This is a genomic window from Streptomyces sp. NPDC048255, assembly GCF_040652415.1.
Taxonomy (GTDB): Bacteria; Actinomycetota; Actinomycetes; order Streptomycetales; family Streptomycetaceae; genus Streptomyces.
Window position 1 is genome coordinate 1 of record NZ_JBEZMA010000063.1, and the last position, 40,509, is coordinate 40,509.

Below are 40,509 nucleotides of genomic sequence, written 5' to 3' on the forward strand. Positions count from 1 at the left end.
AGCTCGTACTTGGCCGTACTCGCGCGGTCCGACAACGCGGCGAGGTGCCGTGCCGGGCGGCGCGGGCCCGCGAAGATCGCCCGGACAGGGCCTAGCGGCTCAGGCTCCGCGGACGGGCCTCGTACGCGTCGCGCAGCAGGGCGGGCGCCAATTGACGGTGCTTCTTGGACAGCGGCAGCCAGATGCGTGACGCCACGGGGCGGTCGTAGCGGATGAACGTGGCGAGCGAGACGTGTTCGTCGTCGGCCTGGACGACGAGGTGGCCGGTCAGGAACCAGGAGCGGGCCTCCAGCCTGATCCAGTCGTCGCCGCGGTCGGCGATCCGCCAACCCGCCACCCGGTCCGGTGCTGCCGTGAGCCGCAGGCCGAGGAGTATCCGCCAGACGAACTGGCCCCCACGGCCCGCCACGTCGTCGAACAAGACCCTTGCCCACTGCTCCGGTGACCGGCCCGGCACACCGCCGGACATGGTGAAGAGATCGACGTAGGAGGGGTCGGTCATGGTGCTCAGGGCGCGGATCTGCTCGGGAACCGGCTCCTGTCGGCGGACGGCCGGCGGCTCCGCCGCCTCCTGCGCCCCACCCCGGGGTGTGCCACTGCCTGTTCCTGGTTCGACGTTCATACGCCCTCCCCTTTCGGTCGGTCCACGGAGCGGCTCTGCACTCGGATGGTAACTTACATACAGACATGTACGTAGGTGAGAGTGGGGTGCCAAGGGCAGGGAAACCACCGGGAGTTCGCCGGGTGCCGCCGGGCGGGTGCTAGAATGGACGTGTTGGCCTTCGGCGCCCCAGTGGGTGCGTCCGGAGGCTTTTTTCATGCCATTTGACGCATCCTCACCCGCCACGCAGCCCGCCTCCAGCTACCGCGCCCTGCTCCGCAACCGCGAATTCGCCGGCCTGTACGCCGGTTTCACCCTCACCGCCGCCGCGACCACCATGTCCGGTTTCGCGCTCGGCACGCTGGTCAACCACGAGACCGGATCCCCGTTCCTGACGGCCGTGAGCATGTACGGGGCCACGTTCGCGACGGTCCTCGGCGCGCTGACGCTGATGTCGGTCGCGGACGGGAACCGTCCGCGCCGGACCCTCGTCGCGCTCCAGTCCGTCTCCCTGGCCGGTGTCGCCGCGCAGGCGATTCCAGGACTGCCGCTGGCCGCCCGGTTCGGGCTCCTCCTGGTCCTGGGGTTCTTCCAGTCCCTCGCGACCGGAACGCGGATGGGGCTGCTCGCCGAAGTCGCGCCCACCTCCGCGTACGCCCTGGCACGTTCGCTGATGAACATCACCTCCGGCGGTATGGCGATCCTCGGCTACGCCGTCGGCGCCCTGCTGCTGCGATACCTGAGCCCGAGGGAGGTCTTCGTCATCGCCGCCGTCCTGGCCGCCCTCGGACTGGTCGTCGTGGCGACGACCGTCCGGGAGCACTCGATCCGGCTGACCCGCCGCCCCGGGCCGAGGCAGACCTGGACGACCAACATCGAGCTCTTCTCTCACCCCGGCCGGCGGGCCCTGCTGCTGAACCTGTGGGTCCCCAACGGCCTGATCGTCGGCTGCGAGGCCCTGTTCATCTCCTACGCCCCGAACCACGCCGGCGCCCTCCTGGCCGCCGGGTCGGCCGGCATGCTCCTCGGGGACCTGACGGTCGGGCGGCTGCTCACCGCCGACCGGCGGCGACGCTACGCCTTCGCCCTGCGGCTGCTGCTCGCCGTCCCGTACCTGCTGTTCGCCATCCACCCGCCCACGCCGCTGGCGATGGCCGCGGTGTTCGTGGCCGGCGTCGGGTTCGCCGCCACCCTGCCGCTCCAGGAGCAGCTCCTCGCGCTGACCCCCGACCCCGTCCGCGGCCAGGTGCAGGGCGTCGAGTCCGCCGGCCGCATGACCTGGCAGGGCATCGGCGCCGCGATAGCCGGCGGCCTCGCCCAGCACCTCACCCCCGGCGCCACGATCACCGCCCTGGCCGGGCTCTCCGTGGCCGTCACCGTCTGCTCCCGGCCCTTCGTGGTCCGCGCCCGCACGGCCGGTGTCGAGAAGGCCGGCGCATCCCCCGTCGAGACGGCCGGCGCATCTCCCCGTCTGGAAGGCCGGCGTATGAGCCCTCCCGGTCGGTAGCCGAGCGGCCTGCGCCGCCGCCGGGGGAAATGCGTAGGCGGTCATCCGCCACGGCTGACTACGCTCCCCCCATGTCCCACTCAGAACTCCAGCGGATCAACTCCTTCCTGTCGGCCTTCGCCCGCCGCCAGGCCGCGCGCACCGTCGAGGTTCCCGGCGGGTTCGCCATATTCGACGACGCCTACGCCCACTCCCGCGGGAACAACCAGGTCGTCATCGACGCCGCTGTCGACCCCGAGGCGCTGCCCGCCATCGCCGAGGAGGCGCTGGGGCAGCTGCCGCACCGGCTGATCTCCGTACTCGACGACGGCGTGGCGATGGCCTGCGCGGAGCCCCTGATCCGCGCCGGGTACACCCACTCCACCTATCTGGTCATGGTGCACACCGGCCCGGTGCCCGTCGGCGGAAGCGCGCAGGAGGTGGACCTCGACGCGATGCGCACCCCGCTCACAGGGTGGTGGCGGGGTCGCCTTCCGGACGTCGACGACGAGGTCGTACGCCACCTCGTGGAGCGACGCGAGGCGCGCCGCCGCGGGGCCGACGCCGTCCACTTCATCGGTGCCCGCACGGAGGACGGCGAGGTCGCCTCATGGGCCGACCTCTACCTGGACCCGGCGACCGGCACGGCCCAGGTCGAGGACCTGGTCACCTCGGACGCACACCTCAGGCACGGTTACGCCGACGCCGTCCTGAACACCGCCCTGCGCCTGGCCGCCGACGAGGGCTGCGGCACCCGGTTCCTGACCGCGGACGCCACGGACTGGCCCCGCCACTGGTACGAGCGCCGCGGCTTCTCCGCCATCGGCCGTTCGCACTGCTTCGAACGCGGCTGAGGCCACCGACGCTCACCGCCCGGGTCGGCGGGTCCAGGAGACCTGGCTGTGCTGGGTCGCCTGCCCGACCCGGCCCCCATCGGCACCTTGGTGCTCGACATCCTCGACGGGCGGATCCCGACGATGGGTTGCGTCCACGCAGGTCAGCGTGTGCACCGCCCGCCCGCCGGGCCGGGGATCCGTACGGCTGATTTGGTCGGATGGATCATGACGTAGCCGCCCTGGTCGAAGGCCCCCGGGGCATCAGCCGCATCCTGCCCACCGTCGCTGCCGTCGCTGCCGTCGCTGCCGTCTCCGTCGTCGTCGCCCACCTGTCGGCGAAGGGGCACGAGGCGTGAGTTCGAAGCGCAAGAAGCAGCTCTCCCTCGACACGCCGGACCTCGGCCCCGAGCCGAGCCTGGCCGTGACGCGCGCCGAGGCCAGGCGGACCGCGGCGATCCTCGAGGCCGCGGAACGGAACCTGGCGCGGGCCGTCGTCGGCCGTACGCGGGCCCTGGAGGCGTACCGACGCCAGAGGCCCGGCGCCCAGGAGGGCGAGTTCGAGGGTCAGTGGCAGGGCCTCCACGCCTTCGAGAAGGTCCGCTACCAGGTACGCAGGGCCGGCGAGCAGCACCAGGCGGCTCGCAAGCGGCTGGCCCGGTGGGAGAAGAAGGCGCGACGGAAGGGCACGGGGACGGCCACAACCGCCACCGGCGCCTCGCTGCCGGCGCCCCGCGAGGCAGGGACCGCGGCCATGGGGCCGCAACAGCTCTGCCCGGTCTGCGGCCGGGCGGGCCTGCCCGCCGGACGGACCAGGCACCAGCGGTGCGAGCGGGCCTCCCGGCCGGCCGCCGCCTCAGCTACCTCTACCTCTACCTCTACCTCTGCTTCCACTTCCACTTCCACCTCGGCCGACGCCTCGGCCGCGCAGATGGCCCCACGGGAACGGCCGACCCGCGGCGGGTCCATCGGGTCCAGCGACGCCCGGGCCCGCTACCGACAGCTCGTCCAAGCCGTCGAGGAGCGGGAACAGTACACGCGGGGCCGGCGCCGGGAGCAGACCCTCAGCCGTCCCGTCCGCCTGGCCGCTGCCCGCGAGGCAGTCCTCGTACGGAGCCAAGGCCGGTGCGAGAACCCCGGCTGCGGCGGACAGCCCGCCGACCTGACCGACGACGGCCGCCCCCTCCTGGAGGTCGACCACGTCGTCGAGATCGCCACGGGCGGCCGCGACGCACCCGAGCAGATGGTGGCCCTGTGCCCGAACTGCCATGCCATCAAGACCCGGGGACGCACCCGTGAGTCGCTCAGGAAGCTGCTCCTGGACACAGCCGCCCGTCGCCACGGGGAATGGACCGCGGCCACGCCGCGCTGAAGCCGGGCCGCAGCGCCGCGGCGGGCGAGGGCGCCCACCCTCAGTCCGTCAGCCCCGCCGGGCTGACCAGGACCAGGGGGATCTCCCGGGTCGTCGCGGTGCGGTAGGCCGCGTACGAGGGCATCGCGGCCACGACCGCCGGCCACAGGCGGGCAGACTCGGCCGCCGTGGCGGGCCGGGCCGTCGCGGTGAAGGTGTCCGAGCCGACCTGGAGGACGACCTCCGGGTCGGCCAACAGGTTGAGGTACCAGGCCGGATGGCGGTCCCCGCCCCCGTTGGACGCCGTCAGGACGTACGGGGCGCGGTCGCCCTCGCCGTCCCGTACGTAGACCAGCGCCGTGCGGCGCAGCTGCCCGGACTTGCGGCCCCGGGTGGTGAGGAGCAGGTCGTCCGTTCCGGGGCGGGGGTGGCCGCCGGTCTCCTCGAAGCGGCGGATGTGGTCGGCGACCCAGGGGGTCGGGTTGTCGCGGACCGGGTCGTGAACGCTGTCGTGGACCGTGTCGCGGACCGGGCTGGTCATACGGCAGCCACTCCCGCGTGCGTCCGGTGCAGGGCCGGGACCTCGATCTCGTCCAGCAGCGCGCGGGCGAAGTCCGCGGTCGTGATCCGGCTGTCGGCGCGGGCGGGCGCCGGGGTGGGCGCGTACCCGCCCGTGGGCTCGCCCTCGTGGTCGAAGTCGCCCGCCGGGCTCAGTACCACCCAGTCCAGCGTCTCGGGCGCGGCCGCGCGCAGCGCCTCGGTGCCGGCGCCGTGGCCGACGTAGAACTCCCGCCACTCCTGCGGGTACCCGGGTGTGTCCATCAGCAACTCCCCGGACTCGGTGGGCAGTACGGATGCCAGCCCGACCGACACCAGCCGCTTCACCCCGGCCGCCGAAAGCCCCTCAGCGAGGGCGCGGGCCATGGCGGGGAAGAACACGCCGGGGCGGGCCGACGGGTCGTACACGGCGACGATCGCCGCGTCGTGTCCGGCCGCGAGCCGCGCCACGGCCGCCGGGTCCGTCACCTCGCCGTCGGCCCGCCCGGCCGCCGTGACCTCGTGGCCCCGCCGCCGGCCCTCCGCCACAGCGGCCTGCCCGACCCTGCCACCCGCCCCGAACACGATGATCCTGCTGCTCGTCGTTTCCATGACCCGGAGCGTAGGGCGAGGGCTGGTTTCCGATCGGATACCGACCTACGGTGTAGATCATGACCAAGCCTCAGGCCCTCCGGGCCCCTCTGGATCCGGAGATGTTCGACCCCGTCTGCCCGTCCCCGCTGGTGCCGTTCCGCGTGGGTGACAAGTGGGGCGGCATGATCCTGCGCTGCCTGGAGGACGGGCCGCGCCGGTTCTCGGAGCTCAAGGTCCCGCTGCGCGGCGTCACGGCCAAGTCGCTGACCCAGTCGCTGCGCGGGCTGGAGCGGGACGGGTTCGTCGTACGGGAGGAGCACGAGGCCCGTCACGTCGAGTACGCCCTGACCCCGCTCGGCCGCGGCCTGCTGGGCCCGCTGGACACGGCCTGCGCGTGGACGCGGGAGCACTGGGACGAGCTGATCGACGCCCAGGAGGAGGGCCTTGCGCGAGCCGCCGGTCATGGACGCCTCCCCGCGGGGCACCTGGCGTGACGGCGGATTCCGGGTCGGGTGGTCAGAGCGCTGTTCAAGATCCTAAGGTCCGGTCATGACCCGTAAAGTCCCCACCGGCCCCGTCCGGCTCGCCGCCCTGGAGGTGTCAGCATGATCGACTCCACCGTCCATGTCCGGGTGGCCCGGCCTTCGCGGGACCTCGCCGCGGCCGAACGCTTCTACGTGGCCGGCCTCGGCCTGACCGTCCTGTGGCGCACGACCGAGCGGGTCCCGGGCGAGCACGACCTCCTGATGGTCGGTCCGTCAGACGGCTCCTGGCACTTCGAGCTCACGCACGACCCGGAACGGCCGCTGGAGCCGACCCCGACGGTGGACGACCTGTTCGTCCTCTACCTCGGCAAGCCGGCGGACGAGTCCCTGACCGACCGCCTGGTGGCGACCGGCGGCACCCGCGTCCCGGCGCACAACCCCTACTGGGACGAGCACGGAGTGACGGTCGCCGACCCTGACGGCTACCGCCTGGTGCTCTGCTCCCGCACCTGGACCTGAGGTCCGCCCAGCGCCCCGCCGGCGCCCCATCGGAAGCCGAACCGGCACGCCGACGCCGACGATCGATGCAGGAGCGCCTCGACCACTACCAACCGCCGGCCTGCAAGGCTCTGTTGGCCACGTCTACTCCGGTGAGGAAGCTCGACAACTGCTTCGACATCGGTGGGACTGGGCGAGCCAGGAGGCAGGTCGGCTGAGATACTCCGGCCATGGACACTGGGGCGATAGGGACCCGGGCACGGTCGGACATGGTGCTGCCCGCGCGGACGGAGTCGGCGCACGGCTCGGGGTGGTTGCTGCGTTCTGCGCAGGCAGCGGACGTCGAGGTGATCGCGGAGCTGCGGGCCGTGGTCATGCGTGCGGATTTGGAGCGGCTCGGGCGCTACGACGAGCACCGAGTGCGGCAGCGGCTGCGGGATTCGTTCTCTGCACAGCACACGTCCATCATCATGATCGACCGCGAACCCGCAGGATGCGTCACGGTCCGGCCTGCCGACGGCGGGCAGCTGCTCGAGCATTTCTACCTTGCCCCGCACCATCAAGGCCGAGGGCTCGGATCAGCCGTGTTGCGCACGCTGCTGGAGCGCACCGATGCGCGGGGCATGACCGTCCGTTTGAATGTTTTGCAGGGGAGTGCCGCCCAGGGGCTCTACGAGCGCCACGGATTCGTCGTGGAATTCCAGGATCCGATCGACGTTTTCATGGTGCGCCGGCCGGGCGCGGGCACCGTTCCGAAAGCCTGACCGGCGATAGTGCAACTGGGTGGTCGCGCGGGGCCGTAACGGGGGAGCTGCCACACGGTCGGGCGGATCGTGCGATCGGTCCGAGCCCGTGCGGCTTTGTCCCATCCTGCCTTCTGAGGACCTTCGGGACCGTCCTGGCCGGGGGCCGCCGGCTCTTGTCTCGATTTGGCCCTATGTTGACGAACTTCGATCCAAGGCGCACGCTTGAATCGAAGAACATCGATGCAGCCTGCTGAGTAGGAGCGCGTCATGACCGAGCAGACAGCAGACCTGCGTGAGAGCGTCCGCCGCCGGTACGCCGCCGCGGCCGTCCAGGTCACCGAAGGCGGCACCGCCTGCTGCGGCACCTCGTGTTGCGGACCTGCCGCGATCGAGAGCGACGACAGCTTCGGTCCCGGCCTCTACGCCGCCGGTCAGCGCGACGCGCTCCCGGCCGAGGCCGTCGCCGCCTCCCTCGGCTGCGGCAACCCCACCGCGGTCGCCGAGCTCTACGAGGGCGAGCGCGTCCTCGACCTCGGATCCGGCGGCGGTATCGACGTGTTGCTGTCGGCCCGCCGCGTCGGTCCCACCGGCAGGGCGTACGGCCTGGACATGACCGAGGAGATGCTCGCCCTCGCCCTGGCCAACGCGGCGAAGGCCGGCGCCACGAACGTGGAGTTCCTCAAGGGCACCATCGAGGCGATCCCGCTGCCCGCCGCCACGATCGACGTAGTGATCTCCAACTGCGTGATCAACCTGTCCACGGACAAGCCGGCCGTCTTCGCCGAGACCTTCCGCGTCCTCAAACCCGGCGGCCGCGTCGGCGTCTCCGACGTCGTCGCCGACGACACCCTCACCCCCGACCAGCGGGCCGAGCGCGGCGACCACGTCGGCTGCATCGCCGGAGCCCTCTCCTTCGCCGAGTACCGCCGCGGCCTGGAGGCGGCCGGCTTCACGGACATCGAGATCACCCCGACCCACCCGGTCGCCGACCGTATGCACTCCGCCATCGTCCGCGCCACCAAGCCCGCCGCTCCCTAGGTCCTGTCCGGGCGATCTTCGCGGGCCCGCGCCACCGGGCACGGCGCCTCGCCGCGTTGTCGGACCGCGCGAGTACGGCCGAGTACGAGCTGCGATCCTCCGCCTCGCGATGCACCGCACCAGACGACGCGGGCTGATCCACGAAGATCGCCCGGACAGGACCCAGGCGGGCCTGCGCATCAAGTGCTGAGCGGGGCCCGGCCGGTCGCGGGTCCGGGCTCGCGCCACATCAGCCACAAGGGCGGCCCTTCGTCCGGCAGCCGGATCTCGCGGGTGACGCGGAAGCCGAACCGTTCGTAGAAGGGGACGTTCGAGGCCTTGCTGGACTCCAGGTACGCGGACTGCCCGAGCCGGTCGCAGTGGGCCAGCTGCTGCCGCAACAGCGCCGAACCGACTCCCGTCCCCTGGAAGGCCGGATCGGTTCCCAGGGTCGGCAGATACCAGTGCGGCGCCTCCGGGTGCGCCTCGTGCAGGGTGTTCTCGACGTCCGCGGCCCGCGGCAGCCCCCGTACGCCGAAGGCGTGCGCGTAGCGCGGCATGGCCGCAAGCTCCTGCACCGCGGAGGTCTTCCAGCGACCGGGCCCCGACCACAGCGCGGCCGCGAGCAGCTGCCCGTCGCCGGTCGCGGCCACCCGGACACCTCCGGCCCGCGGCCGCTGCTGGCGCTGGATCAGCTTGAACAAGCGGGCGCTCCTGCGCTCCCGGCGGGACGGGTCGGGGAACGCCCACGCCATGACCGGGTCGTCGGCGAAGGCGCGGGCCAGGAGCACGGCGATCGCACCCGATTCTCCGGGCCGGGCACACCGGATGCCGTACCGGGCGGACGGCAGTGCTGTACGAGCGTTCATGCGGCCACGGTAAGCAGCGGCACCGGTCCGCACTGCCGTCCGCAGACGGACACGCCGGACCCGCCACCCGCCCGTCGAGGGGGCGGGTGCGCCTCAGGGGCCGTGCAGCTCGGTCTTCCACGCGGCGAACGGAGGCTCCACCTGATAGCCGGGGTCGCAGCGTCACGAGGCCATTTCACGGGTCTCGGGGGACACTCCCTGGCGCCCGCTGCCGCATTCTGGTCTCGTCGGCGCGCACGGGCGGGGACAATCTCTCGTTGTGATCGACGATGAGTTTGGGTGGCTTGAGGATGTCGAGGGCGCCGCGGCGCTGTCGTGGGTGGGGGAGCGCAACGCGGAGACGCTCGCAGCGCTGACCTCCGACCCTGCCTTCGCGGTGCTGCGGGGGGAGCTGCGCGAGGTGCTGGACGCCTGCGACCGGATCCCTTACACGGTCCGCCGGGGCCGGTTCCTGTACAACTTCTGGCGCGATGCCGGGCATCCGAAGGGGGTGTGGCGGCGTTGCGCGCTGGAGCAGTACCGCAAGGACCTCCCCGAGTGGGAGGTCCTGCTGGACGTGGACGCGCTCGGCGCTGCCGAGGGCGTGGAGTGGGTGTGGGACGGGGCGCCGGTGCGCTACCCGGACTACGACCGGGCACTGGTGAGGCTGTCGCGGGAGGGTTCGGACGCGGTGGTGGTCCGCGAGTTCGACCTCGGCAGCCTCTCGTTCGTGCCGGGCGGCTTCGAGGTGGCGGAGGCGAAGACCCGGATCGGGTGGATCGACGTCGACCACGTCTACATCGGCACCGACACCGGCCCGGGCTCCCTCACGGACTCCGGATATCCGCGCACGGTACGGCGCTGGCGGCGCGGCACCGACCTGGCGGAGTCGGAGCTCGTCTTCGAGGCCGAGTCGGCGGACGTCTCGGCGACGGGCTGGAGGGACGCGACGCCGGGCTTCGAGCGGGACTTCATCGCCCGCTACCGGGACTTCTGGCACCACGAGCTGTTCCTCCTGGACGCGGAGCAGCGGACGGTGAAGGTGGAAGCGCCGGACGATGCGGGCAAGTACGCCTGGAAGCAGTGGCTGATCGTCACCCCCAGGGAGCCCTGGCTGGGGCATCCGGCGGGCTCCCTCCTCGCCTTCGGCTTCGAGGCCTTCCTGGCCGGCGACAGGACCGCCGAGGTCCTGTTCACCCCGGACGGGCAGACCGCGCTGGCCGGGCACTCCTGGACCCGCCACCACCTCATCCTGGAGACGCTGTCCGATGTCGCGACGCGGATCGAGGTCCTCACCCCCGGCCACGGCGGCGGTGACGGCGACGGCTCCTGGACGCGCCGGCCACTGGCCGAGGTGCCCGCGCTGTCGTCCGCGGTGGTCACCGACACCGACCCCGACAGCGGGGACGAGTACTTCCTCGACGTCGCCTCCTTCCTGCAGCCCTCCACGCTCTACCGGGGCGACGTCGGCTCCGACAGCGAGATCCTCAAGCAGGCCCCGGCCCGCTTCGACGCCGCCGGGATGACGGTGCGGCAGCACTTCGCCACCTCACCGGACGGTACGCGGGTCCCGTACTTCGTCGTCGGCCGTGACACGGCGAGCGGACCCGGGCCGGTGCTGCTGTACGGGTACGGAGGGTTCCGGGACATGCAGACCCCCTCGTACAGCGCGGTCACCGGCCGGGCGTGGCTGGAGCGGGGCGGCACCTACGTGGTCGCGTGCATCCGGGGCGGCGCAGAGTACGGGCCGGCCTGGCACCAAGCCGCCCTCGGCGCGAACCGGCCCCGGGCGTTCGAGGACTTCGCGGCCGTCGCCGCCGACCTGATCGCCCGCGGCATCACCACCCCGGACCGGCTCGGGGCCGCGGGCGCCAGCAACGGCGGGCTGCTCATGGGCGCCATGCTCACCCGCTACCCCGAGCTGTTCGGCGCGATCGTCGCCAAGGTCCCCCTGCTCGACATGCTCCGCTTCCACAAACTGCTGGCCGGCGCCTCCTGGACCGGCGAGTACGGCGACCCCGACGACGCAGCCGACCGCCCCCACCTGGAGGCGATCTCCCCCTACCACCAGGTGGCCGCGGGCGGCGCCTACCCGCCGGTGCTCCTGATGACCTCCACCCGCGACGACCGAGTCCACCCCGCCCACGCCCGCAAGATGGCCGCTCGCCTCCGCGGCCTCGGCCACCGGGTCCACTTCTACGAGAACACCGGCGGCGGCCACGGCGGGGCCACCGACAACGCGCAGGCCGCCTTCAACCAGGCCCTCGCGCACACCTTCCTGTGGCACCAACTCGGCCCGGCCCGACAGGAAGGCGGGTCGGCGGAAGGCGCGTGACGCCGGCCGCGCCGAGGTGACGGCTCTCAGGCCGGGGCCGGGGGGTCGACGGCGACGAGTTCGACCTCGAAGCCGTCGGTGTTCTCCAGGTAGGCGGCGTAGGTCCGGTCGCCGCCGGCGTACGGGTGCCGGTCGGGGAACATCAGGCTCCAGCCGTGCCGCGGGGCCTCGGAGACCAGCGCCTCCACCCTGTCGCGGCCCTCGACGTGGAACGCCAGATGGTTGAGCCCGGGCCGGCACCGGTCGTGCTCGTGCGCGGTGAGGGCCGCGGACTGCTCGAAGACCACATAGGTCGTCCCGAGCCGCCAGCTGCGGCCGTTGCGCCAGCTCTGGAACGGGGTGTGGCCGAGGGCTTCCAGCAGCCAGCCGAAGGAGGCGGCGGCACGGTCGAGATCGGGCACCCAGATCTCGACGTGGTGCAGCATCCCGGTGGCCGGCCTGGCGCGCCCGGTGGTCGCCTGATGTGCCGCGTCGGTGCCTCCGGGCATCGGCCGTACCTCCGTGTGTCGGGTCCTCCCGGGCGCTGACGCGCAAAGATAGCGCGTGCCGGCGGGGCGCTGTTCAGGCCCCTTCCGTCGATGGCCAGGCTTAGTACCGGCCGTGGCGTGGAACCGATCTCGGCATGACTGAAAGTGCGAGCCCACATATCGCCTCCCCGCGGGTCACCGTCCTGGGAGTGCTGCCAGGTGACCCTCCCTTTCGCATCGTGGAGGTCGACGGGGAGATGGTCGGCCGGGCGACGTCGATGACGGACGTACTCCTGACCGCATCGGCCATGGGCATCACGGTCCATGACCTCGATGATCCGGACGTGGTCCGGTGGGTGGGCGGCGGCAAATTCACCTGGACGCTGCACTAGGCGGTGTCCGGAAGCGGGCAGATCCGGCTCTAGGCGGAGGGTGAGGGGCGAGGGGGCACGGCTGACGCGTCCGATGGTGCAGGCCATGCCCCCCGTACCTCCGGCACAACCGGATTGCCCGCGCCGCGCGAGGCGCCCCCGGTAGGTTGGCCGGATGATCGAAGTTCGTCACGCCACCGCCGACGACGGGGACGCGCTCGGTGAGATCCACGCCGCAGCCTGGGAAGCCGTCTACGCACCCTTCTTCGCTCCGGAGTTCGCCCTGCCCGCCGTACGGAGCAGGCGAACCCGCTGGCACGGGCGGATCGCGGAGGAGACGGGGACGATCCTGCTCGCCGTACGCGACGGCCGTCCCCTGGCCATGTCCTTCTGCCTTCCCTCCGCCACCCGTCCGGGCCTCGCGGAGATCTGCAGCTTCTACGGCCACCCCGACGGGTGGGGGAGCGGCATCGCGAGCACGCTGATGGCGCGGACGCTGCACGGCCTGCGCGACGAGGGATTCACCCGGGTCCACCTGTGGACCCTGCGCGACACCCCCCAGTCCCGTCGCTTCTACATCAAATCCGGCTTCATCGAGTCCGGCGCCACCCGCCCGTACGACTTCGGCGACGGCAACCCGCTCACCCAGGTCCAGTACGAGCGCGACATCTGACACCGCTGATACCGCCCGGTGACACCGCCTAAGGGGTGTCCCGCCGGTCGGCCTCCCGTGCCACGCGCTCCAGTTGACGCCGGTGGTCCTCCCACCACGCCTGATCACCCGGCGGCAGGCTGGAGTTGCCCTTCGTCATCCCCACGGCCCCGTCGGTGAGCTCGCGGATGATGTCGGCGTGGCCGGCGTGCCGTTGGGTGTCGGCGATCACACGTACCAGGACGTGGTGCAGCGTCACCTTTCTCCGTTCCTCGGGCCACCACGGGACGTGACCGGTCGCATCCAGTGCGAGCGCGGCGATCGTGGTGTCCGAGTGGCGCCATGCCTGCCGGTACAGCTCGACGATCTGCTCACGCGACTCGTCCGCCGTGGCCCACATGTCCGCATTGGGCTCCGCGACCTCCGTGAACCAGGACGGCGGTTCGTCGAAGAACGGCCGTCCGAACGTGCTGCCGAAGTACCCCAGCTCCACACCGGAGGCATGTTTGACGAGCCCCAACAGGTTCGTGCCGGTCGGTGTATGCGGACGGCGCACGTCGTACTCGGAGAGCCCGTCCAGCTTCCACAGCAAGGCGTCCCGCGCGGCCTGCAGGTAGTGCAGGAGATCTGTTTTCTGTTCCGATTCACCCATGCGGGTCAGTGTTCCATCCGGCACCGACACCCCTGAGCCCGGCCGCGTTCCGAGGCGACCGGTGCGTCGTGGCCCGGATCCAGGGCAGGCGGGCCTTGAGGCCACGGAGCGGCCGTAGGTCTCCGAAGACGGGAGGAACCCGTGATGAACTGGTCCGACGGAGCGGGCGTGTTGGCGGCCCCGGCCTGGTTCCACCTGGTGGTGATGGGTGGGGCCCTGCTCGTCCTGATCCTCAATCTGGCGAGGGACTGACCCCGTCCGAGGTCTGGGACCATGGACGGATGAGCGGACCCGCACGAGACGACCTCCTGGCCGAAGCGATACGACTGCGCGAGCAAGGGCAGCATGAAAAGGCCCGGCAACAGCTGCTCTTCCTCGCGGCCGCCCACCCGGCAGACGCCGAAGTGGCCTACCAGACCGCCTGGATCCACGACGTGCTCGGCCTGGAAGCCGAAGCCGTGCCCTTCTACGAGGCCGGCCTCCGCGGCGCGCTGTCGCCGCAGGACCGTCACGGCGCGCTCCTCGGCCTCGGCAGCACCTACCGGGTGCTCGGCCGGTACGAGAAGGCCGTCAGCACCTTCCGGCTCGGCCTCCGCGAATTCCCGGGCGACGGCGCCCTGCAGACCTTCCTGTCCATGGCCCTGTTCAACACCGACGAGCACCACGAAGCCATGCGGCTCCTGTTGAAGCTCCTCGCCGCCACCAGCGAGGACCCGGGCGTACGCCGGTACCGCGGAGCGATCGAACACTATGCGGAGGACCTGAACGAAACGGTCTGAGACGCCTCCTCGGCCCGACGTCACGGGTGGCAACGCCGGCCCCGACCCGCCCCCGCGCTCCGTGAGACGGGACGGGCCCCGGCTTCAGACGCGGCCCGCGGCGATGCGGTGTTCGTGGACGCGCAGGTGGAGGGCAGCGAGGTCCAGCAGCGGAGTGGCCACGCCCAACGCCCGTGCGCGGACGGTGAGGTCGGTCAGGACGTGGTCGGCCTCGGTCGGGGCTCCCGCGGCGAGGTCGCGGTAGAGGGACGGCGTGAGCGGAGAGCCGGGGGTGGTGACGGTAGCCGTGGTGAAGGCGAGTTCGGCCTCGGGCACCGGGTGGCCGGCGGCTGCCGACACCGCCGCGGCCTCGGCGAGCAGTGACGGCCCCAACGCCGCCCCGCCCTGGACGGCGTTCACCTCCCCGACCGTGCCGCGCATCAGGCAGGTCAGGGAGACCAGGGTGGAGATGAACACCCACTTGTGCCACATGGCCGCGACGATGTCCTCGGTCGCAGGCGAGTCGATGCCCGCCGCGGCCAGGACCGTACGGATCGCCTCCACGCGGGCCGACGGCCGGGCGTCGAGCTCGCCGGTCAGGATGACCGCGGGCGGAGCCATACGGAGGATGTCGCCGTCCTCGTTCAAGGTGGTGACCACCTTCGCGACCCCGCCGAGGACCGCCCCGGCCCCGAAGCGCGCCACGAGCGCGTCGAGATGGGCGACCCCGTTGAGCAGCGGTAGCACGGCGGTGTCCGGGCCGACGGAGGCCTCGATCTCTGTCAGGGCCGTGTGCAGGGTGGTCGCCTTCACGGACAGCAGGACCAGGTCGTACGGCCCGCCCGGGGCGTCCGCCGTCACCAGATGCGGCGTGAGGCGGAGGCTCTCCCCTTGGCCCTCGACGCGCAGGCCGCGAGCCGTGAGCGCCTTCGCTCGGGCCGGTCGGACCAGGAAGGAGACGTCCTGGCCCGCCTGCGCGAGGCGGGCGCCGAAGAAGCCGCCGACGGCGCCGGCGCCGACCGTGAGGATCCTCATGAGGGTGCCTTTCGTAGGAGGGTTCGTGCTCGGGAGACGCCAGGGTGGCAGGCGCCTGCCTTGGGGTGGGTCGTCCTGCTCGTCCGGTCCCGCCGCCGGCCTCGTGTCCGGCCCTATGTCCGGCCTGATGTCCGGCCCGCCGGAAGCCGGGTGTCGCTGACGGCCGGCTTCCCGGCGGGGCGCGGACCGTACCGGGACACGGCCACTCCGGCCAGGCAGAGCACGCCGCCGAGCAGGGTCAGCCAGGCGGGTACTTCGCCCAGGAGGGCCCAGCTCAGCAGGACGACGATGGCCGGTACGGCATAGGTCGTCGCGCCCAGCCGGCCGGCGGGCATGCGCGCCAGGGCGTAGGTCCACGTGGTGAAGGCGAGGGCGGTCGGCACCACGCCCAGGTAGACCATGTTCAGCGTGGCGGACAACGGCGCCTTCGGCAGTTCCGTGGCCAGCTGCCCCGCGAAGGGCAGGCAGACCACGGCTCCCGTCAGGCAGCTGTAGGCGGTGACCTGCAGGGGTGTGCCGTAGGAGAGTGCGGGTTTCTGCGCGATGACGCCGGTCGCGTAGGCCACCGCGGCGAGCAGGCAGAGCACGACCCCCAGCACCGAGGTGGTGCCGCCTTCACCGGACGACATGGACAGGCCCACGACCACGGCTCCGGCGAAGGAGACGGCCATGCCCGCCAACAGCCGCGGCGGCAGCGCCTCGCCGAGGAGGCGGGCCGCGAGAAGTGCCATGAGGATCGGCCCCGTGTTCACGAGCAGGGACGCCGTACCCGCGTCGACCAGGCGTTCACCCCAGTTCAGCGCGACCGTGTAGCCGCAGAACCACACCACTCCGGAGATCAGGATTCCGCGCCAGGCCTCGCGGGGCGGCAGGCCCTGGCGGCGGACCAGGAGCAGGACTGCGAGCACCAGCGAGGCGGCCAGCAGCCTGCCGAGGGCCAGCGCCCCGGGCGAGTACGCGGAGCCCGCGCTGCGGATGGAGACGAAGGCGGAGGCCCAGGCGAGCACCGTGAAGGAGACGGCGCCGACGGTGAGGACTCCGGGCGGGATCGGACTCGAGCGGAACGTCATGGCCCCACCCTAGAGCAAAACACTTCGGTGTTCACCGAATTATTTCGCGGGGTCCTGGCCTCTGCGTACGCCGTCCCGGGCTCGGGCTCGCCGAGCTCCCCGGGCTCAGCCTCCCCGGGCTGCCCGGGCTCAGCTCCAGGCGTCCGGAGTGAGCCCCAGCAGGTCACCGAAGGCCCGCTCCCCGGCCCCGGTCACCTCCAGTGCCCGCCCGCCTCCGGCCGGTCGTACCACCCACTTCTCGCCCAGCGCCCGCGCCCGCAGCCGTGCTCCGGCGACGCCGCCCAGGTGGCGACGCCGTTCGGTCCAGTCCAGGCAGGAACTCGCCACCGGCCGGCGCCCCACACGGTCGAGGCTGATCCCGGCCTCCCCGTACCAGGCCCGCCCGGCCTCCGTCAGCTCGAAGACGCCCTCGGTGCGCAGCAGTCCGAGCCGCTCCATCGCGTCGGTCACCGCCATGCCCAGCCGCCCCGCGAAGTGGTCGTAGCAGGTCCGGGCCCGCACCAGCGGGTCCGGTGCCGCGACCACCGGTACCGCGTACGCCGCGTCCCGGTCCGGGATCGCGTACGAGGCGAGTTCGTCGATGAGGCGGGCGGTCGCGGCGTCGGCGATCCGCACGTAACTGTGGCGGCCCTGCCGCTCGGTCACGCAGATACCCGCCTCGAGCAGCCGGGACAGGTGGCCGCTGATGGTGGACGGCGCGACCGCGGTGATCCGGGCCAGCTCACCCGCCGTCCAGGCGCGCCCCTGCAGCAGCGTCATGCAGATGGCGGCCCGCGTCTCGTCGGCGAGGGCCGCGGCGAAGGCGGCGAGGCGCGCGGCGGGGGCGAGGCCGTCCGCAGGCGTCCCGGAATCCAACTCGTTCATGCTCCCAGGATGCCTCAGAATTTCGGTGGACAGCGAACGATCGCGCTCGCCGGGGCCGCTCAGTGGCCGGCCGTCGCCTTGACCAGGGCGACGGCCAGGCCGATCGCCGCGTCGAGGGCACCGGCCAGCAGGGCGACTGCTGCCCCGCCGCCCATGCGGACACCGCCGTACCAGCCCCAGCCGAACAGGCTGGCGACGCTCACGCCGGCAGCCGCGTACAGGGCGGTCCGCAGGTCCATCACGCCCAGGGCGGCGGAGCCGATCAGGATCAGGGGGCCCACGGCGGACAGCAGCAGGGGGCTGCTGACCCACAGCATGTGGCGCAGCTCCCCGCCGGTGGCGAGGCGGCCGTGGACCACGCGGTGGGCCTGCTGGTCGGCGACGAGCGTCGCCAGCCACAGCCCGACGGCGGCCGTCAGTACCGTCGCCGAGGTCCCGGCGGCGTCGGCGTGCTCGGAGACGGCGAGGCCGATCACCACGGAGATCATGGTGATGGTCGCGTACAGCCGCTCCTTCAGCCGGGCGGCGGCGGTCTGCGGATCCTGGACCGGCGCGGCGACGGCGGCACCGCCGCCACCGGCACCGGCACCGGCGTCGGCTCGATCAGGCCCGGGCGCCGTGCCGCCGGTGTCTTCTTGACCCATGGCGTCACCTTAGTGACGCAGGCCGGAGATTCGGCGGCAGCGGGCGCCGACGCGTCAACGGTCGCGTCAGCGGGGCGGCAGTCGGTGAAGGGTGGTGTCGCGCAGGGCGCCGTCCACGACGGTGAGCGTCAGGTAGGTGTGGTGGGGCTGCCGTCGGCGATCGGTCGGCGACCCGGGGTTGAGCAGGCGCAGCCCGCCCGGAGCCGTGGAGTCCCACGGGATGTGGCTGTGGCCGAACACCAGGACGTCCACGTCGGGGAAGCGCTCGGCGCAGCGCCGTTCGCGCCCGGCGGCCGGGCCGGTCTCGTGGACGACCGCGAAGCGCAGGCCGCCGAGTTCGGCGCGGGCGACCTCGGGCAGCCTGCGGCGCAGGGCCGGCCCGTCGTTGTTGCCGTACACGCCGATCAGGCGGCGGGACCTCGACTCCAGCAGGTCGAGCGTGGCCTCGTCGGTCCAGTCCCCGGCGTGGATCACCGCCTCGGCCTCGTCGACGGCTGCCAGCAGGGCTTCCGGCAGGCGCCTGGCGCGAGCGGGTACGTGCGTGTCGGAGGTCAGCAGCAGCCTCATGCGCCCCAGCCTAGGCGGACGTGGCCCCGCGCGCAGTCCTCGGGTGGGCTGTACGCGCCGGTCGGGTTCGCCCGTTCCGGGCTGCGCGGCCCGGCCCGGGCAGGCGGTCTGTCGTGACGGGCTTTCAGGGGCCACACTGATGACGTCGGGTCAGCGCGTTCCCTGAACACACAGAGGTGGTGGGGCGTTGTCGGGAGAGCCTGAGCAGCAGTCCGCTCCGATCGTGCGGCCCACGGTGTGGGAGACGTACGGGCCGGCCGATCTCAGCGCCGTGCCGGTGTTCGCCGGCGGGTTCATCAACTTCGGCTTCTGGCAGTCCATCGACCTCGAACGGCCGCTGTCGCAGGGCGACCGGGTCCGCAGCGAGCAGGACCTCTACCGGCACATCCTCGACGCGGCAGAGCCCGAGGGCGGCCGGGCCGTGGAGATCGGCTGCGGTCTCGGCCTCGGGTGCGCGCTCGCCCTGGAGGAGTACGGCCCTACGGCGATCACCGGGGTGGACATCCACCCCCAGCAGCTCCAGCGGGCCCGGGAGGCGAACGCCCGGCTCCTCCGGGCGCAGCCGGACCGGATGCGCTTCGTCCTGGGGGCCGCGGAGAGCCTGCCGCTCGGCGACGGGGAGTTCGACTGCCTGTACAGCGTCGAGGCGGCCCAGCACTTCCCGGACCTGTCCGCGTTCGCCCGGGAGGCTGCGAGGGTCGTGCGGCCCGGCGGGCGGGTGGCCATCGCCAGTTTCTTCACCGTCGACGGCTCCCCCGCGCACGCCGAGCGGCTCGCGGGGCTGCTCGACTCGTTCGCCAGCGGCCTGGACATCGCCCGGCCCGTCTCCCGGCTCGCCGATGCCTTCGCCGATGCCGGTCTCGTCGACGTCCGGGTCACCTCGATCGGCCCGCAGGTCTGGCCCGGCTGGGACCGCTGGCTCGCCCGTCTGTGGGAACCGGGCACCTGGCCGCGGAACTTCCTGGCCGCCTGGGAACAGCGGATCCTGGACTACTACCTGGTCACCGCCACCCGGCCGTAGCTCCGGCGGGCGCTGACCGCACCCGATCTGATCGCCCAGTGGCTCCACGAGCGCGCAGGCGGTGATCACTTGACCCCAACCACGCTTGAGGTCCGAGACTCAAGGCCTGGGTGCCGGAGAGTCCGAGGGCCCGCTGAGAGGGGTGAGTGCCATGCGTGCGACACAGGCGATCGAGTTCGGCGGTCCGGAGGTACTCGTCCCGGTCGAGGTGCCCGAGCCGGTGGCGGGCCCCGGCCAGGTGCTCGTCGCCGTCGCCGCCGTGGACACGGTCTTCGTCGAGACGCAGGTACGCAGCGGTTGGGGCCGCGAGTACTTCACGGTCACCCCGCCCTACGTACCGGGCGCCGGCATCGCCGGTACCGTCCGCGCGACCGGCGAGGGCGTGGACCCGGCGTGGAACGGCCGCCGGATCGTCGCCTCCCTCGGCATCACCGGCGGCTACGCGGAACTGGCCCTGGCCCCGGCCGACGCGCTGGCCGCCGTGCCGGACGAGGTCTCCTTCAACGACGCCGCGGCCCTGGTGCACGACGGGGTGACGGCCGCCAAGCTGCTGGACACCACGGCCGTCCGGCCCGGCGAGCAGGTGTTGATCGTCGGCGCCTCGGGCGGCATGGGCACCGTACTGGTCCAGTTGGCGAAGGCGGCGGGCGTCCGGGTCGTCGGCGTGGCCCGCGGGGACCGCAAGACCGCCCTGGTACGGGAGCTGGGTGCGGACGCCGTCGTCGACGCGGCCCGCCCCGACTGGGTGGAGCGGGCCCGCGAGGCGCTCGGCGGCGCGGGCGCGGACGTCGTACTGGACGGGGTGGGCGGCGAGGTCGGCCTGGCCGCGTTCGCCCTGGTGGCGACCGGCGGCCGGTTCTCGGCGCACGGCGCCCCGACGGGCGGCTTCGCCCCGGTGGACCCGGCTGACGCGGCGGCTCGCGACGTCCGCCTGCTCGGCATCGCGGACCTCCAGCTGTCGGCCCCCGAGCACGCCGAACTCGCGTCGCATGCCCTGAGGGCGGCTGCCGAGGGCGCCTTGCGCCCGGTGATCGGCGCCACTTTCCCGCTGGAGCGCGCGGCATCGGCGCACGAGGCGATCGAGTCCCGGGAACTCCTGGGCAAGGTGGTGATCACCGTCTGACGTGGGGGGAGAGGGCAGGGGACGCCGCCGCCCGGCCGACGCCGGGACGCGGCCGCCCGCCGGCGCGCCCCGGGCCCAACGCCTCAGCGGACGGTGCGCACCCGTTGGTCCGGATCGGGCGGGCCGAAGGTCAGGCCGTTCTCGTCGAGGGCGTTGAAGACGGTGACGCGGGCGTCGGGGAAGACGAAGCTCAGGTCCACGGTCCGGCCCGCGGCACCGTTCACGACCCATTCCAGCAGCTCGGCCCGTTGCAGGGTCGCGCCCCGCAGCGCTCGCAGCTCGGGCAGAGGTTCGGGACGCCACTCCAGACGGAAGGGGGCCAAGGTGACCGGACGGAGGGGATCGATCGTGTTCCAGGTGAGCGAGAGGTCGTCGAACTTCCAGTGATTGATCTCCAGCTGTACGCCGTCGAAGTCGAGCAGCACCGGGCAGTCGCAGAACCATTCGTCGTCCTCGAGGTCCCACACCATCCAGACCCGGCTCAGGGGACGGCCGCCCAGAGCCCGCAGCAGCGGCCCGTGTGTGCGTGCCACCCGGGCGGGACCGCTCAGCCACTGCGGCCGGTATCCCTCGATGCCGAAGTCGTACATGAGGTCATCGTGGCAGAACGGGCGGCGGCGACGGCCCCGGCGGGGCGCCCGTGGATCACGGCGGGGGCGATTCCTGGAGGTAGGCGGCGATCATGGCGAGATCGTTGGCGATGGGCAGTACTTCGGCGGGATCGGCGCTCGGCGTGGAGGCGCCGTTGACGCCGGCGTAGAAGGGGTCGAAGCGACCGCCGCCCTTGTCCAGGTAGCCGGCGATCGTGATGGCGCCCACGGCCAGACGGTCGTTGAGGGCGTCCCCGCCGACGGCCGCGCCGGTCTTGCCGAACACCTTCCCGCGCGCCGGGCAGCCACGGCAGTTCTCGGCCAGCAGACCGTCGACGCCGAGGATGGGCAGGGCCTCCCGGAAGAGCCGCGCGTCAGGGGTGCGCTGCCAGTACGTCAGCATTTGCACGAGCACCTGGGGCGTCGCCCGGTCGGCGGGGTTGCCGCCCCGGCCGTCCATGAGCTGGGCCTGCTCGCGGTCGACGCCCGCCCGGTCCAGGAAGTCGGCGAGTACCGGGAAGCCGTCCGCGCACTGGTTGCTGCCGGCCGTCACGGCCAGCAGACAGATGCCGAGGTTGGCGCCCAGGTTGTGGCTGACCTTGAGGATCAGCTTGGCGTACTGGGCGTACGGCGGGGAGGTGTACGCGGCCACCCGCGGCCGGCCCGCGTAGTCGCGCGGCAGCCGGGCGATCGGGTTGGGGCCCGTCGGGTCGGCGGTGACCTGCACCCCGGCCCGTCGCAGGGCCTCGATCAGCGCGGCGCGGCCGAAGGCGGCCGGGTCGGTGACCGGGGAGGTGCGCAGCAGCGGCTCGGCGTCCGCCGCGATCGTTCCGGACAGCCGGATCCGCGTGCCGCCGTCGGTGGCCGTGACGGTGACCGCGGCCGGCTCCCCGGCCGCCACGGTCTTCACCGTGGAGGTGACCTGGTACGGAGCGACCTTCGGCCGCCACTCCAGCCGGGCGGCCGCGCCGGGCCGGTCACCGGGGATGGTCTCCAGGTCGATCAGGTTGTCGTTGATGATCAGGGGCGTCGGGGTGGGGTCGAGCACCGGATCGGGAAGGAAGAGCCGGCTGTCGACGACCACGTCGCCGTCGACGCGGGTGATGCCGGAGGCGCGCACCTGCCGGGCGAGTTGGTCGATCCCGGCGAGGGGGTTCTCCGGGGTGAGGGTCGCGCCGGTGAAGTCGTTGGCGTAGGTGTGGTCGAGATCGGTGTACGCGACCGTGCCGTCGGGGCGCGTCCGGCCACCCATGGTGAGGTCGCCCTGGGCGACGAGGTCGAGATCGCCGGTCAGCGTGCCGCCGCTCCGCTCGCCGACCGCGTAGACCGGGGTCACGAAGCGGTGGTCCGAGCCGAGGGTGTGCCACGGGCCCGAGACGCTGATCAGTTTGGCGGTGGACCCGGGGATGAAGAACTGCCCGGGGAACAGGCTGTGCACCACGGGTCCGCCGTCCGGCTCGGTCTGCAGCAGGCCCCACTGGGCATTGCGGTACTCCGGCTTCTGCATGATCTCCGTGATGCGCGGGTCGAGCCGGCCCGGCTCGCCCGCACCCGAAGGCGAGGGAGACGGGGACGGAGCCGGCGAGGGAGACGGAGCGGCGGCGGCCGCGGTACCCGAGGCCAGCGTCACGAACAGCAGCGCGGCGCAGACGGCGGCCGTACCGCGGCGCACCGATGCGGAGTGGTTCGGACTGCTCACAGCGCGCTCCGTTCGTCGCGGCTGTCTACTCCCGAGGCCTGTGAACAGCGTGGCACGGCTGGATTCGGGGTGCATGTCACCCGCTGTGCCGTGGCCGCCCCCGGGTGGAAGCCCGCGGTCCGCGCCCTTCCGAGCGGTGCGGACGTCGGGGGACCGGTCCCGTCCGCGCCTCGTGCACCGTGGCTGATAAAATGGGCTGAATTGTTCAGCTTTGGCCCCCTTGGCCCTGCTGCGTCGCCCCCGGCCGCGGTACTGGACCGCCGAGCACGAGGGCTGTGATGTCGGCATGAGGAACTCCCGCTCTGACGGCGCCCCGAACCACGCGCAAAGGCGCGGAGGCGCCCGCCCCGGGACCTCGCGCACCGGCCGCCGGACGGCTCTGCTCGCACCGTGCGCGGCCCTGCTGATCGCGGGCTGCCTCCTGCCCCCCGGGGCGAGCGCCGCGGTGCTCGCCGATGGCTCGGCCCCGCCCTCGGCGACGGCAACCGCCCCCTCCGTCCCCTCCACCTTCTCCGCCCCCGCGCCCTCGGCGCTGAATCCCATCGATCCGGCCGCCTTGCAGGCCGTCGTGGAGCGTGAGGCGAAGAAGCTCATGGTGCCCGGCGCGGTGGTCCTGCTCCGCACCCCGCAGGGAACCTTCCGGGCACTCACCGGCACGACCGAGCTGGGCGCTGCCCAACCGCCCACCACCGGCGACCACTTCAGGATCGCCTCCAACACCAAGACCATGACCGCGGCGCTGATCACCCTCCTCGCCCAGGACGGCGAACTCCGCCTGAGCGACCCGGTCTCCGCCTACGTCGCCTCAGTGCCCGACGGCGAGCACATCACCGTCGCCCAACTGCTGAAGATGCGCAGCGGGCTCTACAACTTCACCAACGCGCCAGAACTCGCGGCGTCCATGGACTCCGACCCGGGGAAGGCCCGGACGCCGCAGGAGATGCTGGACATCGCGTTCGAGCGCCCGCCGAACTTCGCGCCCGAGGCGTCCTACGAGTACAGCAACACCAATTACGTGCTCCTTGGCCTCATCGCCGAGAAGGCGGGCGGACACCCCCTGGCCCAGCAGTTCCAGGACCGGCTGTTCGCCCCGCTCCGACTGAAGGGCACGGCGCTGCCCGCCGCCGCCGACACGTCCCTCCCCGCCCCCTACGCGCACGGCTACATGTACGGCGGCTCGGCCTACGCGCTGGCCGACCAGCCGTACCCCGCCGACATGCAGGCGGAAGCACGGTCCGGAAAGCTCCGGCCCGTGGACTACACCCACCAGAACCCCTCCTACGCCGGCGCCGCCGGAGCCGCCGTCTCCACCGCGGACGACCTGGCCACCTGGATCGAGGCCCTGGTGACGGGCAAGGTCCTGGACACCGCGTTCCAGCGGCAGTGGCTCGACAGCCCGCAGGCCGAGGACCCGGCCGCGCCCGACGGGCAGAAGTACGGGTACGGGATCGCCTACCAGCGCTTCGGGCCGAACGCGTCGATGTACTACCACGGCGGTGAACTCCCCGGCTTCAATTCCTTCATCGGCCACGACCCGGACAACGACGTCACGCTCGTGATCTGGACGAACCTGACCCTGTCGCCCGACGGCCGGACCACGGCCCAGGCCTTGCTGCCCACCGTCCTGAACCAGGTCTACGCCGGCCTCGACCTCCCCACCGGCACCGGATAGGCCGGCCCGCTCAGGGCCCGGCCTGATCGGCAGGACACCCCGTAGGGCTGGAAGGGCCATGCCCGGCCGGTGCGCGGCCGTGTCGCCGTCGGCATCGGTACGCCTCCTGCCATCGTGGGCCACCGCGCTCCGTCGTCCCCCGGGAGGTACCTCCGTGTCCCCACGCCCGTACGGCCACGCCCGCCGGACCCGCCCGTCGCTGCGCCTGGCCGCCGCCACCGCCGTGTGCGGCGTCGTGCTGGGCGCGGCGGTGCAGCCCGCGCAGGCCGGGGGAGACCGCAACCCGCCGCGCGGGGCCGCCCTCCAGCAGGAGTTGCGGGACCTGGTGGAGACCCCCGGCGGTCCCCCCGGAGTCATCGCCGTCCTGCGCGACGGCGACCGTACGGAGGTCTACCGGGCGGGCGTGGCCGACGTGGAGAGCGGCCGTCCGCCGAGGGCGACCGACCACATGCGGATCGCCAGCGTCGCCAAGGCCTTCAGCGGAGCGGTGGCCCTGCGGCTCGTCGACCGCGGCCGGCTCCGCCTGGACGACACCATCGGCGAGGTGCTGCCCGGCCAGCCGACGGCCTGGCACGGGGTGACACTGCGTCAACTGCTCAACCACACCAGCGGACTGCCCGACTACTCGGCGTCCCCGGGGTTCGTCGAGATCATCTCCGCGGATCCCCGGCACCGCTTCGACTCGCGGCGCCTGCTGGAGTTCGTGGCCGACGAGGACCTCGAATTCAGCCCCGGCCTGCGCTACCAGTACTCCAACTCCGACAACATCGCCGTCGCCCTGATGGCCGAGGCCGCCACCGGGCGCCGGTACGAGGACCTGCTGCGCGAGCTGGTCTACGCGCCGCTGGGCCTGGACGCCACGAGCCTGCCCCAGGGGTACCGGCTGCCCGAACCCTTCCTCCACGGCTACCAGATCGATCCGCAGGCCGGGCCCGTCGACGTCAGCGAGGCCGTGAGCGCCTCGGGGGCCTGGGCGGCAGGGGGCATCGTCTCGACGCCGAAGGACCTGACCGCCTTCATCCGGGGCTACGCGGGCGGCGCGCTCGTCTCGGACCGCACCCGCGAGCAGCAGTTCAGGTTCATTCCCGACGCCCTGTCCCAGCCGCCGGGCCCCGGCCGCACGGCGGCGGGCCTGGCCATCTACCGCTACACCACGCGCTGTGGAGCGGTTTACGGCCACACCGGCAACACGGCCGGCTACACGCAGCTGGTGGCGGCCACGGAGGACGGCCGGCGCTCGCTGACCTTCTCGATCACCACGCAGACGGCGCTGGGCGTCAACCCCGACCTGCTCGCCCAAGTGCGCGACGTCCAGGAGGACTTCGTCTGCGCCCTGCTGCGCAGCTGACCTCGGCGGGCCGTGCGGCCCGCGCAGGCCGCACGCACGCGCCGTCAGTGCTCCCGCGCGGGCAGGCCGGCCAGACCGGTGTCGTGCAGGATGCGCCCGACGGTTTCGTCGAGGGCGCTCGCGGCGCCGATGACCGTCTCGACCCCGCCGGGCAGCAGGTCGAGCGGCCGGTACCAGGAGCACAGTTCGCTCGCGGAGACGTCGTCCGCGATCGGTTTGGTCGCGTGCCGGGCGAGCGTCACCTCGAAGGGAACGTCCAGGTAGTAGCCGTGCGTCGGGCCGCGGTGGTCGGCCCGCAGCCGCGCGAGCATGCGGCCGTAGTGGTCGGCGTAGAGGATGCCCTCGACGACGACGTGGTAGCCGGCGTCGAGGGCGTAACGCGCGACGGTGTCGATCAGGCCGATGTTCGCGCCGTCCGGCCGGTCGCGTTCGCGCAGGACCACACGGCGCAGGTTGTCCTGGCCCACCAGGGCCAGGCCCCGCCCGAACCGTTCGCGGATGCCGGCCGCGACCGACGACTTGCCCGAGGCGCTGTTCCCGCGCAGTACGACGAGCCGGGTGTCCGGGGTGCCCACCATCACCCGCGCAACGCTACCCGCCCGGGCCGCCGCCCAGGGGCCGGTCGTGACCTTGTGCGCTCGTCCGGTCACCGGAGCTCGCCCCGTAGGGCTGCCGTGCAGACGGGGCGTAACCTGGTCGAACCGCCGCAGAACGCGCGTACCGGAGGTCCCGTGCGTGCCGTGCGGCCCCGCCGCCGGGAACGATCCAGGGAGGTGGCGCGTGACCGACCCGTTCGGCTTCCTCAGGATCCCCCGCGAGGCCGTCCCGGCCCGTCCCGTCGAGGAAAGGCTCGGGGACTGGCGCGAGGTCCACGCGGACCGCGCGCTGCTGCCGCTGGTCTCCCGGCAGGCCGACCGCTGCATGGACTGCGGCATCCCCTTCTGCCACAACGGCTGTCCCCTGGGAAACCTCATACCCGAGTGGAACGCGTACGCCGCGCACGGCGACTGGCGCGCCGCGTACGAGCGGCTGCACGCGACCGACAACTTCCCGGAGGCCACCGGCCGGCTCTGCCCGGCCCCCTGCGAGGACGCCTGCGTCCTCACGATCAACGCCGACCCGGTGACCATCAAGAACGTCGAGCAGACGATCGCCGACGAGGGCCTGCGGCGCGGCTACATGACCCCGAGGCCCCCGGAGCGGCCCAGCGGCAAGACCGTGGCCGTCATAGGCTCCGGACCGGCCGGACTGGCCGCGGCGCAACAACTGAGCCGGGCCGGGCACCACGTCACGGTCCACGAGCGGGCCGACCGCATCGGCGGGCTGCTGCGCTACGGCATCCCCGAGTTCAAGATGGAGAAGGCGCACCTGGACCGCCGGATCGAGCAGATGCGGGCCGAGGGCACCGAGTTCGTCACGGGCGCGGACGTCGGCGGCGCACCCGGCACCGACGCCGCCGAGCTGCGCGGCCGGTGCGACGCCGTCGTCGTCGCGATCGGGGCCGGCGAACGCCGGGAGCTGCCGGTGCCAGGCCGCGCGCTGCACGGCGTCCACCAGGCCATGGAGTACCTGACCTGCGCAAACCGGGTGCAGGAGGGCGACTACGCCGAGTCGCCCGTCACCGCCGCGGGCAGACACGTGGTCATCGTCGGCGGCGGCGACACCGGCTCCGACTGCCTCGGGACGGCCCTGCGGCAGGGCGCGCTCTCCGTGGTCCAGCTCGACATCAATCCGGAGCCGGGCCCGGGTCGGACGGAGGGCGAGCCCTGGCCGGTGTACCCGAGGGTGTACCGGATCTCCCACGCCCACGAGGAGGCCCGCGGCCGCGAGGGCCGCGACCCCCGGCTGTTCTCCTGCGCCACCCTGCACTTCGAGGGGGACGACGCGGGCCGGGTGCGGGCGCTGCGCCTGACCGCCGTCGAGCCGGTGGCCCGCGGCCCGCTGGCCGGCACCGAGCGGGTGCTTCCGGCCGGGCTGGTCCTGCTGGCCCTCGGCTTCTCGGGCCCCGAGCGGGCGGGCGGCCTGCGCGAACAGTTGGGGCTGGAGCTCGACGAGCGCGGCAACCTCGCGCGGGACGCGGGCTTCGCGGCGGGCGGCGGGCGGGCGCCGGGCGTGTTCGTCGCGGGCGACGCGGGCCGGGGGCAGTCGCTGGTGGTGTGGGCCATAGCCGAGGGCCGGGCGGCCGCCGCCGCCGTGGACCGCTACCTGACCGGCTCGACGTGCCTGCCGGCTCCCGTCGCCGCCCACGATCAGCCGATGACGGCTTTGGGGCGCCTGCGCTACGGGGGCCAGTGACCGTACTCCGTGTCCACGCGGCCCGGGCACGGCTCCGTACGCGCCGGCACGGGGCCTGTTCAGGCATTCGGCCGCCACAGTGAGCGACACGCCGCTGACCATGGGTAACTTCGCAATGCCCCTGTTCCCCCACGCAGACAGGTATACGCATGAGGCGCGTTCCGCGAAGCGACCGAGAATCCTCTCCGCCCGGCCGGTCCTGGCACCCCCTCCGACGACGGCTCGCCGTCCTGGCCGCCGCCCCGCTGCTGGCCCTGTCGGCGGCCACGGCCACCGCGCAAGGGGTGTGGGTCACCGTCCCGAACCTTCCGACACCGCGCTTCAACCTCGACGGCGCGGCGGCGGACTGCCCTGAGGGGCTGATCGGTACCTGCGTGTACGCGATCGGCGGCGCCGTCGACGGCGACAGGAACGAGGTGTACAGCCCCTCCTCCGGCACCTGGGCCACGCTGGCGCCGCTGAAGACCCCCCGAAGGGGCGTCGCGTCGACGACGGCGCCCTGCCCCGGCGGGGTGGAGGGCGACTGCGTGTACGTCCTCGGCGGCAACGAGCAGGGAGGGCCTGCCCTGAACACCGCGGAGGCGTACAGCACGGCGGCCAACGTCTGGCTGAGTCTGCCCCCCGTGCAGACCCGGCGCACGAACGCGGCGGCGGCCACGGCCCCCTGCCCTGGAGGCCTGCCGCTCCGAGGGACCTGCGTCTACGTCTTCGGCGGCTCCAACGAGGACGTCCCGTCCGGCCTCACCTCGGTGGAGGCGTACAGCCCGGCCACCAACACCTGGGCCACGCTCAAGGACCTGCAGACCGGGCGGCACAGTCACGGCGGAGCCGCCGCGCCCTGCCCGGGGGACCTCGGTCTCCGCGGCAACTGCGTGTACGCCGTCGGCGGCACGGCGGCCGGAGGCAGCCTCGACTCCGTGGAGGTGTACAGCCCCCTCCTCGACGCCTGGCAGTTCGCCCCTGACCTGCCCGCCGCCCGCACCCAGCTGGGCGCCGCCACAGCGCCTTGCCCCGAGGGGATGAGCGACGGCTGCGTGTACGCCGTCGGAGGGGGCGGCAGCCCCGGAGCGGAGACCAAGGTGGAGGCGTACACCCCGGTCAGCAACGTATGGGTGACCCTGCCTTCACTGCCCACACCGCACCGGGGGCTGGCCTCGGCCACGGCGCCCTGCCCCAGGAACACCAGGAACACCTGCGTGTACGCCTTCGGCGGCTCACCCAACGGCGCCGAGTCCCTCACGTCGGCGGTCGAGGCCTTCGCGATCGAAGGCGCCCACGGCAGGCCCGCGCCCAGGCCGGAGCCGGAGCAGAGGCCGGAGCAGAGGCCGGAGCCGGAGCAGAGGCCCGAGCAGATGCCGCAGCAGCGGCCGGACCAGAAGCCCGCGCCCGCGCCGAAGCCCGATCCCAAGCCTGCGCCGAAGCCGACCCCGAAGCCTGCGCCTTCGGAGGACCCGTCGGCCGACCCCGATGAAGGCTCGCCGTTCGACACCCCGGCGCCCGGCGCGGCATCGGGCCGCGGATAGCGGCGGACAAGGCCGGGCCGTTGTCCCGGCGTCCACCACGGCAGCGGCGGGTGCGGGGGTGGTTGCGGCGACACGAACTGGGAGCAGGGCTACCCTGCCGCTGTGACGGATGACGAAGACCGGATTCTGGCGGACGCGCTCGGCGCGGTGGGTGCGATCGGCGGAGGGAGCGGCGGCCGCCTCGGCGCCACCTTCACGGCGAAGCGCCTGAGGAAGAACGTGCACGAGATCCCACTGACGCTGCCCGTGTCCGTAGACGCGGCCGCGGACCACGTGGCCGGCCTCCTGGCCCGGCTCGGGAACCTCCTGGAGGCCGGCAGCGGTGCGGACCCGGACGGGCGACGCGTCGTCAGGGCCCTGGTCGGCGGCGGGTTCGGGAACATGAACCCGGTCCTGGTCACGGTGACCCTGGCCGCTGCCGGCCAGCAGGGCACCGCGGTGTCCGTACGGGGCGCGGCGAAGGAGGGGCTGATCAAGCAGCGCGCGGGAGAGAAGACGGCCCAGCAGGTCGCGGACCTGCTGGGCCGGCAGATCTGACGCCGGGGCCGCCTGCCGGCGCCGTTGCGTTCAGTCGACGAGCACCCCGGGATTGAGGATGCCCCGCGGGTCGAGCGCGCCCTTCGCCGCGCGCAGCGCGAGGGCGAAGGGGTCGGGCCGCTGGCGGTCGTAGGCCGGCCGGTGGTCCCGGCCGACGGCGTGGTGATGGGTGATGGTGGCCCGGTGGCGGTGCAGGACCTCGCTCGCCACGGCCTTGAGGTCGTCCCAGAAGGCGACCTCGTCGCCGGGGCGGCCGGCGGCGAGGACGGTGAAGTACGGGGCCGCTCCGTCGGGATACACATGGGTGAGGCGGCAGTTGACGGTCGCCGGGTGCCCGGAGGCCTTGACCGCCGCCGCGCCGACCTCGTCGCGCACCGCTTCGATCAGGCCGGGGATCCGGTCCCAGGTGGCCGCCGTCTCGAAGGTCTCCGCGACGGCGCCCATCCTGGCCAGACCGTCGCGGAGATAGGGCATCCGCAGGAAGGCCGAGCGCCAGGCGCTCACGGCGGCGTCGGCCGGGGCGCCGTCCCCGGCCGGATCCGTGCCGCGCCGGCCGCCGTGCGAGCGGGCCAGGCCGACGGCCTGTTCGAGCCGGGTGGAGACCGGTCCGTCCGCCGACTCGAATCCCAGGACGAGTACGGCGGAGCCGTCGTGCGCGGCGCCCGACAGTGCGGCCTCGCCGGCGTCCAGCAGACGGCAGTTGGCGGGCAGGAGGTCGGACTGTGCGATGGCGCGCACCGCCCGCAGCGCCGCCTGGAAGTCGGCGAAGGCAAGGGACGCGGACGCCTTGTGGGTGGGGCGTTCCTGCAGCCGGACCCACGCCTCGGTGATGACGCCGAGCGCCCCTTCGGAGCCGAGGAAGAGCCGGTCGGGGGAGGGGCCCGCGCCCGATGCGGGCAGCCGCCACGAGGCACTGGTGCCGGCCGGGCTGACGACGCGCATCGACTGGACGAAGTCGTCGATGTGCGTGCGGCCGGTGGCGTAGTGCCCGCCGGCCCGGGTGGCGAGCCAGCCGCCCAGGGTGGAGAACTCGAAGCTCTGCGGGAAGTGCCGCAGGGTCAGGCCGTGGGGCCGTAGCTGGTCCTCCAGGGCCGGCCCGAGGGTGCCTGCCTGGATGCGTGCGGCCCGGCCTTCCGCATCGACCTCCAGGACGCGGTCCATGGCGGTCAGATCGAGCGAGAGCACCGCCCGGTGGGCGTCGCCGCGGTATTCGACGCCGCCGGTGACCGAGGAGCCGCCGCCGTACGGGACGACGGCGACCTGCCGGTCACCGGCCCAGTCCAGCAGGGCGGCCACGTCCCGTTCGTCCCTCGGGCGCGCCACGAGGTCGGGGATGCGGCCGGGCCGCCCGCGCAGGGCGCGTACGACGTCCCGGTACGCCTTGCCCATGGCGTGGGCGGCCCGCTGCCCGGGATCGGTGTCGACCAGGTGGGCGAGGCTCGCGGGGGGCTCGACGGCGGGTCTCGCGATGCGCAGGTCGCGCACGCGCGGAACGGGGAGCGGGCGGGCCAGGGTGCCGGGGAGCAGGGCGCCCATCGCGGTGCACTCGGCGTCGTCGGGATGTGCGTCCGCCCAGCCCCACCCCCACCAGGAACGGGTGCGGGAAGCCGGTCGGGTCTTCGTGCCGGACATGGGCGTGCTCCAGGGGCCGCAGGAATTTACCTAGCGGTAAATTACTTACTGATAATATCTGCCCATGGCAACCCCGCGTTCGAAAGCCGGTACCAAGGGAGTCCCGCGGCAGCACCGCCAGCAGCAGATCCTGGACGCCGCCACGGAGGAGTTCGGCACCCGCGGCTACGCGGCGGCCTCGCTCGCCGCGATCGCCGCGCGGGTCGGCGTCACCAAGACGCTGCTGCACCAGTACTTCGGCACCAAGGAGGACCTCTACGTCGCCTGCCTGGTCCCCGTCGGGGACCGGCTCCTGGACGCCGTCCGTACGGCGATGGGTCCGGACGGGACCGCGCCGCACACGCCGCTGCGCGTACTCCACGGCATCTTCACCGCCCTGGAGGGACAGCGGGAGGCCTGGTTCGTGCTCTACGACACCACCCTGCCGCCCGACGGCGAGGCCGCACGCCGGGCCGCGGACTACTGGTCGGCCATCGACCGGCTGGCGGCCGGCGGCACCGCGGACCTGCTGCGCGCGGCCGGATCCACCGACCCGCTGGACGCCGACGCGCTCAAGTACGTCTGGCGGGACCTGGTCGCCACGCTCGTCCGCTGGTGGGTCAAACACCCCGACCAGTCCCCGGAAGCCATGACCCAGCGCTGCGCCCGCCTCTTCGCGGCCGCCGCCGCGCTCACGCCGGGCCCCACCGGTTGAACCCGGGCAGCAGCAGGTGCGGGCAGAGCCGGCGGGCGGTCAGGGGATGAGCACGCAGTGGTTCTCGATGACCCTGCCGCTGCGGTCGAGACCACCGCACACCGCCAGCTTCGGATACGCCCTGAACTCGCGGTTGACGGGGAACCGCCATCGCGACACCCCGGCCTTGCTGTCCCGGAAATCGCCCACGAAGGCGCGCAGCGTCCCCGGCAGCCCTTCCCGGGTCGTGACGGTGATGTCCTGCACGAAGTCGCGGCCCTGGTAGGCGGTGGCCACGCAGATGTAGGAGCCGCAAGTGGACTTGACCGAGGCGCTCGCCGGCGCCGCCGTGACCATCCCGAACGCGGCTGCCGCGGTGAAGGCCGCCGCGACCGTCGCCAGTCGTCGCCATGCGGTTGTCGCCGGACGGACCATCTCCTGGCGCGCGTACATACGAGACCCCCTCGGCCTGCCGTGTCGGCTGCACACCTTTTGACACTGTCACGGACCCGGGCGGATTCGGCAAGTGGTGTGGAATCGCAAGCATCCTGACGGCCCGTCGGCATCGTCTGCCCCTTCCCGCTCGCACAGCGGAAGCCTCACCCCCGGCTCAGAGCCTCGTACTGGCCGGGGTGCGAGAGGAGCGCCGGCTCCGGTGGCTCCTCAAGCGCTTGGTCACCCCCCTGGCCGTGGACGTGCCCGCACGGAAACCGGAAGGCCCCGCCCCCCTGAGGGGGCGGGGCCGGGCTCGGACGACGTGACTCCTCTTACCGGTCCAGGAAGAGGCGTGTGAGCCGGGTCGCTAACCCTTGACCGGTGTGTGGGCGTGCGACAGGTCGCCCTTGAACATGCTCCCGCGCAGGGGGGTCATGGGCGTCTGGTCGACCCAGCCCCCGACGGGAGTGAAGTTCCCCCCGGTGATGTCGAACTGCAGCTGGTAGACCCGGCCGGTGGTGGTCAGGATCTTGACCTGGGCGCGGGTGGCCTGGGCCGCGATCGAGATGCCGCACGGGAACCCTGTGGCGGCGCTGTTGGGATAGCCGGTGATGCCTGACAGGTTCTGCCAGACCACCGGATCGCCCGGGTTCGGGGCGCGGCCGGCGTATGCCACGTTGTTCCGGAGGGCCGCGCTGTAGGACTCGCTGGCCGAGGGCGAGTAGCTGTCGATGTCGATGCAGGGGCCCGTCGCACCGGGGCGACCAGGGGTGCCGGGGGGGCCCTGCGGTCCCTCGGGTCCCTCAGGTCCGGGAGGGCCAGGTCGACCCCGGTAGCCCCGCGGACCGCGCGGCCCCTGGCAGTGGGATCCGGCCGGAGCCGCCTTCGACCCGGAGTCGGAGGTCTTGCAGGGGTCTCCGCCGCCGGCCGCCGGGTCCGCCGTGACTACCTCGGCGGCCTTCGTCTGGACCCCCGGGACTGCTGCCACGGCCGGGGACGTGATCCCCGCCAGAACCAGGGCGATGGAGGCGAAGGTTCCGCCGGCGAGCCAGCGGGCCGACCGCCCGGGTAGCGGACCCAGGGTGGATCTGGTCCTGTCCTCAGGACGCATGTGCAGCTCCTTGCGAAAAGCTGATGGGATGGTCACCGGGAAGTCCGGTTGTCCGCAGTCATCCTGAGGACCGCACCCGCCGCCCGCCCGGCGCCGCGCCCACGCTGTCAGCGGTTCGGCCCAACGCGCGGGCCCACTCGGGTGCCTCCGCACCAGCCACCCGGGTCCGCCGCGCGGCGTGCCGCTGCCCGTCCGTGACCGACCGTCCATAAGGTCCCGCCGTGAAGTCCACCATCTGCCTCTGCATGATCGTGAAGAACGAGTCCGCCGTCATCGAGCGCTGCCTGGCCTCCGTACGGGACCACATCGACACCTGGGTCATTTCGGACACCGGTTCCACCGACGGGACCCAGGAGCTGATCCGCACCGCGCTGGACGGGATCCCGGGCGAGCTCCACGAGGAGCCCTGGGTCGATTTCGGGCACAACCGGAGCCTCAACATCGCCCACGCCCGCGGCAGGGCCGACTACCTACTCCTGCTCGACGCCGACCTCGTCCTCCGCCAGGACGCGCCGATGCCGCCGCTGGTGGCGGACTCGTACATGCTGCGCCACATGGGCGAGACCGAGTACCGGATCAAACGGCTGGTGCGGGGCAGCCTGCCCTGGCGGTACGAGGGGGTCACGCACGAGTACATCACCTGCGACCGCCCCGACACCGCGGTCCACCTGGACGCCCTGGCGATCGAGGACCACGGCGACGGCGGCTCCAAGCACGACAAGTACGAACGCGACGCCCGCCTGCTGAGAGCCGAGATGGAACGGGACCCGGCCTGCACCCGCACGGTCTTCTACCTCGCCCAGACGATGCGCGACATGGGCGACCGCGCCGAGGCCGTCCGCCTCTACGAGCGGCGCGCGGCCATGGGCGGCTGGGGCGAGGAGGTGTACCAGTCCCTCCTCCAGGTCGGCATGCTGTACGGGGACAGCGGAGACCCCGCCGACTGGCCCGCGGCCATGGACGCGCTCGACCGGGCCTGGGAGTCCCGGCCGGAGCGCCTGGAGGCCTGCTACGAACTGGCCTCGCGGCTACGGGTGCTCGGCCGGTACCACGCGGCCCATGCCGTCGTCCGGGCCGGCCTGGACCGGCCGGCCCCGGACGACATCCTGTTCACCCGGCCCTGGGTGTACCGCTGGGGGCTGCTCTTCGAGTACTCCATCACCGCGTACTGGGTGGGCGACCTGGCGGCGTCGCTCGAAGCGTGCGACCGGCTCCTCGCCCTTCCCGACCTGCCCGACCCCTACCGACGGCAGACCCGGATCAACCGCGGCTTCGCCGTTCAGCGGCTCTCCGTTCCGGCGCAGGCCTGAGCGGAGGGGCGGGGCTGGCGCGGGCTACCGCGCGGGGGCGGCCGTACCCGCTTGGTTCCGGACGGCGTTCAGCTGCATCGCCGTCGACGCCATGCGGGTCGGGGGCTCCCAGGTCGTGGTGCGCACGGAGGTGAAGCCGGCCGCGAGGACCGTGTTCGCGAGGGTGTGCAGGTCGGTGGGGAGCCATTTCTCGTGGGCGGAGAGGAAGATGCGGCCGCCCGGGCGCAGGACGCGGTGCAGTTCGGCGAGGGCGGCGGGCACGTCGGGCCAGAGCTGGAGGTTGTTGACGGAGATCACGACGTCTACGGACGCGTCGGGTTCACCGGTGCGCTCGGCGGTGCCGAGGGCGAGGCGGACCCGGCCGCGGGCGATCGGGGACGCGCAGCGGCGACGGGCCATGGCGAGCATGACCTCGGAGGGGTCGATGCCGATGACGTGGGCCGAGCGCTGGGCAGCGGCCGCCAGCCCGACGCCGGGGCCGGGGCCGATGACCAGGACGACGTCGTCCTCGGAAGGCGCGGCGAGGGCGACGACATGCTGCTCGGTCGCGGCGTTGCCGTGGGCCATGAGCCGGCCGCCGATACGGCCGAAGAGGCCGCTGGGCCGGCCGAAGCCCTTGGTCAGTAGCCGTTGCGTGATGCTCTCCACGTCCACATCGAAGCACGCGGCCCCCGGCCGACGCCGCTGTCACGCGCCGACGGCGCGGCCGTCGAGCCGTACGGCGGACGCGACACTCCCGAGGCCCGAGGCCCGTCCGACGGTCACGTGACTGCGGAGCGCGCCGATCGCGCCGATCGTGCTGAGCGTCGCGGTCGGCGGTTCAGCGGCACAGGGCCGTGTCCACGACACTCTCCAGATGTTTCGTGCCCGCCCCGCCGACCGGGATGCTGGTCACCGTGATGTTGGCGGCGCGGCCGTCGTCGGTGACCCCGCCCCGGGTCTCGTATCCCGAGATGTCACCGCCGTGGCCCCAGTAGACACCGCCGCAGGACAGCGGCCTGCTCAAGAGCCCCAGTCCGTAGCCGGCGCCGGTGTCCCCGATGGGGACCGTGGTGCGCATCTGGGCGAGCTGGGCCGCCGGGAGGAGGCGGCCGGCCAGGAGCGCGGTGAAGAACTGGTTGAGGTCGGAGTTGGTGGAGATCATCTGACCTGCAGCCCAGGCCGCCGAGGGGTCTATTTCCGTGACGTCGCGCAGGGGCGCGCCTGCCGCATCCCGGTGGTAGCCCTGGGGGTGGGGCTCCCGGATGGTCACGTCGCCCGGGGCGGGGAAGTAGGTGTGGCGCAGCCCGATGCGCTTGATGACGCGCCGGTCCGTCTCCTCGGCGAGGGGCCGGCCGGTGACCTTCTGGACGATCAGGCCGGCCACCACGTAGTTCGTGTTGCTGTACGCCCAATTCGTTCCGGGGGCGAAGTCGGCCTTGCGCCGGAAGGCGAGGTCCAGGAGGTCACGGGGTTCGAAGTACCGGTGCTGAAGGATGTCTTCGCCGACGAGGCTTTCGTAGTCGGGAAGTCCGCTGGTGTGCTGGAGGAGCTGACGGACGGTGATGTGGCGCCCGTCGATCCCCTCCCCGCGGACGAGACCCGGCAGGTACGTCTCGACCGGCGCGTCCAGGTCGATCTTCCCTTCACCGACCAGTTGCAGCACGACCACCGCCGTGAACGTCTTGGTGTTGCTGCCGATCCGCACCTGACCGTCCCTGGGCACCTTCGAGCCGGTGGCGACGTCGCCCAACCCCGCGGTGTACGTACGGCTGCGGCCCTCACGGCCCTTGACGGTCGCCAGCGCGGCGGGCAGGCCGTCGGAGTGCACCAGCGCGTTCAGGCCCTGCTGGACGCTGTCCGGCCTGGCGGCGGCGAATGCAGCGGACGGCGCCAGGGCGCCCATCGCCAGGACACCGACGGCCAGCGCGGCCACCGCCGGCACGGCCCGGCGCCGGCCGCTCCGGGGCCGCCGGGAAGGACGGAACTCTTGCTTCGCCTGCTCGCGCACGAGTCAACTCCTGGGAAATCGTCGGGAAACCAGCGGGTTTGTGCCGGTCCCAGCTTCGCCGGATGCGGCCGCCCGGGGCGCTCCTGCTACCCGCCCAGCTCCCGGTAGGGCTACCCCCCGACGCCCGACGTGCGAGGCCGGTCCTCGTCGCCGCCCCACCGGTGTCGCCGCAACCCGGGTTGCTGCCCCGTGTCGATCTATCGCGTCGACTTCAGCGTCAGGCGGTGCCTACTCTGCCCCCATGGCTCATGCGAAGACCTCGTACGTCTGCCTGCTCTGCCGGGCCTCGTACAAGCAGCCTTACGACAGGGGCCGGCGGCGGATCTGCCCGCGGTGCGCGGAACCGCTGGTCCACGTGGGGTCGGCCTTCGCCGCGCCCCGACGGCGGGACACCGAGGCGTGGCGGACGCTCTCGGTGCTGCTGAACGCGGGCGTGCGCTTCCACAAGAGCTGCTGCGGCGGACCCGGATACAGGCCCCGCACCCTGCATGAGGTGCGCGAACGGATGGCGTACGCGCGGCGAACCGGCACGCCCTTCGCCCAGGCGCTCGTACTCCGCGACCTCCCGTGACCGGACCAGACGGCCTGGCGCGGCTCGTGCCGCCGGCCGCCCGTCGGTCTGGGGCACCGAATCAGCCTTCTACGGCACCAGGCGCTCAGGCAGGCGTGCGCGGGGCGAGGTCCAGCATCATGTCGGGGGACCGCACACCGCCCGCCCCGGCGAAGGAGCCGGTCGGGCGTTGTCACCGCCCGACCGGCGGGAGGGCCGGCCGGCTCACCGGCCCTCGGGGGAGCTGTAAGACCTCAGACCTCAGACCTCAGCCGGAGGCCTTCAGGCGGCGTAGGACCTCCTCGGACACCCTCCGGTGGAGTTCGGCCAGTTGCTCGGGGCTGTACGCGCCGAGGTCGCCGACGTCCCCGGGGCTGCTCCCGTTCTCCGGCTTCTTCTGTTTCTCCTGCTCCCTGCGTGCGAGCTCCTGTTCCTCCGGAGAGCCGGGCGCCGCGTACGCGCAGCGGATGAGCGTTCCGTCGGCGCCCTTGAGGCAGGTCGCCTCCCGGCCGTCCACCACGCCCCGCCCCTCCACGCGGTAGCGGATGTTCTGCTCGCTGCCGATCGTCGCCGTCCAGGTGCTGCCGCCCGTGGGGACGACCTCGAACACCCGGTCGTCGTTGTAGCAGCAGACGTCCCGGTACTCCGCCTTGACCAGGGCGACGAGCGCCTTCGGCGACGACCACGTCGGACTGAGCCGGTGGACGGTCAACGGGGCGAGGCCGCTGCCCCGATGGCGGGTCGGTACCGTCGAGACGGCCACCACCGAGCTCGCCTCCCCCTGCGGGGTCAGCGGCGTGACGTACGCGCTGTTCCCCGCCCCGTCGCGGTACCGCAGGGTGAACTCCGCCTCGTTGCCCTCGTTGGCCCCGTCCTCCGACTCGTCCCATCCGCTCCGTTCGAACCACCAGTCCGCGAAGCTGCCGACGGCTGCCGTGGCCTCTCGCTGCCGGGCGGCGATGCTCAAGGGATAGGAGGGACCGGGGATGGTCAAGGTGTCGTCGGTGATGGTGAGTTCACCGGTCCGCCCGTTGTAGAGCGCGACCCCGGCGGGCCGTTCGGTCACGATCAGGAACCCGGTCTGGCGCTTGAGGGGAACGACCACGGTCGGTACGCGGCCCGAGCAGGTCACGTACGCATCCCCGGGCTCGAAGCGGACCCACCGCTTCTGGGCGGAGATCTTGCGGCCGAGGTTGTGGGTGAACCAGCCGCCGAGCCGCGCGTCCGCCTTCTCCACGTCGAACGAACAGCGCTGCTGGTCACGGCTGTTGCCGCCGAGCGGGATGTCCTGCACGAGCCCGACCTCGTACCCGGCGAGCCAGCCGCGCCGTTCGACCAGGGTGGCGAACCGGTCCGAGTCGGGCAGGTAGGTGATGTCCGCTATCTCCCCGGTGACGTCGCCCAGGTGCGGAGCGGCCTGCGCCTTCCCCACCACGTAGGGCGCCCGCGCCGACAGCCCGGGAACCGGCTCGGCAACGATCTCCACGGCGCCCATGTACGCGCGGTCCTGCAGGTACGCGCCGTACACCAGCCACGACACGGCCAGCGCCAGCCCGGCCAGGCCGCCGAGCCAGCCCAGGGTCGCCACCGCGTACCTGCCGCCGGCGGAACGCCGGATCCACCGCACCGTCAGCCACAGGACGACGACGACCGCCGCGGCCAGCAAGGGCAGGGCCAGCCAGGCGAACAGCTTCCGTATCTCCCACCAGACCATCGTCGTGAAGTACGACGCGTACCACAGGGCTAAACCCGTGAGGAGTACGGGAATCCCCACTCGAAGTGCCCGGCCCATCAGTGCCCCCCGACGTCGGTCCGATCGATTCTGCACCCCTGGCCGGGCCCTGTCACCCACACGGCCCGGCCCTTCGGATCCGGTCGATCCGAAGGGCCGGGGTGGCGTTGCGTGACTTCTTGATCGTTTGATCGGTAGGCAGGCGGAGCCCGAACCGGCTGTCCGCCGCTAGGGGTGAGCGAACGAGGAGTCGACGATGAACGGCAGCTTTGTACGAAGGGCCGGCCGATGGGTGGCCGCCGGCGCCGCCGTGGCGGTGGCCGGTGTTCTCCAGGTGGGGGTGGCACACGGTGACGAGCAGTCCACCAACTCACACAACGCACCGCGCATCGGGCTGATCAACACGGGGCAGATCGACGACCCGCTGGAGGACGTCCTGGAGCACGTCCTGATCTTCGGCGACGGGCAGGCCGGGGACTGAAGCCTGTCCCGCCCGGCCGCGGGCAGGGCGACCGCCGCGCCGGTGGAGGCGAGGGTGCCTCCGCCGGTGGTGGCGCTTTGCGACGGGAATCGCGGGTAGGCGCGCCTCGAGGCACTACGGCGGTTCTCGTTGTTCCGCCGAATCCCTGAGGTAGGAACGAGGGGCGTCATGATTTTCGTCGGACTTATCCTCCTGCTCATCGGCTTGCTGACCGGAATCTCCATCCTGTGGACCATCGGCGTCATCCTGCTCGTGGTCGGGGCCGTGCTGTGGATCCTGGGCTCCGTCGGGCACGCGGTCGGTGGCCGCCGTCACTACTGGTAGCCCGGTGGGCCGGTTCGGCAGCCCGGCGGCGTGGGGCCCGGCGGATCCAGGT

General features: G+C 72.8%; 44 protein-coding genes. 24 read left to right on the forward strand and 20 right to left on the reverse strand.

Translation table 11 applies throughout. From position 1 onward, the window contains the following. Window positions 1-91 precede the first annotated feature (91 nt). Window positions 92-622 (reverse strand): hypothetical protein, encoded by a 531-nt coding sequence (locus AB0D94_RS31845; RefSeq protein WP_362059125.1) that lies wholly within the window; start codon window positions 620-622, stop codon window positions 92-94. 196 nt (window positions 623-818) lie between these two features. Between AB0D94_RS31845 and AB0D94_RS31850 the strand changes: the two genes are divergently transcribed. The 4 genes from AB0D94_RS31850 to AB0D94_RS31865 all read left to right on the forward strand — a co-directional run bounded on the left by AB0D94_RS31850 (window position 819) and on the right by AB0D94_RS31865 (window position 4,292). Then, a complete protein-coding gene (locus AB0D94_RS31850) occupies window positions 819-2,108 on the forward strand; it encodes an MFS transporter (protein WP_362059128.1) in 1,290 nt (429 codons plus the stop codon). Between the two features lie 71 nt (window positions 2,109-2,179). Continuing rightward, a complete protein-coding gene (locus tag AB0D94_RS31855) occupies window positions 2,180-2,941 on the forward strand; it encodes a GNAT family N-acetyltransferase (protein ID WP_362059131.1) in 762 nt (253 codons plus the stop codon). 200 nt (window positions 2,942-3,141) lie between these two features. Continuing rightward, window positions 3,142-3,279, forward strand: coding sequence for a hypothetical protein (locus tag AB0D94_RS31860; protein WP_362059134.1), 138 nt, complete (start codon window positions 3,142-3,144; stop codon window positions 3,277-3,279). Further along, on the forward strand, window positions 3,276-4,292 hold the full coding sequence (locus AB0D94_RS31865; protein WP_362059137.1) for an HNH endonuclease signature motif containing protein: 1,017 nt from the start codon (window positions 3,276-3,278) through the stop codon (window positions 4,290-4,292). The genes AB0D94_RS31860 and AB0D94_RS31865 overlap by 4 nt, the downstream gene beginning before the upstream one ends. Window positions 4,293-4,332: 40 nt before the next feature. Here the strand turns inward: AB0D94_RS31865 and AB0D94_RS31870 are convergent, their stop codons facing one another. Next, complete coding sequence (locus AB0D94_RS31870) at window positions 4,333-4,812, reverse strand: nitroreductase/quinone reductase family protein (protein ID WP_362059140.1); 480 nt, start codon at window positions 4,810-4,812, stop codon at window positions 4,333-4,335. Then, a complete protein-coding gene (locus AB0D94_RS31875) occupies window positions 4,809-5,420 on the reverse strand; it encodes an NAD(P)H-binding protein (protein WP_362059143.1) in 612 nt (203 codons plus the stop codon). Before AB0D94_RS31875 ends, AB0D94_RS31870 begins: the two co-directional genes overlap by 4 nt. Window positions 5,421-5,479: 59 nt before the next feature. Here AB0D94_RS31875 and AB0D94_RS31880 point away from each other — a divergent pair, with 59 nt between their 5' ends. From AB0D94_RS31880 to arsM, 4 genes are all read left to right on the forward strand, one after another. After that, window positions 5,480-5,896 (forward strand): helix-turn-helix domain-containing protein, encoded by a 417-nt coding sequence (locus AB0D94_RS31880; protein WP_362059146.1) that lies wholly within the window; start codon window positions 5,480-5,482, stop codon window positions 5,894-5,896. A 111-nt stretch (window positions 5,897-6,007) separates the two neighbouring features. After that, window positions 6,008-6,406 (forward strand): VOC family protein, encoded by a 399-nt coding sequence (locus AB0D94_RS31885; protein WP_362059149.1) that lies wholly within the window; start codon window positions 6,008-6,010, stop codon window positions 6,404-6,406. Window positions 6,407-6,654: 248 nt separating this feature from the next. Continuing rightward, window positions 6,655-7,149, forward strand: a complete 495-nt coding sequence (locus AB0D94_RS31890) for a GNAT family N-acetyltransferase (RefSeq protein ID WP_362059152.1) — start codon at window positions 6,655-6,657, stop codon at window positions 7,147-7,149. A 249-nt stretch (window positions 7,150-7,398) separates the two neighbouring features. Next, a complete protein-coding gene (gene arsM, locus AB0D94_RS31895) occupies window positions 7,399-8,169 on the forward strand; it encodes an arsenite methyltransferase (protein WP_362059155.1) in 771 nt (256 codons plus the stop codon). Between the two features lie 179 nt (window positions 8,170-8,348). On the opposite strand, the gene AB0D94_RS31900 is transcribed toward arsM, so the two are convergent. Continuing rightward, window positions 8,349-9,017: a GNAT family N-acetyltransferase gene (locus tag AB0D94_RS31900; RefSeq protein ID WP_362059158.1), complete on the reverse strand. Its 669-nt coding sequence runs from the start codon at window positions 9,015-9,017 to the stop codon at window positions 8,349-8,351. Between the two features lie 259 nt (window positions 9,018-9,276). Here AB0D94_RS31900 and AB0D94_RS31905 point away from each other — a divergent pair, with 259 nt between their 5' ends. Further along, a complete protein-coding gene (locus AB0D94_RS31905) occupies window positions 9,277-11,331 on the forward strand; it encodes a prolyl oligopeptidase family serine peptidase (RefSeq protein ID WP_362059161.1) in 2,055 nt (684 codons plus the stop codon). A gap of 26 nt (window positions 11,332-11,357) precedes the next feature. Here the strand turns inward: AB0D94_RS31905 and AB0D94_RS31910 are convergent, their stop codons facing one another. Then, window positions 11,358-11,756, reverse strand: a complete 399-nt coding sequence (locus tag AB0D94_RS31910) for a VOC family protein (RefSeq protein WP_362059248.1) — start codon at window positions 11,754-11,756, stop codon at window positions 11,358-11,360. Between the two features lie 197 nt (window positions 11,757-11,953). Between AB0D94_RS31910 and AB0D94_RS31915 the strand changes: the two genes are divergently transcribed. Both AB0D94_RS31915 and AB0D94_RS31920 read left to right on the forward strand, forming a co-directional pair. After that, window positions 11,954-12,190, forward strand: coding sequence for a hypothetical protein (locus tag AB0D94_RS31915; RefSeq protein ID WP_362059164.1), 237 nt, complete (start codon window positions 11,954-11,956; stop codon window positions 12,188-12,190). A 154-nt stretch (window positions 12,191-12,344) separates the two neighbouring features. Continuing rightward, window positions 12,345-12,842, forward strand: a complete 498-nt coding sequence (locus tag AB0D94_RS31920; protein WP_362059167.1) for a GNAT family N-acetyltransferase — start codon at window positions 12,345-12,347, stop codon at window positions 12,840-12,842. A 28-nt stretch (window positions 12,843-12,870) separates the two neighbouring features. On the opposite strand, the gene AB0D94_RS31925 is transcribed toward AB0D94_RS31920, so the two are convergent. After that, window positions 12,871-13,473: a DinB family protein gene (locus AB0D94_RS31925; protein WP_362059170.1), complete on the reverse strand. Its 603-nt coding sequence runs from the start codon at window positions 13,471-13,473 to the stop codon at window positions 12,871-12,873. Between the two features lie 281 nt (window positions 13,474-13,754). Here AB0D94_RS31925 and AB0D94_RS31930 point away from each other — a divergent pair, with 281 nt between their 5' ends. Continuing rightward, a complete protein-coding gene (locus AB0D94_RS31930; protein ID WP_362059173.1) occupies window positions 13,755-14,252 on the forward strand; it encodes a tetratricopeptide repeat protein in 498 nt (165 codons plus the stop codon). 84 nt (window positions 14,253-14,336) lie between these two features. On the opposite strand, the gene AB0D94_RS31935 is transcribed toward AB0D94_RS31930, so the two are convergent. The 5 genes from AB0D94_RS31935 to AB0D94_RS31955 form a co-directional block, all read right to left on the reverse strand. After that, complete coding sequence (locus AB0D94_RS31935) at window positions 14,337-15,266, reverse strand: 2-dehydropantoate 2-reductase (protein ID WP_362059176.1); 930 nt, start codon at window positions 15,264-15,266, stop codon at window positions 14,337-14,339. A gap of 113 nt (window positions 15,267-15,379) precedes the next feature. Next, on the reverse strand, window positions 15,380-16,336 hold the full coding sequence (locus tag AB0D94_RS31940) for a DMT family transporter (protein WP_362059179.1): 957 nt from the start codon (window positions 16,334-16,336) through the stop codon (window positions 15,380-15,382). Between the two features lie 129 nt (window positions 16,337-16,465). Next, the gene (locus AB0D94_RS31945; RefSeq protein WP_362059182.1) at window positions 16,466-17,200 is read right to left on the reverse strand and encodes a helix-turn-helix domain-containing protein; all 735 of its coding nucleotides are present in this window, start codon (window positions 17,198-17,200) and stop codon (window positions 16,466-16,468) included. A gap of 59 nt (window positions 17,201-17,259) precedes the next feature. Further along, a complete protein-coding gene (locus AB0D94_RS31950; protein WP_362059185.1) occupies window positions 17,260-17,844 on the reverse strand; it encodes a hypothetical protein in 585 nt (194 codons plus the stop codon). A 66-nt stretch (window positions 17,845-17,910) separates the two neighbouring features. Then, complete coding sequence (locus tag AB0D94_RS31955) at window positions 17,911-18,411, reverse strand: metallophosphoesterase (protein ID WP_362059188.1); 501 nt, start codon at window positions 18,409-18,411, stop codon at window positions 17,911-17,913. 187 nt (window positions 18,412-18,598) lie between these two features. Here AB0D94_RS31955 and AB0D94_RS31960 point away from each other — a divergent pair, with 187 nt between their 5' ends. Both AB0D94_RS31960 and AB0D94_RS31965 read left to right on the forward strand, forming a co-directional pair. After that, window positions 18,599-19,432, forward strand: coding sequence for a methyltransferase domain-containing protein (locus AB0D94_RS31960; protein ID WP_362059191.1), 834 nt, complete (start codon window positions 18,599-18,601; stop codon window positions 19,430-19,432). 151 nt (window positions 19,433-19,583) lie between these two features. After that, window positions 19,584-20,555: a zinc-binding dehydrogenase gene (locus AB0D94_RS31965; RefSeq protein WP_362059194.1), complete on the forward strand. Its 972-nt coding sequence runs from the start codon at window positions 19,584-19,586 to the stop codon at window positions 20,553-20,555. A gap of 83 nt (window positions 20,556-20,638) precedes the next feature. Here the strand turns inward: AB0D94_RS31965 and AB0D94_RS31970 are convergent, their stop codons facing one another. Beyond that, entirely contained in the window at window positions 20,639-21,145 is a 507-nt protein-coding gene (locus AB0D94_RS31970; protein ID WP_362059197.1) for a hypothetical protein, read from the reverse strand. Between the two features lie 55 nt (window positions 21,146-21,200). Next, window positions 21,201-22,844: a D-alanyl-D-alanine carboxypeptidase/D-alanyl-D-alanine-endopeptidase gene (gene dacB, locus AB0D94_RS31975; protein WP_362059200.1), complete on the reverse strand. Its 1,644-nt coding sequence runs from the start codon at window positions 22,842-22,844 to the stop codon at window positions 21,201-21,203. A 286-nt stretch (window positions 22,845-23,130) separates the two neighbouring features. Between dacB and AB0D94_RS31980 the strand changes: the two genes are divergently transcribed. Together AB0D94_RS31980 and AB0D94_RS31985 are read left to right on the forward strand one after the other, a co-directional pair. Continuing rightward, a complete protein-coding gene (locus tag AB0D94_RS31980; RefSeq protein ID WP_362059203.1) occupies window positions 23,131-24,516 on the forward strand; it encodes a serine hydrolase domain-containing protein in 1,386 nt (461 codons plus the stop codon). 238 nt (window positions 24,517-24,754) lie between these two features. Continuing rightward, complete coding sequence (locus AB0D94_RS31985; protein WP_362059251.1) at window positions 24,755-25,864, forward strand: serine hydrolase domain-containing protein; 1,110 nt, start codon at window positions 24,755-24,757, stop codon at window positions 25,862-25,864. A 44-nt stretch (window positions 25,865-25,908) separates the two neighbouring features. On the opposite strand, the gene AB0D94_RS31990 is transcribed toward AB0D94_RS31985, so the two are convergent. Then, window positions 25,909-26,442, reverse strand: a complete 534-nt coding sequence (locus AB0D94_RS31990) for an AAA family ATPase (protein WP_362059206.1) — start codon at window positions 26,440-26,442, stop codon at window positions 25,909-25,911. A gap of 202 nt (window positions 26,443-26,644) precedes the next feature. On the opposite strand from AB0D94_RS31990, the gene AB0D94_RS31995 reads away from it, so the two are divergent. The 3 genes from AB0D94_RS31995 to AB0D94_RS32005 all read left to right on the forward strand — a co-directional run bounded on the left by AB0D94_RS31995 (window position 26,645) and on the right by AB0D94_RS32005 (window position 30,219). Beyond that, complete coding sequence (locus AB0D94_RS31995; protein ID WP_362059209.1) at window positions 26,645-28,159, forward strand: glutamate synthase subunit beta; 1,515 nt, start codon at window positions 26,645-26,647, stop codon at window positions 28,157-28,159. Between the two features lie 149 nt (window positions 28,160-28,308). Then, entirely contained in the window at window positions 28,309-29,682 is a 1,374-nt protein-coding gene (locus AB0D94_RS32000) for a kelch repeat-containing protein (RefSeq protein ID WP_362059212.1), read from the forward strand. A 102-nt stretch (window positions 29,683-29,784) separates the two neighbouring features. Next, window positions 29,785-30,219, forward strand: coding sequence for a hypothetical protein (locus AB0D94_RS32005; RefSeq protein WP_362059215.1), 435 nt, complete (start codon window positions 29,785-29,787; stop codon window positions 30,217-30,219). A gap of 30 nt (window positions 30,220-30,249) precedes the next feature. Here the strand turns inward: AB0D94_RS32005 and AB0D94_RS32010 are convergent, their stop codons facing one another. After that, window positions 30,250-31,851, reverse strand: coding sequence for an FAD-binding oxidoreductase (locus tag AB0D94_RS32010; RefSeq protein WP_362059218.1), 1,602 nt, complete (start codon window positions 31,849-31,851; stop codon window positions 30,250-30,252). 64 nt (window positions 31,852-31,915) lie between these two features. Between AB0D94_RS32010 and AB0D94_RS32015 the strand changes: the two genes are divergently transcribed. Continuing rightward, complete coding sequence (locus AB0D94_RS32015) at window positions 31,916-32,545, forward strand: TetR/AcrR family transcriptional regulator (protein WP_362059221.1); 630 nt, start codon at window positions 31,916-31,918, stop codon at window positions 32,543-32,545. A gap of 39 nt (window positions 32,546-32,584) precedes the next feature. On the opposite strand, the gene AB0D94_RS32020 is transcribed toward AB0D94_RS32015, so the two are convergent. After that, a complete protein-coding gene (locus tag AB0D94_RS32020) occupies window positions 32,585-32,977 on the reverse strand; it encodes a hypothetical protein (protein ID WP_362059224.1) in 393 nt (130 codons plus the stop codon). Between the two features lie 349 nt (window positions 32,978-33,326). Continuing rightward, entirely contained in the window at window positions 33,327-33,635 is a 309-nt protein-coding gene (locus AB0D94_RS32025; RefSeq protein ID WP_362059227.1) for a hypothetical protein, read from the reverse strand. 656 nt (window positions 33,636-34,291) lie between these two features. Between AB0D94_RS32025 and AB0D94_RS32030 the strand changes: the two genes are divergently transcribed. Then, a complete protein-coding gene (locus tag AB0D94_RS32030) occupies window positions 34,292-35,380 on the forward strand; it encodes a glycosyltransferase family 2 protein (RefSeq protein ID WP_362059230.1) in 1,089 nt (362 codons plus the stop codon). Window positions 35,381-35,404: 24 nt separating this feature from the next. On the opposite strand, the gene AB0D94_RS32035 is transcribed toward AB0D94_RS32030, so the two are convergent. Continuing rightward, window positions 35,405-36,028, reverse strand: coding sequence for a class I SAM-dependent methyltransferase (locus tag AB0D94_RS32035; protein WP_362059233.1), 624 nt, complete (start codon window positions 36,026-36,028; stop codon window positions 35,405-35,407). Between the two features lie 172 nt (window positions 36,029-36,200). Further along, window positions 36,201-37,304 carry a serine hydrolase domain-containing protein gene (locus AB0D94_RS32040; RefSeq protein ID WP_362059254.1) on the reverse strand — a complete coding sequence of 368 codons (1,104 nt, stop codon included), beginning with the start codon at window positions 37,302-37,304 and terminating at the stop codon, window positions 36,201-36,203. A gap of 307 nt (window positions 37,305-37,611) precedes the next feature. Here AB0D94_RS32040 and AB0D94_RS32045 point away from each other — a divergent pair, with 307 nt between their 5' ends. Further along, entirely contained in the window at window positions 37,612-37,941 is a 330-nt protein-coding gene (locus AB0D94_RS32045; protein WP_362059236.1) for a deoxyxylulose-5-phosphate synthase, read from the forward strand. Window positions 37,942-38,188: 247 nt separating this feature from the next. Here the strand turns inward: AB0D94_RS32045 and AB0D94_RS32050 are convergent, their stop codons facing one another. Then, window positions 38,189-39,694 carry a hypothetical protein gene (locus tag AB0D94_RS32050; RefSeq protein WP_362059239.1) on the reverse strand — a complete coding sequence of 502 codons (1,506 nt, stop codon included), beginning with the start codon at window positions 39,692-39,694 and terminating at the stop codon, window positions 38,189-38,191. Between the two features lie 214 nt (window positions 39,695-39,908). On the opposite strand from AB0D94_RS32050, the gene AB0D94_RS32055 reads away from it, so the two are divergent. Continuing rightward, window positions 39,909-40,133: a hypothetical protein gene (locus AB0D94_RS32055; RefSeq protein ID WP_362059242.1), complete on the forward strand. Its 225-nt coding sequence runs from the start codon at window positions 39,909-39,911 to the stop codon at window positions 40,131-40,133. A gap of 168 nt (window positions 40,134-40,301) precedes the next feature. After that, window positions 40,302-40,457 (forward strand): DUF6131 family protein, encoded by a 156-nt coding sequence (locus tag AB0D94_RS32060; RefSeq protein ID WP_362059245.1) that lies wholly within the window; start codon window positions 40,302-40,304, stop codon window positions 40,455-40,457. The last annotated feature ends 52 nt before the right edge of the window (window positions 40,458-40,509 follow it).

Excerpts from the sequence above, each read along its gene's own strand:
- AB0D94_RS31845 (WP_362059125.1), bottom strand. The coding sequence starts at position 622 with ATGAACGTCGAACCAGGAACAGGCAGTGGCACACCCCGGGGTGGGGCG.
- AB0D94_RS31850 (WP_362059128.1), top strand. The coding sequence starts at position 819 with ATGCCATTTGACGCATCCTCACCCGCCACGCAGCCCGCCTCCAGCTAC.
- AB0D94_RS31855 (WP_362059131.1), top strand. The coding sequence starts at position 2,180 with ATGTCCCACTCAGAACTCCAGCGGATCAACTCCTTCCTGTCGGCCTTC.
- AB0D94_RS31860 (WP_362059134.1), top strand. The coding sequence starts at position 3,142 with ATGGATCATGACGTAGCCGCCCTGGTCGAAGGCCCCCGGGGCATCAGC.
- AB0D94_RS31870 (WP_362059140.1), bottom strand. The coding sequence starts at position 4,812 with ATGACCAGCCCGGTCCGCGACACGGTCCACGACAGCGTTCACGACCCG.
- AB0D94_RS31875 (WP_362059143.1), bottom strand. The coding sequence starts at position 5,420 with ATGGAAACGACGAGCAGCAGGATCATCGTGTTCGGGGCGGGTGGCAGG.
- AB0D94_RS31880 (WP_362059146.1), top strand. The coding sequence starts at position 5,480 with ATGACCAAGCCTCAGGCCCTCCGGGCCCCTCTGGATCCGGAGATGTTC.
- AB0D94_RS31885 (WP_362059149.1), top strand. The coding sequence starts at position 6,008 with ATGATCGACTCCACCGTCCATGTCCGGGTGGCCCGGCCTTCGCGGGAC.
- AB0D94_RS31890 (WP_362059152.1), top strand. The coding sequence starts at position 6,655 with ATGGTGCTGCCCGCGCGGACGGAGTCGGCGCACGGCTCGGGGTGGTTG.
- arsM (WP_362059155.1), top strand. The coding sequence starts at position 7,399 with ATGACCGAGCAGACAGCAGACCTGCGTGAGAGCGTCCGCCGCCGGTAC.
- AB0D94_RS31900 (WP_362059158.1), bottom strand. The coding sequence starts at position 9,017 with ATGAACGCTCGTACAGCACTGCCGTCCGCCCGGTACGGCATCCGGTGT.
- AB0D94_RS31910 (WP_362059248.1), bottom strand. The coding sequence starts at position 11,756 with ATGCTGCACCACGTCGAGATCTGGGTGCCCGATCTCGACCGTGCCGCC.
- AB0D94_RS31915 (WP_362059164.1), top strand. The coding sequence starts at position 11,954 with ATGACTGAAAGTGCGAGCCCACATATCGCCTCCCCGCGGGTCACCGTC.
- AB0D94_RS31920 (WP_362059167.1), top strand. The coding sequence starts at position 12,345 with ATGATCGAAGTTCGTCACGCCACCGCCGACGACGGGGACGCGCTCGGT.
- AB0D94_RS31925 (WP_362059170.1), bottom strand. The coding sequence starts at position 13,473 with ATGGGTGAATCGGAACAGAAAACAGATCTCCTGCACTACCTGCAGGCC.
- AB0D94_RS31930 (WP_362059173.1), top strand. The coding sequence starts at position 13,755 with ATGAGCGGACCCGCACGAGACGACCTCCTGGCCGAAGCGATACGACTG.
- AB0D94_RS31935 (WP_362059176.1), bottom strand. The coding sequence starts at position 15,266 with ATGAGGATCCTCACGGTCGGCGCCGGCGCCGTCGGCGGCTTCTTCGGC.
- AB0D94_RS31940 (WP_362059179.1), bottom strand. The coding sequence starts at position 16,336 with ATGACGTTCCGCTCGAGTCCGATCCCGCCCGGAGTCCTCACCGTCGGC.
- AB0D94_RS31945 (WP_362059182.1), bottom strand. The coding sequence starts at position 17,200 with ATGAACGAGTTGGATTCCGGGACGCCTGCGGACGGCCTCGCCCCCGCC.
- AB0D94_RS31950 (WP_362059185.1), bottom strand. The coding sequence starts at position 17,844 with ATGGGTCAAGAAGACACCGGCGGCACGGCGCCCGGGCCTGATCGAGCC.
- AB0D94_RS31955 (WP_362059188.1), bottom strand. The coding sequence starts at position 18,411 with ATGAGGCTGCTGCTGACCTCCGACACGCACGTACCCGCTCGCGCCAGG.
- AB0D94_RS31965 (WP_362059194.1), top strand. The coding sequence starts at position 19,584 with ATGCGTGCGACACAGGCGATCGAGTTCGGCGGTCCGGAGGTACTCGTC.
- AB0D94_RS31970 (WP_362059197.1), bottom strand. The coding sequence starts at position 21,145 with ATGTACGACTTCGGCATCGAGGGATACCGGCCGCAGTGGCTGAGCGGT.
- AB0D94_RS31980 (WP_362059203.1), top strand. The coding sequence starts at position 23,131 with ATGAGGAACTCCCGCTCTGACGGCGCCCCGAACCACGCGCAAAGGCGC.
- AB0D94_RS31990 (WP_362059206.1), bottom strand. The coding sequence starts at position 26,442 with ATGGTGGGCACCCCGGACACCCGGCTCGTCGTACTGCGCGGGAACAGC.
- AB0D94_RS32000 (WP_362059212.1), top strand. The coding sequence starts at position 28,309 with ATGAGGCGCGTTCCGCGAAGCGACCGAGAATCCTCTCCGCCCGGCCGG.
- AB0D94_RS32010 (WP_362059218.1), bottom strand. The coding sequence starts at position 31,851 with ATGTCCGGCACGAAGACCCGACCGGCTTCCCGCACCCGTTCCTGGTGG.
- AB0D94_RS32015 (WP_362059221.1), top strand. The coding sequence starts at position 31,916 with ATGGCAACCCCGCGTTCGAAAGCCGGTACCAAGGGAGTCCCGCGGCAG.
- AB0D94_RS32020 (WP_362059224.1), bottom strand. The coding sequence starts at position 32,977 with ATGTACGCGCGCCAGGAGATGGTCCGTCCGGCGACAACCGCATGGCGA.
- AB0D94_RS32045 (WP_362059236.1), top strand. The coding sequence starts at position 37,612 with ATGGCTCATGCGAAGACCTCGTACGTCTGCCTGCTCTGCCGGGCCTCG.
- AB0D94_RS32055 (WP_362059242.1), top strand. The coding sequence starts at position 39,909 with ATGAACGGCAGCTTTGTACGAAGGGCCGGCCGATGGGTGGCCGCCGGC.
- AB0D94_RS32060 (WP_362059245.1), top strand. The coding sequence starts at position 40,302 with ATGATTTTCGTCGGACTTATCCTCCTGCTCATCGGCTTGCTGACCGGA.